This is a genomic window from Belnapia sp. (assembly GCF_059504005.1).
On sequence record NZ_JCACHU010000144.1, the window covers coordinates 1 to 55,883 of the forward strand.

Consider the following 55,883-nt stretch of genomic DNA (forward strand, 5'->3'; position numbering starts at 1 on the left):
CGACCGATGCAGAACCGAATGGATCAGCCAGCCACTCCGGTCACAGAGCCTAGTCCAGCTGGAGGTCGAGCTCCTTGACCTTGCCCGCCCAGTAGCCGCTCTCGCCGCGGACCGCCTCGGCGAAGGCGGCGCGGGGGCGGTCGGGGGCGGGCTCCAGCCCGTCATGGGCCAGGCGGTCGAGGAATCTCGGCATGGCCGTGGCGCGGCGGGCCGCGGCCTCCAGGCGGTCCATCAGCTCCGCCGGCGTGGCGGCCGGGGCGAAGACGCCGTGCCAGCCGGTGATGACGGTATTCGGCAGGCCGGCCTCGGCGAGGGTCGGCACATCCGGCAGGGCGGCGATGCGGTGCCCGCCGGTCACCGCGATGGCGCGCAGCTTGCCCTCGCGCAGCAGGGCGAGCGCCGGCGGGGGCGAGGAGAAGTTCATTGTCACCCGCCCGGCGACGAGGTCGAGCAGCGCGGGCGCCGTGCCGCGATAGGGGACATGCTCCATCTCCACATCCGCCGCCTCGGAGAAGAGCACCCCGGCCAGGTGGTTGGCATTGCCGATGCCGCCCGAGGAGTAGGTGAGCCTGCCCTTCGGCTGTCCGCGGATGTAGCCGAGCAGCTCCGGCAGGGTGCGGGCCGGCACGTCCGGATGCACGACGAGCACGTACTGGTAGGAGGAAACCTGCGCCACCGGCTGCAGCGCCGTGGCGAGGTCCAGGCGCTCGCCCTTCTGCAGGTGCGGGTTGACAACGATGTTGGTGGAGACGGCGAAGAGCAGCGTCGTCCCGTCCGCGCGCGCGCGGGCAACGCTCGCCGAGCCGACCTGGCCGGCGGCGCCGCCGCGGTTGTCGACCACGACCGTCTGGCCAATCTCCGCGGCAAAGACCTGGGCGAACTCCCGGCCCGTGATGTCGGTGCCCCCGCCGGCCGCATAGGGCACGACGACGGTCACCACGCGCGGCGCCTGGGCCCGGGCGGGGCGGACCAAGCCGGCGGCGCCGAGGCCGAGCAACAGGCTCCGGCGGGCAAGGTGGGTCATGGCGGGCCTCCCCGGTGGCTTGGGCATTCGGCCGGCCCCAGGCCGGTATCCTGGCCTGCGCCGTGCCGCCCGATTCACGCCTGCGGTCGCACCGACCCTCGGCGATCCCGCTCTAGACCCGGCGGCACGCGCGGGCAATACCGGCTTTGTTGCATCATTGGCGCTTGATCCTTCGCCGCTTTCCGCGTTGACCTAGGAGCGCAGCCAAAACAGGGGAGGAAGCTCATGGCACGGGTCGCACTGGTCACCGGCGGGCAACGCGGCATCGGCGCCGCGATCAGCGAGGGGTTGAAGGCGGCCGGCCGCACGGTCGTCGCCAGCTATGCGGGCAACGACGCGGCCGCTGCCGCCTTCACCGAGCGCACCGGCATCCCCTGCTACAAATTCGACGTGGCGGACTACACCTCCTGCGCCGAGGCCGTGGAGAAGATCGAGGCCGAGATCGGTCCGATCGACATCCTGGTGAACAATGCCGGCATCACCCGCGACGGCACGATGAAGCGCATGAGCCGCGAGATGTGGGACAGCGTGATCGATACCAATCTCGGCTCCTGCTACAACATGGCGAAGCTGGTCTGGGACGGGATGACGGCGCGGAAATTCGGCCGCATCGTCAATATCGGCTCGATCAACGGCCAGGCCGGGCAGTACGGCCAGGTGAACTATGCCGCGGCCAAGTCCGGCATCCACGGCTTCACCAAGGCGCTGGCACAGGAAGGCGCGCGGCTCTCCATCACCGTCAACGCCATCGCCCCGGGCTATGTCGATACCGAGATGGTGCGCGCGGTGCCGCCGGACGTGCTGGAGAAGATCATCGCCCGCATCCCGCGCGGGCGGCTCGGCACGGCGGAGGACATCGCCCGCGGCGTCGTCTTCCTGACGGCGGACGAGGCGGATTTCATCACCGGCTCGACGCTCTCCATCAACGGCGGCCAGCACATGTACTGATGCACCCGCGGCGCCGTGCGGGCCCCGGCCCGCGCCCGGCGTCCGGACCGAGCCTCCGTTCCGCGGCTAGGCTGCGGAAGGGTCCCCGGCGGCGGGGAACAGCATCCGCCGCCGGCCGTTCAGGGCATCTCCTGCACGAGGGGACATGCCAGTGAGCAACAAGCACAATATCGGTTCCGACAACCCCGGCGACGGCCGCAGCGTCGACACGCCGCGCCCGCCGGACGACCTGGAGCGCAACCCGGGCATCGGCACGTCCAAGGGCGTCTTCTCCCGCACCGGCGCCGACCCCGAGGCGATCGAGGGCGACAACACCATTGAGGGCGATGTCATGAACGACGTCAGCCCCTCGGGCGCCGTCGCGCCGAATGCGCGCGGGCGGACCAACAAATAACCGTCTGGCCCTTCGCCGCCCCCCGCGCCATGCTCGGCGCGGGAGGGTTCCGGCATGGGTTACGCAGTCCTGGCCTTCGATGGCGATGACGAGGGCGCCCCCGCGCGGCGCATGGCGGCGCGGGAGCGGCATCTGGCGGTGATCACGGAATGGGCGGCGGATGGGCGGCTGGCGCTCGGCGTGCCGCTCTTCACCGCGGCAGGGCAGGTCGCCGGCTCGCTATTGGTGCTGGAGGTGCCGGACCAGGCCGGGCTCGACGCCTATCTCGCCGCCGAGCCCTTCAACCATGAGGGCGTGTGGCGGCGGGTGGAGACCCACCCGTTCCGCATCGCCCCCCTGCCCTACCGGCCGCTGCCGCAGCCCGGCGCCCCCGTCGCCAGCGCGCCGACCCATAGCGTCGTCATCGCCATGGACGGGCGGGATGCGGGGGCGGAGCAGCGACGGCTCGCCGTCCGCGGTGCGCATATGGATCGGGTGAAGCCGATGGCGGCCGACGGGACGCTTGCCATGGGCGGCGCCATCCTCGATGCGCCTGAGGGCCGGATGATCGGCTCCATCGCCGTGATCGCAAGGCCCGACGAGGCCTCGGCCCGGGCTTGGCTGGCGGAGGACCCCTACGTCACCGGCGGCGTCTGGCAGGAGACCACGCTCTACGCGACGCGCTTCGCCCCGCTGCCCTACCGGCCGCTGCCGGGCGCGGCATGAGCCACGACCTCCGCCTCTGCTTCGTCGGCGACAGCTTCACCGCCGGCGCTGGCGACGAGACGGCGCTCGGCTATGTCGGGCGCATCACGGCGGCGGCCTGGGGCCGGGGCGTGGCGACGACTTCCTACAACCTTGGCATCCGCCGCGACACCAGCGCCGATATCCGCCGCCGTGCCGAGACGGAGGTGCTGGCCCGGCTGCTAGCCGCCAGCGGCGACACCCATGCGGTGGTGTTCTGCTTCGGCGCTAATGACGTCACCTTGGAGGATGGCATGCCGCGGGTGCCGCTGGAGGCGACGCTCGACAATGCGGCGGCGCTGCTCGGCTGGTCGGCGGCGCGCTGGACGACCTTGATGCTCGGGCCGCCGCCGGCGCTGCACGATGCCGATCACGATGCGCGCACCGCCGCCCTCTCGCCCGAGCTCGCCGCGGTGGCGGCGGCGGTGCAGGTGCCCTTCCTGCCGCTGCACGGGCCGCTCTCGGGCAGCGCCGCCTGGCGGCATGGCGCGGCGAAGGGCGACGGCATCCACCCCGACGGCGCCGGCTACGCCGCCATGGCGGGGCTGATCGAGCACTGGAAGCCCTGGCGGCAGCTGAGCGGCGGCTAAGGCGAACCCCGACCGGGCGGCAACAGCGGATCCGAGCAATTCGCCCAGGCGGACACCAGGCCAGGGCGGCTTCGGCGGCCGCACCAAGGCCCGCGGCGCCCGGATCACCGAGAGGATATTGGACGCGATCCTTCCGGTATGCGTTCTTTCGCCTCTGGATTGTGGAGACGCCCTGCCATGGCACAAATCTGTGCGGTGGTCCTCACCTATAACCGGAAGGAGCTGCTCGGCCGCTGCCTCGCCGCGCTGGCGGCGCAGACGCGGCCCTGCGACCGCATCATCGTCCTCGACAATGCCAGCACCGACGGCACGCCCGCCATGCTGGAAGCCTGGCTCGACCGGGTCGAGGTGCATGTGCTGGCGCGCAACATCGGCGCCGCGGGGGGCTTCAACCTGATGATGCGGCTCGGCTACCAGGCCGGGGCCGACTATGTCTGGGTGATGGACGACGACGTGCTGCCGGAGCCCGATGCGCTCGAGCAGCTGCTGCAGGCCGCGGCGCTCCTGGCGGAGCGCCAGGTCAAGCCGGCCTTCCTCAGCTCCGTCGTGCGGGCAGCCAGCGGCGAGGCGATGAACGTGCCGGAGGTCGATCGGCGGCGGAACCCGCTTGCCTACGAAAACTGGCCGGCGCTGCTGGAGCACCGGATGGTGCCCGTCATCCGCACGGCGCTGGTTTCCGACCTGGTGCCGCGGGAGACGCTGCAGCATCACGGCCTGCCGATCGCCGACATGTTCATCTGGGGCGAGGATACCGAGTTCACGCTCAGGGTGACGAAGAACCGGCCGGGCTTCGTGGTCGGCGGCAGCTGCGCGCTGCATCTCCGCCGCATCGCCGGCACGCTCGACATCCATACCGAGCGCGACCCTGCACGCATCGCCTATCACTTCTACAGAATCCGCAACGACGTCTTCCTTAAGCGGCGCTTCGAAGGCCCGCGTGCAGTGCTGCGGCTGGTGCGCCAGCAGGGGTTGCAGGCACTCCGCCTCGCACTCGCGCGGGACTATGCCAAGGCGGGGATCATCCTGCGCGGGCTGCGGGCGGGCTTCCGCTTTGCGCCCTCGATCGAGGCGGCCGACAGCCCGTTCACCGCCGCACCGGTTCATCGCCTGACGGGTGAGGTTGGGCCCGCGCAATCACGGCCTGGTCAGGAATTAATGACTGGCTCTTCATGATTGGCTTGAGTTCGATATAATTCTTGTCATGAACGGATAAGTGTGTCCTCCAGCTCTCGCGCCGCGGTTACGATCCGCCACATTCAAGACCGGCACAACGGCACACCGAGCGGACACAGCGATGAACCAAATGGCGGCAACCTTCCACAAGCCGCAGTTGCAGCGCCCGCGCTGGATCTTCGCGGGCGGCCAGGTGCGGCCCTGGGAGGAGGCGGTGCTCCACGTCACCTCCGAAGGCTGCCAGCGCGGCATGAACGTCTTCGAGGGGCTGAAGGGCTTCTGGCAGCCCGACGGGCGGTTCGGGCTGCTGGCGATGCGGCGCCACCATGCGCGGCTGAAGCGCTCGGCGGCGCTGATGCACATGCCCTTCGAGATGAGCTTCGAGGAGTACGACGCCGCCTGCCACGCCATCACCGCCTGCCAGCGCGAGCCGGAGCACAACATGTGGATCCGCTCCACGCTGTTCCTGGTGGAGGGCCATTGGGGCATCGGCGACGCCACCGACCTCGTCCTGGCCGCCTACCACTATCCGCGCGGCATCCCGTCGCGGATGGCGACCGGCGTCTCCACCTGGCGGCGGGCCGCGGACAACGCCGTGCCCGCGCGCATCAAGTCGAGCTTCAACTACCTCTCCGCCCGCTTCGCCAAGATCGAGGGACGCAGCCGCGGCTATCCGGAGATGGTGCTGCTGAACCAGCAGGGGCGCGTCGCGGAATTCATCGGCTCCGGCCTGGTGATGGTGCGCGACGGCGCCGTCTATGCGCCGCCGGCGAGCGAGGGCGCCTTCGAGAGCATCACCATCGACATCATCGCGGCGCTTTGCGCCGATCTCGGCCTCCACTTCGAGCGGCGGCCGATCGAGCGGACGGAGCTCATCATCGCCGACGAGATCGCCGCCGTCGGCACGCTGAACGACATCACCGTCATCGGCTCGATGGATGAGCGGATGATGGGCCCCTCCCCCGTGCTGGACCGCATCCTCCTCCGCTACCTCGACGCCTGCGAGGGGCGGGATCCGCACCCGGCGGTCGACCTCACCTTCGGCGACTAGGGCAAACTCCGATCAGGTGGAATCACCTGATCGGAGTTTGCTCGATTGAGCAGCAAGCCAGAGCGTTCGGGAGCCGATCCGAACGGAACCGGCTCTAGGGCCCGGTGAGCAGCCGTGCCGCGGCCCAGCTCACCAGCGAGACGACGATCGAGCCCAGCACCGCCGGGCCGAAGCCGTCGACCCGGAAGCCCGGCAGCAGCGCGGCGGTCAGGCCAAGCATCGCCGCGTTGATGACCAGCAGGAAGAGGCCGAGGGTCAGGATCGTCAGCGGCAGGGACAGCAGCACCAGCACCGGCCGCACCACCGCGTTCACCAGCCCGAAGATGAGCGCCGCCAGCAGCAGGCTCGGCAGGCCGCGCACGGCGATGCCGGAGACCAGCTGCGTCGCGGCCCAGAGGGCGAAGGCGGTGATGACGAAGTGGGCGAGGAATCCCATGGAGGCGTCTCCGCAAAAGCTGCGGCGCAGCATATGGTGCCGCCGCTCGTCGGGAACCCATTCAACTTGTCGAACAAGGCGACGCTGGCCGGCTGTGCCGCCCTGGCCCTCTGGGCCTTCCTCGCGCCTCTCGCGCGCCTCGCGCAGCCGCTGCCGCCGCTGCTGCTGACCGCGCTCGGCTTCGCCGCCGGCGGGGTGTTGGGGCTGGCCGTGGTGGCGGCGCGCGGGCGGCTCGGGACCCTGCGGCAGTCGCCGCTGGCCTGGGCGCATGGGGTGGGCGGGCTGGCGGGGTACCATGCGCTCTACTTCGCGGCGCTGGCCCTCGCCCCGCCGCTCGAGGCCAACCTGCTGAACTATCTCTGGCCACTGCTCATCGTGCTGCTGGCGGCGCCGCTGCTGGGGCTGCCGCTCGGGCCGCGGCGGCTGGCGGGGGTGGCGCTGGGGGCGGCAGGGGCGGCGGTGCTGCTGGCGGGCGGGGCGCGCTTCCCGGCCGAAGCCATGGCGGGCTTCGCCTGCGCCATCGGGGCGGCGCTGACCTGGGCGCTCTACTCCGTCCTCGCCGGCCGGCTGCAGGGGGTGCCGACCGAGGCGGTGGCGGGATTCTGCCTGGTCTCCGCCCTGCTGGCGCTCGCCGCGCATCTCGGCATCGAGGCGCCGGCCATGCCGGGGGCGCGGCAATGGCTCGCCGTGCTGCTGATGGGGCTCGGGCCGATGGGGGCGGCCTTCTTCCTCTGGGACATCGGCATGAAACGGGGCGACCCGCGGCTGCTCGGGACGCTCGCCTATGCGACGCCGATCGCCTCCACCCTGCTGCTGATCGCGATCGGCGAGGGCATTCTCACCTGGCAGGTCGCGGCGGCGGCGGGGCTCGTCGCGGGCGGCGGCATCCTCGCCGCCCGCGCCTGATCAGCTGCCGACCTTCAGCGTGCTGGTGAGGCCGCGGAGGCAGGCGAGGATCGAGAGCGGGGTGATCCGGCCGGTGCGCGGGTTCTCCTCGCTCGGCACGTTCTCGATGGTCATGGTGAGGCGGGCGGCGGCGGCCTCGACGCGGATGGTGTGGGTGTTGCGCGTCACCGCCGGGTCGGCCCAGATCTCGACCTTGGTGCGCTCCGGGCCGATGCCGGCGAGGGCCAGCGCCGCGGCGACGTTCACATTGGCCGGGAAGCCGCGCGCCGCGTCGAAGGCGTTGCCCTTGAAGACGAGGCGCGGCGCCGTCAGGCCTGCCACCTCGATGCCGTTCTCGACCAGGTAGGGCGCGCCCTCGAGGCCGCGGGGCGGCTTCCGCGTCTCGATGGTGACGCTCGCCACCTCGCCCTCGGCGGCGGCGCGGACGGCATCCAGGCCGAGCAGGGCGCCGGTCGGGACCACGATGCGGGCGCCGGTCTCCCGTGCTCGCTCGACGAGGTGCATCCGCGGCAGCAGGGCGCCGACGCTGGAAGGCACGAGGATGCGGCCGCCGGCGATGGCGGCTTCGGCGATGGTCTCGAAGACGGCGGCGGGGGCGGCCTCGACGACCACATCCGCCGCCTCCGCAAGCCCGGCGAGCGGGACCAGCGCCGGCGGGTTGCGGAAGCCCGCGATGGCCTGGCGGGCCTTGCCCTGGTCCCGCGCGGCGACGGCGGTGAGGCGAAGGCCCTCCACCCCCGCATCCAGCGCCCGGGCCAGGTGGCCGCCGATGGCCCCGAGCCCGCCGATCGCCACGCGCAAGCTGCCTGCCATGTCCTCCTCCCCAATTCGTTCGTCATGGCGCTGTAGCGGAAGCGCGAGCGGCACGGAACCCGGCAGTCCACGCCGCTTTAGTGCAACGATACAAAAGCAAGGAGCCAGTCCGATGACATTCTCTCGCCTGATGCCCGGCCTCGCCGCGACCGCTCTGCTCGCCGGCCTCGCTGCCTGCGGCAACAGTACGCGCGATGGCACCGCGAGCAACCCGCCGAGCACCGCGTTGCAGCGCGCCTATGACCGGGCGACGGACAGCCCGCGCACCGCGGCCGATGGCCGCGGCAACAACCCGAGCGGCACGGCGGCCGAGCGGGCGGTGGACCGCGCCGCCGGCACCGACCTCTCCGGCGCCTATCCACGCCAGGCGGATGGCCGTCCGGGCAATCCGCCGGGCACTGCGGCGGAGCGGGCCTATGACCGCGCCACCGGTTCCAACACCTCCGGCGCCTATCCGGCCCGGCGTTGAGCCAAGCGGCGGGCGCAGGTCAGACGACCGGGCTGCGCCCGCCATCCACGTTGATGGCGGTTCCGGTGACGTAGCCGCCGACCTGGCTGCACAGATAGAGCGCCAGCCCGGCGAATTCCTCCGGCTTGCCGAGGCGGCCGACGGGCACGGGCCTGCCCATCTCCTGCTTCCACTCCTCCCAGGTGATGTTGCGCTGGTCGGCCGCGTGGCGGCGGACCCACTGGTCGCTCTCGATGATGCCGACCAGCATCGCATTCACCAGGATGTTGTGCTTCGCCCCCTCATTCGCCTGCACCTTGGTCAGCGCCATGCCGGCGGCGCGGCTGACGGCCGTTGGCGCGCCCTCGGCGGGCGGGGCCTTGGCGCCGATGTTCAGCACGTTGATGATCCGCCCCCAGCGCCGCGCCTGCATCCCCGGCCAGCAGAGCCGGGCGAGGCGGATGGCGGCGAAGAGCTTCAGGTCGAGGTCGGCCTGCCAAAGTGTGTCGGAGACCTCGAGGAACGGCCCGCGCTGGCTGGTCCCGGCATTGTTGACCAGGATGTCCACCTCGCCGAGGGCCCGTTCTGCCTCGGCGAAGGCCTGCTCGCAGCCCTCGGCGGTGGCGATGTCGGCGGAAATGGCGGCGACCTTGGCGGCAGGGGCAACGGCCCGGATCTCCGCCCCGGCGCGGGACAGCGCCTCCTCGCCGCGGGCGACGATCGCCACATGGCCGCCCGCCTCGGCGAAGGCCTTGGCCATCGCCAGGCCGAGGCCCTTCGATCCGCCGGTGATGAGGGCGGCGCGGCCGTCGAGTGTCAGTTGCATGGATGCTCCCCGCGATGGCTTCGGGGCATCCTGGCGCGGCCTGCCGGCTTGGGGAAGGAGGGGTGGGGCGACCTACGGGGCTCGAACCCGTGACATTCGGCACCACAAGCCGACGCTCTGCCAGCTGAGCTAAGGCCGCCACACGATCCCGCCGCGGCTGGCACCGCGACGGGGCAGGACATAGGGCTAGCCGGCCACCGCCGTCAACTGTCCGCCACCGCGGGAGGCGACCCAATTCCGCAACCGCTCCAGCGCCGCATCGATCACCGCCTCGCCCTTGCAGAAGGCGAAGCGCGCGTAGTGGTTCGGCGCGTCGGCGCTGGCGTAGAAGGCGGTGACGGGGATGGCCGTCACCTTCGCCTCCTCCGTCAGCAGCCGGCAGAAGGCCACGTCGTCGCCGGTGAAGCCGAGCGGGCGGAAGTCCGTGGTGATGAAGTAGCTGCCCTGGGTCGGCAGCACGCCGAAGCCGAGCTCGGCGAGGCCCGTCGCCATGCGGTCCCGGCGGGCCTGGAGGCTGGTGGAAAGGCCGGCGAAATAGGCATCCTCTTTGGCCAGCCCGACGGCCACGCCCCGCTGCAGGTTGGGCGGGGTGGTGAAGGTGAGGTTCTGGTGCGCCTTCGCCACGTTCGGCGCCAGCGACCGGTCGCAGGTGATGTAGCCGACCTTCCAGCCGGTCAGGCTGAAGGTCTTGCCCGCGCTGCCGATGCGCATGCAGCGCTCCCGCATCCCCGGCAGGGTCATCAGCGGGATGTGCTTCCAGCCGTCGAAGGTCAGGTGCTCGTAGACCTCGTCGCAGATGGCGTAGCAGTCGTGCCGCGCGACCAGCTCGGCGATGAAGGCCAGCTCGGCGGCGGTGAAGACCTTGCCGGTCGGGTTCATCGGCGTGTTGAAGAGGATCGCCTTGGTCTTCGGCCCGAAGGCGGCGGCGAGCTCGGCGCGTGGCAGCTCCCATTTCGGCGGCGAGAGGCGGACGAGGCGAGGGATCGCGCCCAGCATCCGCACCACCGGCAGGTAGGTGTCGTAGAGCGGCTCGATGAGGACGCATTCGTCGCCGGGGTTGAGCACGGCCATGAGGCAGGCGGTGATCGCCTCCGTCGCGCCGGAGGTGACGATGACCTCGGCATTCGGGTCCGCCTCGATGCCGTAGAATCGCTTGTTGTGGGCGGCGACGGCCGCGCGCAGCTCCGGCACGCCGGTCAACGGCGGGTACTGGTTCCGCCCGTCCCTCAGCGCCGCGGCCGCGGCCTCGATGACGTCGTCGGGGCCGTCATAGTCGGGGAAGCCCTGGCCGAGATTGATGGCGCCGTGCTGCACGGCGAGCGCCGACATGACGGTGAAGATGGTCGTGCCGGTGGCCGAGAGCAGGTCGTTCTGGGGCTTCATCCGCCCGATGCCTTTCGAAGCCTGGTTTCGCTTCCTCCTTATATCGGCGCTAAGCCCCAGGCGGCAAATGCCCCTTCCTTGGGCAAAATGATGCAGGGAGAGGCGATCCCGGGTGCGAAACCCGCGGATTCCGCGGTCGCGCCCGATTGAACACGTGGCACGGGCCGTGCAAAACACTCGCCGCGGCGATGGCGCAACGGGTGCCCGCCGCGGGAAACGTCAGGCCGGAGAGGTCCGGGGTCGGTGTCCCGGTCAGGGACCAAACACGCTGGAACGCAAAGCGGAGCCGATGAAAAAGATCGAGGCCATCATCAAGCCCTTCAAGCTCGACGAGGTGAAGGACGCGCTGCACGAGATCGGCCTGCAGGGCCTGACCGTGGTCGAGGCCAAGGGCTTCGGGCGCCAGAAGGGCCATACGGAACTCTACCGGGGCGCCGAGTACGTCGTTGACTTCCTGCCCAAGGTCAAGATCGAGGTGGTCTGCACCGATGACCTCGTGGACCGCGCCGTGGAGGCGATCTCCCAGGCCGCGCGCACCGGGCGGATCGGCGACGGCAAGATCTTCATCTCCGACATCCAGGAGGTGATCCGCATCCGCACCGGCGAGCGGGGCGACGACGCGGTCTAGTTGCATCGCGATGCGCCGCGATTTCCGGATTTCGCGATAGGCCGGAATGGTGCATCAGTGCGGAGCATCAGCCGCAGCCGGGTTGCACCCGCGGCTTGCGGTGGAAAACCCGGCCAGGCGGCCGGGTCGCGCGGCGGGCCATGCCCGCGGCGCGGCAGGGGGCATCGTGGGGGCGCCGCAAGGCGCCCTGGGACCAATGGTACAGGATAGAAGCGCATGACGGACAAGGCAGCCGCCGTCTCCAAGGTCATGGAGATGATCAAGGAGCACAGCGTCGAGTACGTGGACTTCCGTTTCACGGACCCGCGCGGCAAGTGGCAGCACACCGCCCAGCACGTCTCCACTATGGAGCCGGAGGTGTTCGAGGACGGCATCATGTTCGACGGCTCCTCGATCGCCGGCTGGAAGGCGATCAACGAGTCGGACATGATCCTCATGCCGGACCCCGAGAATGCCTGCATGGATCCCTTCTCGGCCAAGCCGCAGCTCATCCTGTTCTGCGACATCATCGAGCCCTCGACCGGCCAGATGTACTCGCGCGACCCGCGCTCGACCGCGAAGCGCGCCGAGGCCTACCTGAAGTCGACCGGCATCGGCGACACCGCCTTCTTCGGCCCCGAAGCCGAGTTCTTCGTCTTCGACAGCGTGAAGTTCGGCACGGGCGGCAATTTCGGCCACTTCTCCCTCGAAAGCATCGAGGGCCCGGGCGCCAACATGAAAGACTACCCAGAAGGCAATATGGGCCACCGGCCCGGCGTGAAGGGTGGCTACTTCCCGGTCAACCCGGTCGACAGCGAGGTCGACCTGCGCGCCGAGATGCTCTCGACCATGATCGAGATGGGCGTCCCCGGCGAGAAGCACCACCATGAGGTGGCGCAGTCGCAGCACGAGCTCGGCACCAAGTTCGGCCCGCTGGTGCAGCAGGCCGACTTCATGCAGATCTACAAGTACTGCATCCACAACGTCGCCCACAGCTACGGCAAGACCGCGACCTTCATGCCGAAGCCGGTCTATGGCGACAACGGCTCGGGCATGCATGTGCACCAGTCGATCTGGCGGGACGGAAAGCCGCTCTTCGCCGGCAACGGCTATGCCGACCTGTCGATGGAGGCGCTCTACTACATCGGCGGCATCATCAAGCACGCCAAGGCGCTGAACGCCTTCACCAACCCGCTGACCAACAGCTACAAGCGGCTGATCCCGGGCTTCGAGGCGCCGGTGCTGCTGGCCTATTCGGCCCGCAACCGCTCCGCCTCCTGCCGCATCCCCTATGCGACGAGCCCGAAGGCGAAGCGCGTCGAGGTCCGCTTCCCGGACCCCGGTGCCAACCCCTACCTCGCCTTCTCCGCGATGCTGATGGCCGGGCTCGACGGCATCAGGAACAAGATCCATCCGGGCGACCCGATGGACAAGGACCTCTACGACCTGCCGCCGGAGGAGCTGAAGGGCATCCCGACGGTGTGCGGCTCGCTCCGCGAGGCGCTGGGCTCGCTCGAGGCCGACCACGAGTTCCTGCTCGCCGGCGACGTCTTCACCAAGGACCAGATCGAGAGCTACATCGAGCTGAAGTGGGGCGAGGTCTATCGCTTCGAGCACACCCCGCACCCGGTCGAGTTCGAGATGTATTACTCGGTCTGATCGGAGCCGATGCCGAGAGGGGGCCGCGCCGCGAGGTGCGGCCCTTTTCGATTCCGGGCCGGACGCCCTATCCTCGCCCGGGAGAGGGAACGCCATGCCAGAGACGCCGCCGCCCGCCGCCACCGGCCCGCTGAAGGGCCTCCGCGTGCTCGACCTCACCGCCGTGGTGCTCGGCCCCTTCTGCACGCAGATGCTAGGCGACTGGGGCGCCGACATCATCAAGGTTGAGCCGCCGACCGGCGATATCGTCCGCAATTCCGGCGTCCACCGAAACCGCGGCATGGCCTCGGTCTTCCTCGGCATCAACCGCAACAAGCGCGACCTCGCGATCGACCTGAAAACGCCGGAGGGGGCGGAGGTGCTGCGGCGCCTGATCCCCCGCGTCGACGTGCTGGTGACGAATATCCGCCCGGCCGGCATGGCCCGGCTCGGCTTCGGGCCGGAGGAGTGCCGGGCGCTCAACCCACGCCTCGTCTTCGCCGTCGCCACCGGCTTCGGGCAGGACGGGCCCTACCGCGCCAAGCCGGCTTTCGACGAGATCATCCAGGCCTCCTCCGGCTTCGCCGACATCGTCGGCGAGGAGCAGGGGCGGCCCGTCTTCGTGCCCTCGCTCATCGCCGACAAGGTGACGGGGATGGCGCTGCTCTCAGGCGTGCTGGCGGCGCTCTACCACCGCGAGCGCACGGGCGAGGGCCAGCTCGTCGAGGTGCCGATGCTCGAGACGCTAACGGCTTTCCTCAGCGTCGAGCACCTGGGCGGCCTCGGCTTCGAGCCGCGCGAGGGCGAGGCGGGCTACAAGCGCCTCCGCTACCGCAAGCCCGCGCCGACGAAGGACGGGCACATCACCCTGCTGCCCTACTCCTCGGCCAACTGGGTCGCCTTCTTCACCATGGCGGGACGCGAGGACCTGATCGAAACCCTCTCCGTGCGGGACCCGGTGAAGCGCAACGCGAACATCGAAGCCGTCTACGCGGCGATGGCCGAGGTCGCGCGCAGCAAGACCACGGCGGAATGGCTGGCGCTCTGCGAGCAGCACGACATCCCGGCGACCGGCTTCACCCGCATCGAGGCGCTGACGGAGCATCCGCACCTGAAGGCCGTCGGCATGTTCGAGGAGCATGACCACCCGAGCGAGGGCCGCATCCGCATGGCGAAGCCGCCGACGCGATTCGAGAAGACGCCGGCCAGCATTCGCCGCCTCGCCCCACGCCTCGGCGAGCACACGGTGGAGGTGCTGCAGGAGCTTGGCTTCACCGCCGCGGAGATCGCGGAGATGCAGGCGCGCAAGGTGATCCGCCAGGCATGACGCCCTCCCTCTCGCCCCGCATCCAGGCCACTGCGGCGCCTGCGATCCCCACCGTGCGCGGCTGGGCCTCGCGCTATGCCGGCGCGGCTGGGCCGCTGATCGACCTCACCCAAGCCGTGCCCGGCTATCCGCCGCATCCCGATCTGCTGGCGCGCCTCGCCACCCTCGCCGGCGACCGCGCCACTTCCGGCTACGGCCCGATCGACGGCGACCTGCCGCTGCGCGCGGCGCTCGCCGAGGACATGGCCGGTTTCTACGGCGCGGACATCGCGGCGGCCGACATCGCCATCACCGCGGGCTGCAACCTCGCCTTCGCCATGACGATGGCGGTGCTCGGCGGGCCGGTCGTTCTACCGGTGCCCTGGTACTTCAACCACCGCATGGCGCTCGAAATGGCGGGCATCCCGGCCATCCCCCTGCCCTGCCGCGCCGAGGACGGCTTCGTCCCGACAGCCGAGGGCATCGCGGCGGCGCTCAAGGCCGGCGGCCGCGTGCTGGTGCTGGTGACGCCGAACAACCCGACCGGCGCGGTCTATCCCGCCGCGCTGATCGCCGAGGCTGCCGCGCTCTGCCGCCGCCACGGCGCCTGGCTGGTGCTGGACGAGACCTACCGCGACTTCCTCCCCGCCGAAGCCTCCCCGCCGCACGACCTGTTCCGGGACGTCGGCTGGCGCGACGGCCTCGTCCATCTGTACAGCTTCTCGAAGGCCTATTGCGTGCCGGGGCATCGCGTCGGCGCCATCGCCTGCGGCCCGGTCTTCCGCGAGGCGCTGCTGAAGGCGCTCGACACGCAGCAGATCTGCCCGCCGCGCGCGGCGCAGGCGGCGCTTGCCTGGGCGGTGCCGGCGCTGCGCGACTGGCGCGAGGGCAACCGCGCCATCATGGCCGGACGCGGCGAGGCCTTCCGCAAGGTCGCGTCGCAACTGCCCGGCTGGCGGCTGGATGCGCATGGCGCCTATTTCGCCTATCTCCGCCTGCCGCCGGAGGGGCCGGGGGCGATGGCGGCGGCCGAGGCACTGGCGACGGAGCGCGGCCTGCTCGGCCTGCCGGGGCCCTTCTTCGGCCCGGGGCAGGAGCGGCATCTGCGCCTCGCCTTCGCCAATGTCGAACTGCCGGCGATCGGCGCCATCGCAGTCAGGGTAAGCAACGAAGAGGCTGCAAGGGCCTGAAGTTTTCGTGCTTGCGGTGAACAGCGGCTTGGGCTTCCCGTTGGTGCGCTGTCGCACGACGAAGGGAGACGACGACATGGCATCGAAGCAGGACGGCCGCCAGGGCGATCATGGCCAGGGCGATGTGAAGCACCCCGAGACCGACCGCCGCCTCAAGGAAAACCGCGGCAGCGAGGGTGGCCAGTCGGGCGGCCAGCATGCCGACAACACCGGCCAGCGCGGCCAGGTGAAGGACCCCGAGCATGACGGCCGGCTCAAGGAGAACCGCGACCAGGGCATCTCCAAGCACACCACGGACGGGCGCCAGGATGTCGAGCATGGCGGCCAGGGCCGGGTAAAGGACCCCGAGAATGACGGGCGTCTGAAGGAAAACCGCTAAGCCGGTCAGGAGGCCGGGTCGGGCGAGACGAATCGCTCGAACCCGGCCTCCGCCTCGCCCGCGCGCAACGGCACGCAGGCTGCGGGCGGCTCGGCAAGGAAGGCGATGCCGCGGTCGGCGAATGCGCCGAGCACCCGGTTGAGATGCCGCATCGCCCCGTTCGGCAGGTCGTGCAGCACCATCAGCAGCGGCGCCGTCGCCGCCTCGGCCATGGCGAGCGCTGTGTCAGGCCAGCCATCGGGATCGGCGAAGTCGCGGGGAACCGCATTCCACAGGACCATCGTATGACCACCGGCACGCAGATGCGCCGCGGCCGCGCGGTTCAGCAGATGCAGACCGAGCGCGCCGCCCCCGCCATTCGGACGGAACAGGCGCTCCGGCTCGCGCAGGGTGCCGAGCAGCGCATCCGCCTCCGCGATCTCCTGCACGGCCTCCGCCGCGCTGCGGCGCCCGAGCGGCGCCCCATGCGTCAGGGTATGGTTGCCGACGGGGTGCCCTTCCGCCCGCGCCCGCTCCGCCAGCCGTCGCGCCGTGGGGTCGCGCAGCCTTTCGCCCACCACGAAGAACATCGCCGGGATGCGGCGGCGGGCCAGCACCTCGAGCACCGTCTCCGTCACCCCCGGCGTCGGCCCGTTGTCGAAGCTAAGGCAGATCGGCTGCATCATCCTGGCGCCTCATGGCTCATGATATTGAGCAGCCGCCCGAAGGGATCGCGCAGGAAGAAGCGCCGCACGCCCCATGGCTCCCGCACCGGGCCGTATTCGACCGGCAGGCCGGCCGCGACCACCTTCGCATGCATCGCATCGAGGTCGTTGACCTCGATGGAGAGATCCGGCACCGGCTGGCCTGACCCGCCCTCGCTGGCGATGCTGAGTTGCGGCGCGGCGACGCCCTCGGCGGCATAGGTGCGGATCCAGCCCCCATCCATCGCCAGGCGCAGACCGAGGAGGCCGCCATAGAAGGCCTCCGCCGCCGCCGGGTCGGGCGCTGCGATGTTCGCCACGATGCGCCGTACCGCCATGGGCTCAGGCCAGCGCGAATTTGGCGACGCAGAGCGCGGCGATCAGCCAGACCGCGCCGCTCACCTCCCGCGCACGCCCGGCCAGGAGCTTCAGCGCCGCGTAGGTGATGAAGCCGATGCCGATGCCGGTGGCAATGGAGAAGGTGAAGGGCATGGCGAGCGCGGTGATGACGGCCGGCACATACTCGGTCATCTCGTCCCATTCGACCGAGCGCAGCGCCTGCGCCATGAGGCAGGCGACGAAGACCAGCGCCGGAGCGGTGGCGAAGCCCGGGATCGCGGTTGCCAGCGGCGCGAGGAAGAGCGTCAGCAGGAAGAGCATGGCGACGGTCAGCGCCGTCAGCCCCGTCCGCCCGCCGGCCTGGATGCCGGAGGCGCTCTCGATATAGCTCACCGTCGTGCTGGTCCCGAGCACGGCGCCCATGATCGCGCCGCCGCTGTCGGCGAAGAGCGCGCGACCGAGATTGGGCACGGTGCCGTCCTTCCGCATGAGCCCCGCGCGATGCGTGGTGGCGATCAACGTGCCCGTATTGTCGAGCAGGTCGGCGAGGAAGAAGGTGAAGACGATGCCGATGAGGCCGATGCCGAGCGCGCCGGCGATGTCCATCTGCAGGAAGGTCGGCGCCAGCGAGGGTGGCGCGCTGACGATGCCGCCGAAGCCGGTCAGGCCGAAGGGCAGGCCGAGCAGCGCCGTCACCAGGATGCCGATGACGAGCGCCCCCGGCACCTGCCGCGCCGAGAGCCCGGCGATCAGGAGGAAGCCGAGGCAGGCGAGCAGCGTCGAGGTCTCGGACAGCTTGCCGAGCGTCACCAGCGTCGCCGGGTGGGCGGCGACGAGCCCCATCCCCTTCAGCCCGATCAGGCCGAGGAAGAAGCCGATCCCCGCCGCGATGCCGAGCTTGAGGCCGAGCGGGATGCCGTTCACCAGCCACTCCCGCACCCGCAGCAGGGAAACGGCGAGAAAGATCAGCCCGGAGAGAAAGACCGCGCCGAGGGCCACCTGCCAGGAGACGCCCATGCCGCCGACCACGGCAAAGGCGAAATAGGCGTTGAGCCCCATCCCCGGCGCAAGGGCGATCGGGAAGTTGGCCAGCAACCCCATCAACGCCGAGCCGATGGCGGCCGCGAGGCAGGTGGCGACGAAGGCGGCGCCCGCATCGATGCCGGCGGCAGCCATGATCTGCGGGTTGACGATGACGATATAGGCCATGGTGAGGAAGGTGGTGGCCCCCGCCAGCACCTCGCGCCGCGGCGTGCTGCCGCGGGCGGCGATCGAAAACAGGCTCTCCAGCATCCTCACCCCTCGTTTGCCCGAATCATCCCCCGCCGCAGCGGGTCGATCGCCTGCGCAGAGCACCGGCCATGGAAGGCGCCGCAATGCCCGGTGCCCGCTTGCAGGTGGTGCCGCCGCATCTTCACCGGCACGCCGCGGCCGAGACCGGGCGCCGCCATGGCCCGGCCGATGCCGCCGCTGTGGTCGCGCTCGCCCTCGGCCGCCATCGACACGGCGGAGCAGGTCACCTCCGGCCGAGCCATGCGACCGCGCCGCTCCTCGGGCAGCGCAGCCTCCGGGATGGCGGCGACGATCCTGGGGCAGGCATCCGCCGGCCGGTTCGTCACGGCGAAAGCCTTGCCGCAGCGACGCGCCGGACCTGCCCGTGATGCGCGCGCTCGTGGATCGAGGCTCATCGTCGTGACGCCTCCCCGTCCGCCGCTTGCCGGTGCGCGCCGGCTGCCGGGAGGGGAGTCAGACCCGGCCCGCTGCCCGACGCCGCCAGGGAGAGCATGTCCTGCCCCGCCTGGAGCATCTGGTCGGTCATCGGCTGTTCCTGTCGCACCCGGTCCGTGATGGCGCATGGTGACAGCAGGGCGCGGTTTCGCAACCGTGAACCGGCTGCGGGCTCCACGCCGCGCCCGGCATCCCTTGGCGCAACCGTTCTTCCTGGTCATCGGGCGGATTGCTGCCCCTTGCCTCTCCAGCCTGGCCATCGGGCCGAGCTTCGGGGCATGCCGCCCTTCGGCGGAGACCTGGATGGGTTGCGGCGGCGCCGGGCGCGAGGCCCGTGCGCGAACCATCCTCGGCAGGCTGTGGGTTGCATCGCCGGTTCGAGGTTCGGTGCCGGATTCCGGCGCAACCCATCGTCATGATGCCCGTCTTGACCGCAGCGCCCAGCAATCGTTACTCATCCGCCTTGTGGCCGTGGATCGTCCAACGGCGCGCAGCAACGGGCCGGGCACGTCGCCAGGATGACCGGGGCTCCAGCCGCGACGGGGAGGATGCCGGCCGGGGGCAGATGGAGCGGCACTGGACGCCGACCGATCTGGTCTGCGAGGTGACCCTGCCGCTCGACCGCGTCGCCCTGGCCGAGGAGGCCGGGATGGCGGCAGGGTAGAAGCGCGTCACGGGAGTTTCGCTATCGGCAGGACCCGGCGCGGCTGGCACTCTGCCGGCATGGCCCTTCCCCGCGCTTTCGTGCCGCTGCGGCATTCCGTCTTCCGCATGCTCTGGCTGGCGACGCTTGCCAGCAATATCGGCGGCTGGATGCAGAACACGGGCGCCGGCTGGCTGATGACCAGCCTGTCCCCCTCGCCCTTCATGGTCGGGCTGGTGCAGGCGGCGACCATGCTGCCGGTCTTTATGCTGGCCCTGCCGGCCGGGGCGCTGGCCGACATCGTGGACCGCCGGCTCTTCCTGCTCGGCGCCCAGGTCTGGATCCTGCTGATGGCGCTGCTGCTCGCGGTGCTGACGGTGACGGATTCGATCGGCCCCTGGGGGCTGCTCGCGCTGACCTTCGCCATCGGGGCGGGCAGCGCGATGAACTTCCCCGCCTGGGCCGCCACCACCAACGAGCTGGTGCCGAGGGAGGACCTGGTTGGCGCCATCGCGCTGAACGGCATCGGCTTCAACCTGGCCCGCGCGGTGGGGCCGGCGCTCGGCGGCTTCGCCATCGCCGCCGCCGGGCCGGAGGCGGCGTTCGGCCTGAATGCGGTCGCCTTCCTCGTGCTGATCCTCGCCCTGGTCTTCTGGCGGCCGGCCGAGGCGCCCCGGCGGATGCCAAAGGAGCACCTGGTCCCCGCCATGCGGGCCGGGATGCGCTTCGTCTCGGCAAGCCCGGCGATGCGGGCGGCGATCCTCCGGGCCTGCGCCTTCTTCCTCTTCACCGCCGCGGTCTGGGGGCTGCTGCCGCTCTTCGTCCGGCAGCAGCTGGGGCTCGGTCCGCAGGCCTTCGGGCTGATGCTCGGGGTCATGGGCTTCGCCGCCGTCGCCGCGGGCTTCGCCCTGCCGGCGCTGCGCGGGCGGCTCGACCGCAGCGGCACGGTGTTCTGGGCCTCGATCCTCGCCGCCCTCGCCATGGCGATCCTGGCCGTCTCGCATCACTGGGCGCCGGCGGCGCTCGGGATGCTGCTTTACGGCGCGGCCTGGATCGCCGCCGGCAGCACCCTCTCCGCCTCAGCCCAGCTGGCGGCGCCGGGCTGGGTCAGGGCGCGGGCGATCGCCATCTACCAGCTCAGCTTCTTCGGGGTGATGGCGCTGGGCTCGGCGCTGGCGGGCTGGCTCGGCGGCAGCTTCAGCGTGCCGCTCGCCCTCGGCCTGGCCGCCGCGGGCTGCGCCGTCGCTGCGGTGCTGGTCCGGCCCTGGCGGATCGACAGCCTGGCGCTGGGCGAGGCGCCGCCATCCGTCGCGGCGATGCCGCAGCCGGAGGCGCCGGCGGACGAGCTGCGCGGCCTGCTGGGCGAGGCCTCGGGCCGGGTGATGGAGGTGGTGCGCTACCGGGTCGACCCGGCGCAGCGCAGCGCCTTCCTCGCCGCCATGCAGGAGGTGCGGCGCGTCCGGCTCCGCTCGGGGGCAGGGAATTGGAGTCTCTACGAGGATGTCGCCCATCCGGAGCGCTGGGTGGAGCTCTGGACGGTCGACAGCTGGACCGAGCACCTGCGGGAGGAGCAGCGCCTGACCGAGGGCGACCGCGCCGCCCTCGCCCGAGCCGCCGCCCTGCACAGGGCCGGCGTTGATGCGGTGCCGGAGGCGTCCCGCTTCCTCAACGTGCATCCATGATCAGGGCTCGTCGGGATCGGGCGGCCGGCTCGGGTTGTCGATCTCGCTCTTCCACATCAGCAGGATGCCGGCGATGCAGGCCAGCAGCGCGGCAAGCTGGGTCTGGCCGATGGCGGTCAGCCCGGCCGTCACCAGCAGCGATGCGGCGATCGCCGCCCAGGCATTCCCCCGCAGAACATGCGTCAGCCCAGCCATCGCCCTGCCCCTTGCCCGTAACCGCGGTGGACCCTGCGCGCTCGGGGATGGCCGCAGCATGACGCCGGGCTGACGGCCAGCCCATCTTCGGCGAAGCGAAGCGGCACACGGGTTTGTCATGGCAGGCCTTCGCGTCCGGGAGGCGGCTTTTGCGCTGCGGCAGGCAGGCGCATGCGGCCAGGGGGTCTTTCCCCGAGCCCGGGCGTTCCACATGTTATTCGCAACAGAACGGAGGAGTATCCCGATGGCGAAAGCCGCTAAGACCCACGCTACCCGCAATGACGTGCCGAGCAATGCGAAGCAGGTCTCGATCGACACGCTGCAGGCCTGCTTGGTCGATTCGATCGACCTCTACAACGCCACCCGCCAAGCCCATTGGAACGTGAAGGGCCCGCATTTCGGCGAGCTGCACCGGCTGTTCGAGGAGTTCTACAACGCGCTGCAGGAGTCGTCCGACGCCCTGGCCGAGCGCATCGTCCAGCTCGGCGGCACCGCCAACGGGGTGACGCAGACCCTGGCCGCCGGCACCCGCCTGCCGCCCTACCCGACCGATGTCTATGCCGGTATGGACCATGTGGCCCTGTTGGCTGACCGTTACGCCATGGTCGGCAAGTCGCTGCGCGAGGGCATCGACACCACGGACGAGGCGGGCGATGCCGATACGGCCGACCTGCTCACCGAGCAATCTCGCGCCGCCGACAAGATGCTCTGGATGATCGAGGCGCACCTGCCGCAGGACAAGGCGCCCTGAAGCCACACTGACGAACCGGGCGGCGGGGCGACTCGCCGCCCGCATTGTGTCTGGGCTTCCTGATCGCTATCTTTGCGGGATCAGGGGAACAAGACATGAACGACCTTTTCGGCGGTCGCCGCCCCGGCGGCAAGGGCGGCATCGCCACCGTGACCGAGGCGGCCAGCTATTCCGCCAAGGATATCGAGGTGCTGGAGGGGCTGGAGCCCGTCCGCCGCCGGCCCGGCATGTATATCGGCGGCACCGACGAGAACGCGCTGCACCACCTCGCCGCCGAGATCATCGACAATGCCATGGACGAGGCGGTGGCCGGCCATGCCGACCGCATCGAGGTCACGTTCGAGCCGGGCAACTGGCTGACCGTGCGCGACAACGGGCGCGGCATCCCGACCGACCCGCACCCGAAATTCCCGAAGCTCTCCGCCCTCGAGGTGATCTTCACCACCCTGCATTCGGGCGGCAAATTCTCCGGCAAGGCCTATGAGACCTCGGGCGGCCTGCACGGCGTTGGCTCCTCGGTCGTCAATGCGCTGGCGGAGCGGCTGGAGGTGGAGGTGGCGCGCGACCGCACCCTCTTCACCCAGGCCTATGCCCGCGGCAAGCCGCTCGGGAAGCTGAAGAATGCCGGCGCCGTCCACAACCGGCGCGGCACCACCATCCGCTTCAAGCCGGACCCGGAGATCTTCGGCAAGCTCGACTTCTCCGCGGCGCGGCTCTACCGGCTCTGCCGCTCCAAGGCCTATCTCTACCGCGGCGTCGAGATCCGCTGGGCCTGCGACGCCTCGCTCGCCACCGGCGACACGCCGGCCAGCGCTACCCTGCATTTCCCGGGCGGCCTCGCCGATTTCCTCGGCTTCGCGCTCGAGGGGCGCAGCCAGGTCGTCCCCGCCCCCTATGTCGGCGAGGCGACCTTCCCCGAAGGCGCCGGGCGCTGCGAATGGGCCGTCACCTGGCTGGAGCAGGGCGACGGCTTCCTCTCCACCTATGCCAACACCATCCCGACGCCGCAGGGCGGCACGCATGAGGCCGGACTGCGCGGCGCGCTGGTCAAGGGCCTCCGCGCCTATGGCGAGCTGAAGAAGGAGAAGCGCGCCGCCGGCGTCACCGCCGAGGACGTGTTCGGCGGCCTCGCCGGCATGCTCAGCGTCTTCGTCCGGGACCCGCAATTCCAGGGCCAGACCAAGGAGAAGCTGACCAGCCCGGAGGCCACCAAGCTGGTCGAGACGGCGCTGCGCGACCATTTCGACCACTGGCTCGCCGGCGACCCGACGACCGCCGGCAACCTTCTCACCTGGGCGATCGAGCGGGCGGAGGAGCGCATCCGCCGCCGCGAGCAGAAGGACATGCCGCGCAAGTCGGCGACGCGCAAGCTCCGCCTGCCCGGCAAGCTCGCCGACTGCTCGCGCGAGAGTGCGGAAGGGACGGAGCTCTTCCTCGTCGAGGGCGATTCGGCGGGCGGCTCCGCCAAGCAGGCGCGCGACCGCGAGACCCAGGCGGTGCTGCCGCTGCGCGGCAAGATCCTCAACGTCGCCTCCGCCTCAGCCGACAAGCTGCGCCAGAACCAGGAGCTGAAGGACCTGATCGAGGCGCTCGGCTGCGGCGCCGGCGAGCGCTTCGACCTCGCCCGGCTGCGCTACGGCCGCATCGTCATCATGACCGATGCCGATGTGGACGGCGCGCATATCGCCGCCCTTCTGATGACCTTCTTCTACAAGGAGCTGCCGGAGCTGGTGCGCCAGGGCCGCCTCCACCTCGCCCAGCCGCCGCTCTACCGGCTGCAGCATGGCGGCAAGTCGGTCTATGCGATGAACGATGCCGACCGCGAGCGCATCCTGAAGCGCGAGTTCAAGCCGAGCCACAAGGTCGAGGTCAGCCGCTTCAAGGGCCTCGGCGAGATGCCGCCCTCGGCGCTGAAGGAGACCACCATGGATCCGAAGCGCCGCACGCTGCTGAAGGTCGTCCTGCCGCCAGAGGAGCGTGCCCGCACGGCTGAGCTGATGGAGGCACTGATGGGCCGGAAGCCGGAGCTGCGCTTCCGCTTCATCCAGGAGAACGCCGCGAAGCTCGACGAGGCGGAGGTGGATGTGTGATGCAGCCGCGCCCGCTTCCGGAAACTGAACCCCGCTTCCGGCGATCGGGCGCCTCCTCACCCCTTTATGTCCTGGGGTTTCCCGGCCTGGCGGGTGGCCCTCGGCTGGTTCACGGTCACGTCCGAGCCATCGGTGGCCAGGATGATTCCGCGAAAACAAGTTTCCAGCGGCAAACCCGGACTTCGGCGTAGCAACCTGGCCATCAAGCCAGCGGAACCGCCGTTCACCCTGCCAGGCGATAAGGTCCAGCCCCCTCCGCCGAACCAGCGTCTGGCTTGGCACTCTGCAAACTTCCGGCCGAGGCTAGCAAGGGCAGGACCCTTTCAGTGCCGCGACATTCCTTCCACCGCTAACGACGCTGCCCCTGTCTCACCGGCGACGTCCTGCGGGGAGGGCTCCGCACCCGCGGTGTCGACAGCCGACACGTCCGCCCGGGCTCGATGCCAGAACTCCTCCGCCCGGCCTTCAGGCCGACCTTCCTGCTCCCAAAGCTGGTAGGCCCGGTCGCGGATCCTGGTCTCCATGGCGTCTTCGGTGCCGGACATTGAAGCCTCCTGCCATGGTCTCGGTAACGATGGAGGGATCGCCGTGTTCCCGGCCTGCGCGGCTGCGAGCAACATGCACGCGACCCGGACCCGTACCGCAGAGCCGCGCCACGAAGGCTGGCCTGCGGTGGCGCTAGCGCTTGCCCGCCCAGATGTCGCCGACGAACAGGTCCTGCTCAAAGCCCGCATACCGGGCGCAGGCATTGGCGGGATAGTGGGTGAGTTCGCCGAACCAAACCTTCCCCTGGGACAGATAGAGGTCGACCCGCACGAACTCGAAGTCGGCGCCGAGACGGGCGGCGACGTCCGCCAGTTCGGGCGCCTCGGGTGGCAGGACATACGGTGCCGCGCCCCGCCACGTGCCTCCCATGGACGGAAGCGGGCACAACTCCCTCGCGTCGTAGATCAGGAAGCCGTAGTCGTCCGTGCCTCGGTCGAAGTGGACTTCCAGCAAGCGAGGCTGGCCACCGAAGACGAAAATCTTGAAGTCTTCCGGAATGCGGCTGGGCCGGTCGCCGACCAGGAGCTGCTCGGCGAGCAGCCGTGGCCGGATGCCACGGTAGCCCCATTCCCCGCAGCGATCGAAATGGCTCTCGGACAGCCACCGTGTGGCCTGGCGCGTTGCCGCGGCGCGGTCGAGGGCGGACTTGTCATGCACCAGCAGGTTCATCTGCCAGCCATGGCTGCCCTTGAGCGCAAAGCTGTTTGGCAGCGCGTCCCACGGAATGTCCTCGGCGCGGTCCCAGACCCCGAATTGCGGCAGTAGGATCTCGGTCCCGGCCTTGGCGGCAACGTAGTCGCGGACGGCCACCTTATCGGTCGTGAGCGGGATCAAGGGATCACGGTCGTACAGTATCTTGTGCGCCACCCGTTCGTTGAAGGTGCGGGGATGGTGCAGATTGGGCTCGTATCCGAATACGGACCGGATCTGATGGCGCAACCGCCTCGCCTGGCGCAGGCGAGCCAGCGGGGGGAAAGCGTCCGCCATGCGCTGGAGCCTTCGAAGCAGCACCGGCGGCACCGCTCGGCCCACCCGGTCGAGGAGCGCATTAAGATGTCCCGGCTCGTTGGCGGAGCCGAGTTGCGGTGTCCCGAGCCACCGCATGCCTCGAGCAAGAGCGGATATCGGCAGAGCGTCCTTGGTCGGCATCGCCACCCCAGCACAACGAACAACTCCGGCCACAACGCAAACCCGTCGGTTTCGACGCCGAGGCCCCGACGCCGATGCGTTCGGCGAACGGTGCCGCGTCCCGCAGCCATCCAAGGGTCGGCGCGCCACTTCAGCGGCGGCGAAGCTCGATGGAAACAGCAAAGCTCGGTGACGCTTGCCGGATGCGGGTGCCGGCTCGCCTTCGCCGCCCGCGCCGCATCCCTCGTCACCTTCGACCAAATCAGGCGGTTCGAGCCGCGGCCGCCCGAAGCTGCTTCTCGAAGGCGAGGTCGTCGTTGAGGCACCACTGCTCGGCAACCAGCCCGGCCTCGATGCGGAAGATGGACATCTCATCCACGCGGATGCGTGCCCCGGCCGCTGGGATGCCGAGGAACGGGGCACCGGTGTGGGTCGCGGTCGAGACGTAGCGCACGGCCGCCCGATCACCTTCGATGACGAGGTCCTCGATGTCCTCCCTCCAATCCGGGAAGGCGGCTCGCAGCCGCAGGATGGCTGCCTCGATCCCCATATGCCCGTCGCGGCCCGGTGCAGCTGCCCCCCAACCCTTCGGCATGTGAGCGATGAAGTGCGGGGCGTAGATGCGCCGCACGGCCGTCAGGTCGCCGCCGCTCCAGAGACGGTGCCGGTTCTCGACGAGATGCCGGACGTGGGCACGTGTCATCGCTGCCTCCTGCCGGGACGCTGTGCTCCCGGCGGGCGGCCGAGGCCATCCTGCCATCGATCCCAAGCGAGCCTGCGGCGCACAGCGGAGGTTTGGTCAGTTGCTCTCAACCTGACCGGTATCGTTCCGAGGCTGCGGTCCCGGCTGACGGCGAACCTCCACCCAGCGACGCCGCGAGCGATACGGCGACGCCTTCGGCCAGACGCTCGCTTCCTATCGGCTTCCGCAGCAGCACCAGGGCGCCGCCCGCGTCCTCAACCGCAACCTCGGTCGGATCCATTCCCGTCAGGAGGATGGCAGGCAAGCCCGGCCTCCGGCGCCGCGCCTCCCGGATCAGGGTCATGCCGTCCATGCCGGGCATCGAGAGATCGGACATGACGAGGTCGAACGGCGCGCCTGCGTCGAGCAGGCAGAGTGCCTCGGCCCCCGATCGAACCGGGAGCACCGTGTGCCCGATGGCCTCCAGCTCCTCGGCAACCGTCTCCCGGACGAGCTCCTCGTCGTCGACGAGGAGGATCCGCCCCGGAGGTCCAGCCCGCACGGAAGCGCCCGGTGCCGGGGGCTGCTGGGCGGCCGGCGGCGCCTCGGCGACCGGCAACCGGATGGTGACGACTGTGCCCCGCCCGGGCCCGCTTTCGATCCCCAGGCTTCCGCCGCTGTGCTCGGCGAACTCCCTGGCCATCGCCAGCCCAAGGCCGGTGCCCTTGCCTGCGGCCTTGGTGGTGAAGAAGGGCTCCAGGACCCGCGACAGCGTGGCCTCGTCCATGCCGAGGCCGGTGTCCGCGACGGACAGCTGCACCCGACCGCCCTCCCCCAGGTCCAAGCCGGCCCTGAGGGTAAGGCAGCCGCCGCCGGGCATGGCGTCGCGCGCATTGGTGGCGAGGTTGACGAGCACGGTCTCCAGCTGCCCCCGGTCCGCCAGCAGCGGCGGCAAGCCGGACGGCACCTCGAGCCGGACCTCGATATTGGCCCCGAGGGTGTGCGCCAGCATGTCGCGCAGGCCCCCCAGTAGCTCCCCTGCGTCGACGGGCGCGGCCCGGAGCTCGCCACCGCGGGAAAAGGTCAGCAGGCGATGGGTCACGGCGGCACCGCGTTGGGCGGCGCCCACGACCATGCTGGCCAGGCGCCGCACCTCCTCCGGATCCTCCGGGTCGCGCAGGAGGAGCCCGGCGCCGCTCTGCACGGCCTGGAGCACATTGTTCACGTCATGCGCGATGCCGCCCGCCAGCTGCCCCAGCGCCTCGACGCGCTTGGCCTGCGCGAGCCGCGACTGGGTCTCGTGCAGCTCCCGCGCACGCTCCGTCGCCAGGCGCTCCAGCTCCGCCTTGTCGCGCGCCAGCACCTCGCGGGCCGCCACGATCTCGCTGATGTCGGTGCAGGTGCCGAACCAGCGGGCCACGCGGCCCGCCGCGTCCCGGATGGGCAAGGCGCGGGCGAGAACCCAGACATGGGCGCCGTCGCGGCGGCGGAGGCGGCACTCGGCCTCGTAGGGCGCGCCGGTCCGCAGCGCCTCCCGCCAGCGCGCGCGGACGTTACGCAGGTCATCGGGATGGACCCGGTCGCGCCAGCTCTGCGCCCCGGGCGAAGCCCCGGCATCCTCCAGGAACTCCCGCCACCGGGCGTTGGCGTAGTCGGGCGAGCCATCGCGCCGGGCGGACCAGACCAGCTGCGGCATGGCGTCGGCCAGCGCGCGGAACCGCGCCTCGCTGTCCCGCAGCGCCCGCTCGGCCGCCTTGCGCTCGCCGAGGTCCATGACGAAGGCCGCGACGAGGCCGGCCTGCCGATCGATCAGGCCAAAGGAGACCAGCACCGGCACGCGGGTGCCGTCGGGCCGCAGGTATTCCTTCTCGAAGGGTGTGCAGCGCCCGGAGGCAAGGGCTTCGGCCATCGCCGCCTCGTCGCTCGGGAACCACTCCCTGGGCGTGATCTCGTCCCACCGCCAAGCACCTCCGCCGGCATGGGTGCGCCCGACCATGGCCAGGAAAGAGGCGTTGGCGGAATGCACGCGGCCGCCGGTGTCGGCGATGAAGACGCCGACGGGGCTGGTCTCGAACAACGCCCGCGCGTCCGCCGCCACCCTCTCCCGCTCGGCCAGCGTCGAGGCAAGCGACGCGGCGAGCTCGTCCGCCTCGTGCAACCCGAGCGCCACCGCTGACTCGCCGCGCGCCGCCGACGCGGCTGCGCCGGGCACGCGGGCGAAGGCGCCGACGATGCGGCGCGCCATCAGGGACGCGACGGCGAGTGCCAGCGCCAGCGCCGCCGCCCCAACCGCAGCACTCCGCAGCAGCGAGGTGCGGATCGGCGCGAAGAGCACCCGCTCCGGGATGTCCAGCTTGACGGTGAACCCGCTCCGGGGCGCCCGGGCCAGGGCAACGGTCGCGGGTTCGCCTTCCAGTGTCCGGACGCCGCGCAATGCGAAGGCGGCCTTGCCGCCGCGCATCGCGTCGAGCACGGCGGGAACGGGGAGCATGCCAACCGTCTCGGCGTCCCGGCTGGACCGTGCGACGATGGCGCCGCTGCGGTCATGGACCGAGGCGATGCCGCCCGAGACCAGCTCGGGCTCGGACACGATGGCCAGGAGCCGCTCGCGGGGGACCGTGGCACCGATGGAGCCGATGACCGGGCGCCGTCCCTGTGGATCGGGCGCGGATGCCAGGACCGGCACGGCGACGGCAATGATCGGGACGGCGTCACGTGGTCCGGCGATGAGGTCCGAGACCTGCGCGTCCCCCGTGGCGATGGACGCAAGCGCGGCGGGCGAGCCGCGCTGCCCACCGCCTTGGCCGTCAGCCCCCTGGCCATCGGCCGCCCAGGTGTCGAGCCTGCGGTATCCATCCAAGCCGACAAGCCCGACCCGCGCCGGTGGCGTGCCCGCCGGGAGCCCGGTCGACAGCAGCTCGCTGGCGGCGCGCAGGTCGCGGCTGAAGGTTTCCAGGTCGCCGCGAGCGAGGACGCCCGAGGCGGCGAGCACCCGGGCGGCATCCTGGGTCCGCTCGAACTCCCGGTCCACGAGCCAGGCCAGGGTGCGCGCCTGCTCGACGAGCTGCGCCTCCGCCCGGCTGCGGTCGGCACGGCCCTGGACCCAGAGCCCGACCACCCCGAGCAGGACCAGCAGCAGGGACAGGGTGGCGACGAGTTGTGTCAGCTGCCCCAGCAGGGTGGGATTACGCGAGCCTGCCTTGGTCAGTGGCGCACGCCACGAGGCGGAGGATAAGGCGGGCCTGGACGCCACGGCCGCTGGACCGGGCGCTGCCGCGGGCCCGCCAAAGCCCGCCAGCGCTGAAAGGCTTGCCGCTTCCAACTTAGGCGCCGCGAAATGCCGTCCGTGCCCCATTGCGAAACCTCGGCTCAGCCGTGCCTCTCGGAACTGTAAACGGTTCGCTGTCTCGCCGCAATGTGATGTTAAACAATAAGCGAAGTTTCAACCAAAAAAGGAGACGGTCCGGATTCCTCAACTCCCTGTAGCCAAAGTTTGGGGTTTTCCCGCCGAAACCCATGACATGGACTGCGATGTCACGGCATCGCTACCCACCCCAGTCACGCGGCGCCCTCTCGGGCAAGGACCCGTCCAAGCGGCACCTCGATGTCGCAGCGCAACCCGGCAGCCTCCCAGGACCTCCGCACCGCGCCACCGAGTTGATCCGTCACGGTCGCCTCGATGAACCGCGAGCCGAAACCTCCACGTTCCGGCGGCCCAGGGACCGGCGGGCCGCCCCGTTCCACCCAGGTGATGCGGAGGAGGCCGGCGGCCTCGTCGATCGACCATCCCAACTCCACGCGCCCGCCCTCGGCCGACAGCGCACCATGCTTGACCGCGTTGGTCGCCAGCTCGTGCAGCACCACCGAGACCGGCTGGGTGGCGCCAGGCGACAGGACCACCGGTGGCCCCGCCAGCCCTGCGGACGGAGCGGTGGCCGGCTCCCGGCCCGGGGTCGGAAGGAATGCCTTCAGCTCGGCCTTGGCCAAGGTTCGCAGGTCGGCGCCCGACCACTGCGCGTCCGCCAGCAGCGTATGCGCACGGGCCAGGGCGGACACCCGGCCCTCGACGGCGCGGGCGTAGGATGCCGCGTCGTGCTTCGGGGTGAGCCGGAGCGCCGCCTGCACGACCGCGAGCACGTTCTTGGCGCGGTGGTCGACTTCGCGCGCCAGCAACGCACGCGCATCCTCGGCCCGCCGCCGTCCGGTCACGTCCTGGACCACGCTGACGGCACGCAGCGGCCGTCCCTGGCTGTCCCGGGCGGAGACACTGGCGCTCACACGCAGCCAGACCACCGTCCCGTCACCCTGCACCAGCCGGAGCTCCCCCTCGGCCGCTTTGCCGAGCTCCATCGCCGAGGCCGACGGGATGCGGCCCCTGTCCTCGGGATGGATGACCTGCTCGGGGCCGAGCCTGCCCACCAGCTCGTCCTCGGCGCGTCCGGCGATCTCGCAGAAGCGCCGGTTGACCCGGAGGTAGCGGCGGGTCCGGACATCGATCTCCGCGACGCCCGCCGCGGCGGTTTCGAAGATCGCGCGGAAGTCCGCCTCGCGGGCGGCCAGCGCCTGCTCGGCCCGCTCGCTGGCCACCCGCAGGGCCTCGAACTCGGCGACGGCCGCACCCGGCACCGCCCGCGGCCGGGTTCCGGGCACGCCTCCATCGGCGGCGGAACTCTCGGCCCTTTGGACCAGCGCCTCGACAGGGCGGAGAATCCGGCGCGCCAGCCGGGCCGCCACGGCAAGGCCCACCCCCAATGCCACCAATCCTCCTCCAACCAGAGCGGCCAGCGGCCCGAGCCAACTGGCCCGATAGCGGGCGTAGGGCTCGGCCACGGCCACGGTCCAGCCGGGCGCCTCCCGAATGGGCCGGACGGCGTAGAGCGAGTCCTGCCCGTTCGCAGACCGGGCGCGAAAGCTGCCCCGCTCGCGCTCTGCCGCGGAGACGCCCCGGCTGGGCGGCACCGTCCCCAGGAACCGCTCCTGCTCACGCGTGCGGGCGACGATACGGCCCTGTCCGTCAGCGACGGAGACGAAGGCACCATCCGATGACCGCATGGAGAGAAGCCGCGCCGAAAGCACCGCCGGGTCCAGGACCAGCACGACGACGCGCGTGACCCGGCCCTGCTGCAGGGCGGGCGCCGCGACGGCGACTAGGGGTCGACCAGCTCGGCGCCCGACGAAGTAGTCGGACACCGCGGGCCTCCTGGTATCGATGGCGCGCCGGATGACGTCCCAGGCACCCTCGCCCGGCGGCGAGGGCGGCGGCATCGCCGCACCGGCCGGCAGGGCGGTATTCAGCTGCTGCTGGTGACCCGGGGCGGCGTCGTTCACCACGACCCAGCCGCCGGTCGACGCGCTCACCTCGCGGGCCCAGGTGTCGAAGGCGGCGAGGTCGTCCCGTTCGAGCAGTGGAGATGCAGCCAGGGCGGTGACGGCGGCAAGATGGGTCCGAATCTCGCTGTCGAGGAACATGGCCAGGGCCTGCGAGGTGTCCGTCAGCCACGCCTCGAAGCTCCGGCGGTAGCTGTCCGCGAGGTTCCAGGCCGCCGCTCCCGCCACGGACAGGGCTGGGACCAGCACCGCGAGGACGAGGGCCAGCAGGTAGGTCCGCAGGCCGGGCTGGCGCTTGCCGCCCCCTGCGGCTGGGGGTCCACGCCCCATGACCGAGGCATTGCGGGTGAGCGTATCGTCCATCCGGAACCCCAGCTCTGGGGCCCTGCCCCCTCATCCAACAAAGCTCGGCTGTAAAGGCGAAGCCAGCCCTCGACGCAAGCGGAACGGCAGGTCTGGAGCCGGCCGGCCTGTCACGGAATGCGTCCGCCCTTCGGATCAGACGGCATTCAATACCAACGAGGCCCGCCCTGGAACTGCCGGAGATGGCTTCGGAGCGAGTCGCGGCGGAATGGTTCTGCCCCCCGGACCCGGCTCATGTCCCAAGGCCCGCGGGAACCTCGGACGGCTCGCCGCCGCTACCGGGATCCGGCAGCGCGTCCGCGTGCAGCGGCAGGCGCAGGGTGACCGTGGTGCCCTGGCCTGGGGCGGAGCGCGTGGCGAGTTCGGCTCCGATCTGCCGCGAGAGCGCCTGCACCACGGTCGAGCCGAGGCCGGGCGGCCCCGCCCCCGGCGTCATGCCCGCGCCCCGGTCGGCGACGGTCACGGTCAGCACGCCGCCGGCCGCCATCGCACCACCGACACGGATCCCCCAATGCCGGGCGGGTAGGCGTGCCGCAGCGCGTTGGTCAGCAACTCGCCCACCACCAGGCAGAGCGGAATGGCGCGTTCCGCGTCCAGCTCCAGCCCGCCCTCGGCGCCGCAGCGGGAGGTGACGTGGGGGTTGAGCTGGCCGAACCGCGCGCAAAGCTGCTGCACCATCTGCCCAAGGTCGACGGTGCGCAGGTCATGGCTTTGCTGCAGGGCCAGGTGCGCCTGCGCCACCGCATCCACCCGGCCGATGGCGTCGCCGAGCGCCGCGACGGCCTCCGGGTCGTCCACCCGGCTGCGGTGCATCCGCAGCAGGCTGCCCACCAACTGCAGGCTGTTCTTGATGCGATGGTCCGCCTCGCGCTGCAGCAGCTCGCGCGCGGCGAGGACCTCGCGCAACGCCTCCTCTCGGCGCCTGCGCTCGGTCACGTCGCGGACCACGCCGATCGCGCGTCGAGCCCCATCCTTCCCGCCTAGCACCAGGCCGCGGCTGGCGAACCAGCGCGTCTCCCCCGCTGCCGTCAGGCCGCGGAACTCGCTCGCATAGGGGGAGCCGGACAGCTCGGCCGCCGCGAAGTTCCGGGCGGCGCGCTGGCGGTCCTCGGGGTGGATGAACCCCGCCAGGCGCTCGCCTTCGACCTCGATAGGCTCGGGCGGCAGGCCCAGCATCGCCGCCAGCCGCGCATCCCACCGGGTCCGCCCGGTCCCGAGGTCGGTCTCCCAGGTGCCGAGGCCGCCTGCCTCCAGCGCCACGCGGAGCCGCTCCTCGCCCTCCCGCAGCGCCGCCTCGCCCCGGCGCATCCCGGCGACCATGGCCGCCAGCGAGGTCGCGGTCTCGCGGGCCTCCCGGTACCAGCCGGCCGTGGTGCCGAAGGCCGTGGCTTCGCCGCCCGCCTCGGCGCGCCTAGCCGCCGCGGCCAGCGCCTCCTGCGGACGGGCGATGGCCACGGCCAGCACCCACCCGGCAACGCCGGCCAGGGCGGCCGCGAGCAATCCCCAGAGCAGGATGCGGTGCCGCAGCCGCTCAAGCGGGGCAAGCGCCGCGGCGGCGTCCTGCCGGACCAGGACCGTCCAGCCGAGGCCGGGGAAGGTCCCGTACCCCTTACTGGCCGCGATGCCCGCGACATAGGCGCGACCATCCGGCCAGCGCCGGAGGCCAGGCTCAACCGGGACAGAATGGCCCTCGAGCTCGGGCGGCCCGATCAGGACCCGGCCCTCGCGCGACAGCACGAGGGCGTCCGCCAGGTTCGCCGCGCCTAGCATCTCGGCGAATGACTGTTTCACCTCGCGCGCCCATTCGACCGAGAGGTGGGCGCCGAGGACCCCGACCAGCTCGCCGCCCGGCGCGCGGACGGGCACCGCCAGGTCGAGGAAGCGGTGCGGCCTGCCGAAGGGCGTCTCGCCCATGAGCCTGGCCAGCAGGATGGCGTCGCGGACATCGGCCACGTAGGGCCGCTCGCGTCCGATCCGGAAGAACTCCCGCCCGGAGGCGTCGGCCCCCTCGAAGGCGCCGCGGCTGTCGGCGACCACGCGGCCGTCCGGCGCCATGAAGGCGGCGATGGCGTACTCCGGATTGGCCTGCTGCACGGCGTCGAGGACGGCCCGACGCTCTTCCGGGCTCGCCTCCGGGCGCCTCAAGGCCGGAAGGTCGCCTGCCGCGCCGAGGCCGCGCAGGCGCAGGTCGATGCCGCGGTCCAGGGTGTCGGCGAGCTGGCGCGCGAAGCCGGCCACCTCCTCCGCCTCGCGCTCCTGCAGGCGGCGGCCGAGCTCGGCGCCGCCGAGCAGCGCGGCGGAAGCCGCGGCCAGCAGCGCGACGCTGGCGAAGGCGAGGGCCAGCAATGCCCTCAGCGATGGAGGTCCGCGGAGTTGCATCAAGCAAAACGTGTAACAGCTGGCGGCCCGTCTCGCCATGGCCATGGACGGCGCGTCTACGTCCGGTTCCGGAAGTGGGTGGGACGAACCATGCGCTGCTTGATGCCGTTCTCGACGATGTCAAGGCGGCGGCGCTGGAATGACGACATCAAGAGGAGGCTCGTCGGGCTCCCCGACCGACCCGGAGCAATCTCGTCCCGGAGGCGGGCGGGCGACGAGATGGAGCAGGCCCTCGTCACGGCCGAGGACACGCGCGCCGAGGCCGCCGCCGCCATCCGCGAGCGCGACGCCATGGCCGTGGAACTCCGCTCGAGCCGGGACGGGCGCTGGCACGTCGAGGTCGAGGCGGAGGCCCTGCGGGCCAGGCTGGAGGAGGCAGAGCGCAAGCTCGCTCGTCATGACAGTGAGGCGCAGGGCAGGCTGGACAGGGCCGAGATGCCGAATGCGGAGGTGCAAACCCTCGCCGAGCAGCTGCACGTCGCCAACGAGGAGCTGCGGGCGCAGGGGGAGGAGCTGACCCAGGAGAACGTTGCCCTCGCACGCGCCAACCAGCAGCTCGAGCGGCGCGTGGCGGAGCGCACCGCCGAGCTGGCGGACGCCAACGCCATGCTGCGCGCCGCCACCGACACCATGCCCTACCTCGTCTGGAGCTCCCATCCGGGGGGCGCCTGGCAATACGCCAACCGGCGCTGGACCGAATATGCGGGCCAGCCCGCGAAGGAGGCGGCTAAATTCCGCTGGCTTGACCCCGTCCACCCGGAGGACCGCGACTGCGTGCTGCAGGCCTGGCGCGCCGCCTTGGACACCGGCGAGCTGCTGGGTCGAGCACCGGCTGTGCGGCCTCGACGGCTCCTGCGAGCGGTTCGAAACCCGTGGCCTGCCGCTGCAGGGTCGGGAAGGCGTCTCCGAGCTCTGGTTCGGCACGACCACCGATGTCGAGGGGGCCCGGCGCGCCGAGGCGGTGCTGCGCGAGAGCGAGGCGCGCTTCCGCGGCTTCGCCGAGGCCACGGCTGACGTGCTCTGGGTGGTCGACGCCGAGACCCGGCGCCTCGAATACCTCAGCCCGCCCTTCGAGGCGGTCTGGGGTGCCCCTCGGGCCGAGGTCATGGGCGACCTTGGGCGCTGGGCGGGGATGCTGCACCCGGAAGACCGCGCGCGGGTGCTGGAGGCGCTCCCCACCGCGCTCACGGGCGCGGTGGTCGACACCGATTACCGCATCCTCCGACCCGCCGATGGGCAGGTGGGCTGGGTGCGCGACATCGGCTTCCCCATGCGCGACGAGGAGAGTCGGGTGCGCCGGGCGGCCGGGCTGGCGCGCGACGTGACCGCGGCGAAGGAGGCCGAGGCGGGCCAGCGGCTTCTGCTGCGGGAGCTGAACCACCGCGTGAAGAACACGCTGGCCTCCGTCCAGGCGATTTTCGCCCAGACCGCGCGGGGAGGCGAGGCGGCGGACTTCCGGGCCGCGTTCCAGGCCCGCTTGGCGGCCCTGGCCGCCGCGCACGACCTGCTCACACGACAGGCGTGGCAGGGTGTTCCGCTCGCCGATGTGGCCCGCCGCACCCTGGCCCCGCCCACAAGCCTGGGGCGCCGCCGCTGACCCGGGCGCAGGCCCCGCCCGCTGGAGCCTATGGCGCGGCGGGGTCGGGCATCTCCGCCAGCAGCATCCAGTAGACGCCGAGCTGCTTCACCAGCCCAAGCAGGCCGTCGAGGGCCACCGGCTTCATGAGGTAGGTGTTGGCACCCAGCTCGTAGGCGCGGTTCACGTCGTCGGTCTCCCGTGACGAGGTCAGCACCACCACCGGGATGCGCTGCAGCTGCGGGGCCTGCCGCCTGCGCCATTCCAGCACCTCCAGCCCCGACATGCGGGGCAGCTTGAGGTCGAGCAGAATGAGCAGGGGAAGAGGGTACGCGTTGCGGTCGGCGTAGGCGCCCTGGCCCATGAGGTAGGCCACCGCCTCCTCGCCGTTCCTGGCGAATCGCAGGGGGTTGGCGAGCTTCGCCTTGGTGAAGGCGCGCCGGATGAACAGCACGTCGTCGGGGTTGTCCTCGACCACCAGGACCGGGAAGGCTTTCGGCTCACCGCTCTGCATTCCGCCCCTCCGCCCCTGGGAGCTCGAACCAGAACCGGCTGCCCCGGCCGGGCTGCGTCTCCACCCCGACGCGCCCGCCCAGGCGCTCGATGCCCTTCTTGACGATGGCCAGCCCGATGCCGGTGCCCGGATAGGGCGATTGCGTTCCTTGCAGGCGCTCGAAGATCCTGAACACCCGGTCATCGTGCTGCGCCCCGAAGCCGATCCCGTTGTCCCCGACCGTGACGCGCACCGCGGCGTCCCGGCGCTCGGCCATGATCCGCACCCGAGGCCGGACGCCCGGCGCGACGAATTTGAGGCCGTTGCCGACGAGGTTCAGCAGCACCTGGTTCAGGATCGAGTGCTGGCCAAGGACGAGGGGGAGGGAATCCTCGACCGTCACCTCGGCACCCGTCTCCGCGATGGTGCCGCGCAGCTGGTCCAGGACCCGCCCGACAACTCCTCCGAGGTCGACCGGCTCCGGGCGGATCTCCTTGCGCGCCAGGCGCGAGTAGGCCAGCAGGTCGTCGATGAGGCCGTCCAGCCGGTCGGCACCGCCGACGATGCGGCTGGCGAAATCCCGCCCGGTGTCGTCGAAGCGGTCGCCATAGTCCTCGAGCAAGGCCTGGCCGAAGCCGCGCATGCTGCGCAGGGGCGCGCAGGTCGTGGGCGACGGAGTAGGCGAATGTCTCCAGCTCGGCGTTCACTTCGGCCAGCCTGCGGGTGCGTTCCTCGACGCGCTGCTCCAGCACCGCCGCCATCCGGCGGATGTCGTCGATGTCGGTCGCGGTGCCGACCCAGGCATAGACCTCGCCGTCGCGCCGCAGCGGCGCCACCCGGCTGGCGTGCCAGCGGTACTGGCCGTCCCTCTGGCGCAGGCGGACGTCGGACTCGTAGGGTTCGCCCGCGGCGATCGCCCGCGCGCGCAGGCGGAAGTGGGCCTCGCGGTCGTCCGGGTGCATGACCTCGGCCCAAGACAGGTCCGGCAGGCTGGCCGGGCACCCCGTGTAGTCCCGCCAGGCGGCGTTGAAGTACTCGACCGCGCCGCCCAGCCCGGCCACCCACATCATGCGCGGCAAGTTCTCAAGCAGGGCGCGGAAGCGCTGCTCGCTCTCGCGCAGCGCCTCCTCGGCCCTCTTGCGCGCGGAGATGTCCTCGACGACGGAGATGAAGTAGGCAGGCGCGCCGTCCCGATCTCGCACGAGTGCGACGGTCAGCAGGGCCCAGACCACGGCGCCGCCCTTGGCGAGGTAGCGCTTCTCCAGTTGGTAGCTGCCGCCATCGCCCGCGAGCAGGGCGCGCATCTGGTGCAGTTCGGCGTCGAGGTCCTCCGGGTGCGTGAGATCCTGGAAGGTCAGCCGCAGCATCTCCTCCCGCGGGTAGCCAAGGATGTCGCACAGGCGCTGGTTGACCCGCAGCCAAGTGCCGTCCGGGGCCACCTGCGCCATCCCGACCGCCGCCTGCTCGAAGATCGCCCGAAACCGCGTCTCTCCCTCGCGCAGCGCCTCCTCCGCCCGCTTGCGGCCGGTGATGTCGCGGGCGATCTTGGAGGCTCCGACGACAACGCCGGAGGCATCCCGAATGGGCGAGACCGTCAGCGAGATCTCGATGACGGTTCCGTCCTTGCGGCGGCGGCGCGTCTCGTAATGTGCCACCCTCTCGCCCCACCGAATCCGTTCGAGCATGCGGGGCATGTCGTCCTCGAGCCCGGGCGGCGCAAGCACCGAGATGGGACGGCCTACCATCTCCGCGGCCGTGTAGCCGAGCATGCGCTCGGCCGCCGGGTTCCAGCTGGTGACGATGCCGTTCAGGGTCTTGCTGTCGATGGCGTCGTCCGAGGATTCGACGATGGCCGCCAGCCAGAGCCGGTCCAGCTCGCCGCCGCGCCCGCTCGCCGGCATCGTCCGGCCTCGCGCCTCGATCCCGGTCACCATGATGACCGCTGCTTCGGATGGCGGGCCCTGCTTCAGCGGAGCATCCCGGGCCGGTCGGGCCAGCTCATCCGGGGGCCGGTGGCGGCCATGTCGAAGCCGCCCTCCGCAAGGGCGGCCTCGAACGCCTCCGCGCCGTCCCCGTCGGCGACCTCCATTTCCGGAACCCCCTGCGGCCCCCGCCGTCGGCCAGGAGACGGTCACCCTGATCGCTGTCTGCAACGAAACCATTCATTTTCCACGCTTCTACACGCCCCCTCCGGGTTATCCCAGGGTGGCCGGGTCCGCCGCCCGTAACCTCCCGGGAGCGACGGCGATCATGGTTCTCGGCGAAGGCGTCTGGGGAGTGCGGGCCGTTCTCGTCGTCCTGCTGGTCGCCTCCTTGCGCATCGCGGCCGGGCATCGCGGGAACTCCCGCAAGGGTTGCTCGACCGCCTCGCCGCCGGAAAGCCTATCCAGGGAGGGGTGGCCACGGTGATCGATGTCGTCATGGACACCGCAGAAGCGGTGGCGACCTTCGGCCCGCGCTTTCGGCCGGATGCGGGTCGTGAGGACTGGGGCGCGCCACTCGGAGATGAAACCCCCTGCCAACCTGACAGCACCACGGGCACGTCCTTTCGTGGGCGGGTTAGATCCGCCCTCGACGAAGGATGCCGGTGGCTGGCAGTGCGCCGTCCGGGCCACCGCCGAACGTCATGGACGCGACGCCAAGCCGGTCGGCAGGCCGGCCCGGCCAATTGGCTCGACCGATGTGGTGCCAGCGCTACGGTGGGCTGCCTCGTCGACATTGTCGTTGAGGCCCCGCACCATATCTCCCAGGGTGTAAGGCGCTCTCTTTCCGACAAGGATCCCTCATGTCCGTACCTGTCCGTGCCTCGCTTGGCTTCCTGGCAGCGGTGCTCGCCGTCCTGACCTTCCACCAGGGCATGTGGGGCCTGCTCTACCTGGTCGGCTGGATGCCGCGCCCGCCCTACCCGCTGACGCCGAGCGGCCCGCTCGGCGTGCCGCTGCTGCTGAATTTCTGCTTCTGGGCCGGGCTCTACGGCGCCGCCTATGCTCTGGCGCTGCCGCGCCTGCCGCGGATGCCGGGCTGGCTGAGTGGCCTGGGCCTCGGGCTGCTGGCCGCGCTGGTCGGCTGGTTCGTCGTCGCGCCGCTGAAGGGCCAGCCCCTGGCCGCCGGCTTCGATCCGATGCGGATGCTGATCTCGGTGTTGATCAACGGCTTCTGGGGCATCGGCGTCGGCATCATCCTGCCGATGCTCCTGCCCAAGGCGGCGCAATCGCAACTGGCATCGTTCCGCCGGTAAGGTGCATTATCGGTTCCTTCGAAGGCGCCTGGAGGGATCGGTATGCGGAGGCAGGGGGCGCCCCTGGAGCATCATGGGCGCATAGGCCTTGCTGGACATCTGCTTGGGCTGGTTCTGGCGGTGCTGCTGCCGAGCCTCGCCCTCGGCGGCGCCACCGCCTGGCACCTTGCCGGCCTCTACCGCACCGCCTCGGAGGAGCGGCTCGGCGATACCGCCCGCGCCCTGGCCTTGGCGGTCGATGGCGAGTTCGAGATCCTCCAAACCGCCGTTCTTGCGCTGGCCAGCTCGCCGCTGCTCCAGCTCGAGGACATCCGCGCCTTCCGCGCCTGGGCGATCACCGCGACCACGCGGCTCGGCGGCGCCGTCGTGGTGCATGAGGCGTCGCCGGGCCTCCCGCAGTTGCTCAACACCATGCAGCCCGAGGGTGCGGCGCCGGCCCCGGTCACGCCGCCCGCCGCGGCCGAGATGGTCCAGCGGACCCTGCTCAGCCGCCAGCCAACCATCTCCCACCTGTTCGACGGTCCGCTCAGCGGCCGGCGGATGGCCGCGGCGGCGGCCGCGACGCCGGATGCCCAGATGGTGGTGGTGATGGTGATCCCGGCGGAGCGGCTGGCCCGCCGCCTTACCGACCAGGGGCTGAACGACGGCGCCGTCGTCGCCATCGTCGATGCGCAGAACCGCGTCGTCGCCCGGTCCGACGAGTACGGGACCCTCTCGGGCGGCAATACCGTCGCCGTGCCCTTCGGCAGCGGGACCGAGGCGAGCGGCCTGTTCCAGGGTGTCGATGGCGAGGGCATGCCGGTGCTCTATGCCTTTCGCCGCCTGCGCCTGGCGGCGGGCTGGAGCGTCGTCGTCGGCAAGCCGCTGACCGATTACCGCCTGAGCTGGCTGCGCCCGCTGCTGGTCTTCCTCGCCGGCGGCGGGCTTGCCCTCGGCCTCGGCCTCGGCCTCTCGGTTGCGCTCGGGCGGCGCATCCGCGGGCCGGTCCTCGCCCTGGTGCAGCGGGCCGATGCGGTGGCGAGCGGGCCCGGGGCGACGAAGCCGCTCGCCCTGCCGCCCAGCCCCGTCGCCGAATTCGAGGAGCTGCGCCAGGCGATGGAGCGGGCCGACGCCGCGCTGCGCGCCGGCGAGGCGGAGTTCCGCGCGGCCTTTGAGCAATCCGCCGTGCCCATGCAGCAGACCGATTGCGCCACCGGCTGCTTCCTCCGCGTCAACCGTGCCTTCTGCGACCTGCTCGACCGGCCGGCCGAGGCGCTGATCGGCCTCGCCTTCACCGAGGTCACCCATCCGGAGGACCGCGAGGCCGATCTGGACGGTTTCTGGCGCATGGCGCGCGGCGAGGCGCCCTCCTACGAGGGGGAGAAGCGCTTCGTCCGGGCGGACGGCTCGGTGCGATGGGTGCGCATCGCCTCCTCCCCGCTGCGCGACGCCAAGGGCCAGCCGGTCCGCACCATGGCGGTGGTGCTCGACGTGACCGCGCAGCATGAGGCGGAGGCGGCGCGGCGCAGCAGCGAGGCCTGGATGCGGCTGGCGCAGGAGGCGGGCGGCATCGGCTCCTGGGATGCGAATGCCCGGACCGGCCTCATCCGCTGGTCGGACCAGAACTACCGGCTCTGGGGCCTCGAGCCCGGCACCCCGATCACCGACCAGTTCATCCTCTCGCTGATCCATCCCGACGACCGCGAGGCCATGCAGCGGCAGCAGCGGATGGCGATGGACCCGGACGGCCCGCACCCGATGGAGCTCGAATTCCGCATCCGCCGCGCCTCGGACGGGGCCGAGCGCCGGCTGCTCTCGGTCGGCGAACGGAGCCATGCGGCGGATGGGCGCCTCATCGGCCACCGCGGCATCATCCAGGACGTGACCGAGCGGCGCCAGGCCGAGGCGGACCTGCGGCGGAGCGAGGAGCGGCTGCGCCTGGCCCAGGAGGCGGGCGGCATCGGCTCCTGGGAGTGGGAGGTGGCGAGCGGGGCGCTGTTCTGGTCGGAGAGCTGCCACCGCCTGCACGGCACCGACCCGGATGAGCCGCTGACCGACGCGGCTTGGCGCGCCCTCATCTTGGAGGAGGATCGGCCGCGGGTGGAGGCGGCGCTGGAGGCGGCGCTCGCCGGCGCCGCCACCGCCTGGGAGACGGAGTTCCGCATCATCCGGCCGAATGACCAGGCGCTGCGCTGGATCAACGGCCGTGGCAGCATCCTGCGCGACCCCGCCGATGGCCGGCCCCTGCGCGTGGTCGGCGTCGGCATGGACGTGACCGAGCGGCGCGAGGCGGAGGAGCGGCTGCGCCTGCTCGCCCGCGAGGTCGACCACCGGGCCAAGAATGCGCTTGCCGTGGTGCAGGCGGCGCTCCGCCTGACGCCGAAGGACGATGCCGCCCGCTATGCCCAGGCGGTCGAGGGGCGGGTGAACAACCTCGCCCGGGTCCACAACCTGCTGGCCCAGGCGCGCTGGTCCGGGACGCGGCTGCTCCAGCTGGCCGAGGGCGAGCTGGCGCCCTTCCTCCCCGCCCGCGCCGGCGATGGGGAGCGGGTGCCGCGGGTGGCGCTGGACGGGCCCTCGGTGCTGCTCGGGCCGAGCGCGGCGCAGGCGATCTCCATGGCGCTGCACGAGCTGGCGACCAATGCGACCAAGCATGGCGCGCTCTCGGTGCCGGGCGGCATGGTGCGGCTCTCCTGGGTGCTCGACCACCCGGCCGGGCTGCTGCGGATCCGCTGGACCGAGACGGGCGGCCCGCCCATCGCCGCGCCGCCGGGGCGCCGCGGCTTCGGCAGCCGGGTCATGAAGGGGACCATCCGCGACCAGTTGGGTGGCGCGGTCCACCGCGACTGGACCGCGGCCGGGCTCGATTGCGGGCTCGAGGTGCCGCTCGGCCGTCTGGCCTCGGATCTCGACGAGGGCGCCTCGGACCGGCCGCTCTTCTCCCGGATCAAGGAGTGACCGAGCGACAGGGCCGATCGGAGGGCCGCCGCTGCGCATCGGGATTCAGACGCGGTGGGAGAATGACAAAAACCCTTGTCCAACCAAAAGGCGTGACGCCCGCGGCACCGCTCGCGGACCTCGATCAACTTAAGGCGAGATCGGCCCGTAAGGCGGTTAGTCACGGTATTTCGATCTTCTCGTGCGAAAACCGATACAGACATGCACCGGCCTCGGACGGGCCACGCCGGGAGCCGAGCCTTCCGAGAAGGCGAAGCCGACCGCGCCCTCGGCCTGGCCGCTCGCCTGGCGGAGCGCCGCGACGGCCGGCCTGCCGGCCGCGCTGCTCGCCGCCAGCGGCTGGCTCGCCTGGCGGGAGGCAGCGCTGTCGCCGCTCGCCGTCGCCCTGCCGGCGCTGCTCGGCCTTGCCCTTCTCGCCTGGCACGGCCGGCGCCGGCTGCTGGCCGCGAATGACCGGCTCGAGCGGCGCATCGCCGAGCGCGGCGCGGCGCTCGCCGAATTGTCCGAGGCGCTCGACCTGACGCCCTCCATGATCACCGATCTCGAGGGGCGGATCCTCCATTGGTCGGAGGGCTGCGCGCGGCTCTACGGGTACGGCCGGGAGGAGGCGCTCGGCCGGCCGGTGTCCGACCTGCTGCGCACCGAATTCGCCTCCGGCGGGCGCGAGGGGCTGCTGGCCGACCTGCTCCGCGACGGCCAGTGCCAGGGCGAGCTGCGGCAGTACAGGCGCGACGGCAGCCCGCTCGTCGCAAGCGTGCACTGGGTGCTGCGCCGCGACCCGCGGACCGGCGCGCCGCATTCGATCGTCAGCACCCGGACCGATCTCACCGCCCTGCACCAGGTGGAGCAGGCGCTCCGCCGCAGCGAGGCACGGCTGCAGCGGGCGCAGGAGGCGAGCGGGGCGGTTGCCTTCGAGCTGGGCGAGGACGGCTCGGTGCTGACCGATGCGGCGATGTCCGGGCTCTTCGGCCTGCCGCCGGCGGGGCCGCTGACATTGGCGCACCTCGCCTCCCGCCTGCATCCGGGGGACCGCCGGTTACTGGCCGGCGCCTATGGCAACCTCGCGCGGCATGGCGGCGCCTTCAACCTGGAATTCCGCATCCGCCGGCCGGATGGCACGGTGCGCTGGCTGCTGGCGCGGGGCGAGGCGCAGCCGCGGCAGCCCGGCTGCCAGGCGCCGCGGCTCGCCGCCGGCATCGTCCTCGACGTCACCCAGCGGCGGAATGCCGAGGCGGCGCTGGCTGCCAGCGGCGAGCGGCTGCGCCTGGCCCAGGAGGCGGCGGGCTTCGGCATCTACGACCACGACTTCCGCACCGGCGCCGTGACCTGGGACAGCCGGATGCGCGCCTTCTGGGGCCTCGGCGAGGAAGCGCCGGTGACGGCGCGGCACTTCCTCGCCGGGCTGCACCCGGAGGACCGGCCGCTGCGCCGGGCCGCCATGCGCGAGGCCCGCGACCCGCAGGGCCCTGGCACCTACCAGGCCGAGTTCCGCGTGGTCGGCGAGGGGGAGCGCTGGATCTTCACCATCGGGCAGGTGCATTTCGAGCATGGCCGCGCGGTGCGGCTGACCGGCCTCGCCCTCGACGTCACCGAGCGCAAGCGGAGCGAGCAGCGCAACGAGCTGCTGATGCGCGAGGTCGACCACCGCGCCAAGAATGCGCTGGCCGTCGTGCAGGCGGCGCTGCGGCTGAGCCGGGCGGAGACGCCGGCGGAGCTGGTGCGGATTATCGAGGGGCGGGTCGCCGCCCTGGCCCGGGCGCAGACCATCCTCGCCCGCCGCCGCTGGGAGGGGGCGGAGCTGCAGGCGCTGCTGGAAGGCGAGCTGGCCGCCTTCCTCACCGGCATCAGGCTCGATGCGCCGCGGGCCGAGCTGCACGGGCCGCCGGTGACCCTCGCCGCCCAGGCCGCCCAGCCGCTCAGCATGGCGGTGCACGAGCTGGCGACCAATGCGATGAAATACGGCGCCCTCTCCCGCCGCGGCGGGCTGCTGCAAGTGAGCTGGCGGCTCGATCCGGCGCGGCAGGTGCTCAGCCTGCTCTGGCGCGAGCGCGGCGGACCGGAAGAGGCGGCGGCCCCGACGCGGCGCGGCTTCGGCTCCCGGGTGATCGAGCAGACGGTGCAGGTGCAGCTTGGCGGCAGCCTGACCCGGCGCTGGCTGCCGGGCGGGCTGGCCTGCGAGATCACCATCCCGCTCGCACGGCAGGGCGCGGCGGCGGAGAAGGCGGCGGCGGCCTGAGCCTCAGCCCAGCAGCCAGTCGCGCAGCAGCGACGTCACCGCCTCCGGCGCCTCCATGGGCGGCAGGTGACCGCAGCCGGGGAGGCGGTGCAGCCGGGCGCCGGGGATGCCGGCAGCGATCTCCTCGGCCAGCTCGGGCGGCGTCAGCAGGTCGGCCTCGCCCACCGCGACCAGGGTCGGCAGGCGGAGCCGGGGCAGGTCCGGGCGCGAGTCCGGCCGCGTGAGGATGGCGGCCTGCTGGCGCAGGAAGGCATCCCGCCCGACCCGCTCGGCCATTGCCATCACCGCCTGGCCCACCGGCCCCGCCAGCCGGTCCGGATGGACGAGCTGCGGCAGCAGCCGCGGGGTGACGCCCTTGAACAACCCGCTGCGGGCGAAGGAGATCAGGCCGCGGCGGCGGCGCGCCTGTTCCGGCGTGTCGGGCCGGGCGGAGGTATCGAGCAGGGCGAGCCGCGTCACCCGCCCCGGCGCCTGGCGCAGCACCTCGAAGGCGAGGTAGCCGCCCATGGAGAGGCCGGCCAGGGCGAAGCGCGGCGGCGCCGCGGCCAGCGCCCGTTTGGCCATGGCGGCAAGGCTGCTGTCCTGCGCCACATCGGCGACGTGGCAGCGGACGAGGCCGCCGAGGCCCGCGACCTGCGCCTCCCACAGCGCGGCGTCGCAGAGCAGGCCGGGCAGCAGCAGGAGGTCGGTGGGGTCGGGCATGGCAATCCTGCCTCTAGGGGGCGGGAAAAACCGGCACAAGCCCTGCCGCGCCTTGATTTTCGGCCCCTGTTGGCGCATATGCGCGGCGGACCTGGAACGGCAGCCTTGCGAAAGGGCGAGCCGGGCGTCGGTTTTCGGCCATGTGGGCCGCCATGCCGCCGCTGTCCCGGCGAAGGAACCGACCGCACTTGACCGATACCCCTGACCGGCCCGCTTCCGACGCGGCCGAGACTACGCACAACGACCACCAAGCTGGCGACCGCCAGGCCGAGACCCCGCCCGCCGCGGCCATGGCGGCCGAGCCCGCGCCTGCCCCGGCGACCGAGGATGTGCCGGAAACCGTCATGGCGGAGAGCGCCACCGCGGTGATCGAGCCTGCCGCCGAGACCTCCGAACCCGACCCGGCCGAGCTGCTGCCGCCGGCGATCGATGCCGCCGCGGAGCAGGACGCCGAGGACGAAGGCGACGAGGAGGACCAGGAGGAGGATGAGGGCGAGGACGAGGCGCCGCGCGTCACCTTCGCCGATCTCGGCCTGTCCGAGCCGATCCTCCAGGCCGTCGCCGAGGCCGGCTATGTCTCGCCGACGCCGATCCAGGAAGCCGCTATCCCCATCGTGCTGATGGGCCGCGACGTGCTCGGCTGCGCCCAGACCGGCACCGGCAAGACCGCTGGCTTCACGCTCCCAATGCTCGACATCCTGGCCAATGGCCGGGCCAAGGCGCGCATGCCGCGCAGCCTGATCTTGGAGCCGACGCGCGAGCTCGCGCTGCAGGTGGCCGAGAATTTCGTCAAGTACGGCAAGCACCTCAACCTGGTGCATGCCCTGCTGATCGGTGGCGAGAGCATGAACGACCAGCGTGCCGTGCTCGAGAAGGGCGTCGACGTGCTGATCGCGACCCCGGGCCGCCTGCTCGACCTGTTCGAGCGCGGCCGCATCCTCCTTGCCGACTGCAGGGTCCTCGTCATCGACGAGGCCGACCGCATGCTCGACATGGGCTTCATCCCGGATGTGGAGCGCATCGTCTCCATGCTGCCGCCGATGCGGCAGACGCTGTTCTTCTCCGCCACCATGGCTCCGGAAATCCGGAAGCTGGCGGATGCCTTCCTGCAGAACCCGAAGGAGATCAGCGTCTCCGCCCCGGCCTCGGTGGCGACGACCATCACCGCCGGCCTGCTCTGGACGCGGGAGCTCGACAAGCGGGAGGCGCTGCGCCGCCTCATCCGCCGCGAGGAGGTGCAGAACGCCCTGATCTTCTGCAACCGGAAGATCGAGGTGGACGTCCTCTACAAGTCGCTCAAGCGCCACGGCTTCTCGGTCGGCGCCCTGCATGGCGACATGGACCAGCCGAGCCGCTTCGCCACGCTGAACAAGTTCAAGGCGAACGAGCTGCAGCTGCTGGTCTGCTCCGACGTCGCGGCGCGCGGCATCGACATCGGCGGGCTCAGCCACGTCTTCAATTTCGACGTGCCCTTCCACGCCGAGGACTATGTCCACCGCATCGGCCGCACCGGCCGGGCGGGCAAGCAGGGCGCGGCCTTCACCATCGCCACGCCCGACGATGCGCGCAACGTCGCCGCCATCGAGAGCCTGACCGGCAAGCCGATCCCGCGCATCGAGGTCGAGGGGCTCGACCCCATCAGCAACGAGGAGATCGCCGAGGCGGCCTCGCGCCCCAAGCGCGGCCGCGGCGGCAGTGCCGGGCGTGGCGGTGGGCGCGAGCGGGATCGCGGCGGCCGCGACCGTCGCCCGGCGCCGCAGGCCGACCGGCCGGAGCGCGGCCCCCGCCCCGAGCGGAGCGGCCGCGACCGTCCCGAGCGGGAGCGCGGCGAGCGCGATCGGCCTGAGCGTAACCGCGACCGTGCGCCGGTCGCCGCCCGCGAGGAGCGCCCGGCCCGTGAGGAACGTCCGGCCCGCGAGGAGCGGGCTCCCCGCGAGGAGCGCGCCCCGCGCGAGGAGCGCCGCTGGGACCGCGAGGCCCCGCGCCGGCGCGACCGGGACCGCGACGACCTGGGCCCGGCCGTGGTCGGCTTCGGCGATGCCGTGCCCGCCTTCATGCTGATCCCGATCCCCCGCCCGCGCCGCGACCAGCAGCCGGAGCAGGAGGCCGAGGCGGCGTGACCCCCGGCCCGCGGGCGATGTCCCGCGGGCGCCTCGCTACCCGTTGTCCGACCGCGCCCGAGGCGCCAAGTACCGGCGGCAGAAAAGCCCCGAGGAGCCAGCCATGAACGTCGTCATCCAGCCCCCCAAGCGCATGGCCAGCTTCGCCTGGGAAGACGCGCTGCTCCTCGAGGACCAGCTGACCGAGGACGAGCGGATGATCCGCGAATCCGCGCACCAGTTCTGCCAGGAGCGGCTCTTCCCCCGCATCCTCATGGCCAACCGGCACGAGACCTTCGACCGGGAGATCATGAACGAGTTCGGCGAGATGGGCTTCCTCGGCGCGACGCTCGAGGGCTATGGCTGCGCCGGCGTCTCCTACGTCGCCTACGGGCTGATGGCCCGCGAGGTGGAGCGGGTCGATAGCGGCTACCGCTCGGCCTTCTCCGTGCAGTCCTCCCTGGTGATGTACCCGATCCACGCCTTCGGCTCCGAGGCGCAGCGGGAGAAGTACCTGCCGAAGCTCCGCACCGGCGAGTGGGTAGGGTGCTTCGGCCTGACCGAGCCGGATGCCGGCTCCGACCCCTCCTCCATGCGGACGCGGGCGAAGAAGGTCGATGGCGGCTACCTCGTCTCCGGCTCCAAGACCTGGATCACCAACGCGCCGATCGCCGACCTCGCCGTGATCTGGGCTAAGGACGATGAGGGCATCCTCCGCGGTTTCATCCTCGAGAAGGGCATGAAGGGCCTTACCTTCCCGAAGATCGAGGGCAAGTTCTCGCTCCGCGCCTCGACCACCGGCATGATCATGATGGATGAGGTCTTCGTCCCGGAGGAGAACCGGCTACCGGGCGTGAAGTCGCTCGCCGGCCCCTTCTCCTGCCTCAACCGCGCCCGCTACGGCATCGCCTGGGGCGCGCTCGGCGCCGCCGAGTTCTGCTTCCATGCCGCGCGCGACTACGCGCTGAACCGCACCATGTTCGGCCGCCCGCTGGCGCAGACCCAGCTGGTGCAGAAGAAGCTCGCCGACATGGAGACGGAGATCACGCTCGGCCTGCAGGCCGTGCTCCGCGTCGGCCGGCTCTTCGACGAGGGCAAGGTGGCGCCGGAGATGATCTCCCTGGTGAAGCGCAACAATTGCGGCAAGGCGCTCGACATCGCCCGGCTCGCGCGGGACGTGCATGGCGGTAACGGGATCGTGGACGAGTACCATGTCATCCGCCACGTCATGAACCTTGAGACGGTGAACACCTATGAGGGCACGCATGACGTCCATGCGCTGATCCTGGGGCGGGCCATCACCGGGCTGAACGCCTTCGGAGGCTGATGTTCAGCGCCCAGGATGTGCCGGAGCTGGAGCAGACGATCCAGCTCGCCATCGCGCCGGCCTTCCTGCTGACCGGCATCTTCTCGGCGCTGAACGTGCTGGCCGGGCGGCTCGCCCGGCTGATCGACTGGGAGAGGGCCATCCGCAACGGCCTTTCCCCGGCGCTGGCCGGCGAGCGGCGACGCCTGGCGGAGCGGGCCTGGCACATCCACCGCGCCATCACCTGCTGCGTGCTGGCGGCAATGGCGCTCTGCACCCTCATCGTCCTGTCCTTCGGCGCGGTCTTCCTCGGCCTCGCCGTCGCCTGGGTGCTGGCCGGGCTGCTGATCGGCGCGATGCTGCTGCTGGTCGCGGCGCTCGGTTTCTTCCTCGCCGAGGTGCGGATCGCCTCGCACCACCTGCCGCTGACCGCCGACGAGGGCTGAGGCGATGGAGCTGCTGATCGACCAGATGGGTGCCGCAGGGGATGGTGTGGCCCAGGCGCCCGCCGGCCCCGTCTTCCTCTCCCAGACCCTGCCGGGCGAGCGGGTGCGCGCCCGCATCAGCGGCAAGCGCGGCGAGGCGGAGGCCTGGCTCGCCGAGAGCCCGGAGCGCGTCGCCCCGCCCTGCCGCCACTTCCCGGCTTGCGGCGGCTGCGTGCTGCAGCATTGGGACCTCGCCCCCTATGGCGCCTGGAAGCGGGGGCGGCTGGTGGAGGCGCTGGCGCGGGCCGGCTTCCCCGATGCCCCCGTCGCGCCGCTGGCGATGACGCCGCGGAACAGCCGCCAGCGGGCCGATCTCGGCCTCGAGCGCCTGGCCGACGGTCGGGTGCAGATCGGCTTCCACCAGCGCGGCACCACCAACCTCGTGCCCATGCAGGAATGCCACGTGCTGCGGCCCGAGCTGGTCGCGCTGCTGGGGCCGCTCGCCGAGGCCCTGCGCCGCATGGAAGGGCTGCGGCGGCTCGGCTCCGCTGTCATCAACCTTCTGACGAGCGGGCCGGACATCCTGCTGCGGACCGATGCGCCGCTGTCCGCGCCGGACCGGCGCCTGCTCGCCGCCCTGGCGACGGAGCGGCGCATCCCCCGTATCGCCTGGGCCGGCAAGGGCGGGCCGGCGGAGGTCGCGGCCCAGCTCGGGCCGGTGCGGCATCTGCTCTCGGGGGCGGCGGTGGTGCCGGCGTCGGGCGCCTTCCTCCAGGCGAGCGCCGAGGGCGAGGCGGCCATCATCGCCGCGCTGCTGGAGGGGCTGCCACGCAAGCTCCCGGGCCGGGCGGCCATCGCCGATCTCTATGCGGGGCTCGGCACGCTCAGCATCCCGCTCGCCGCCCGCGCCCGCGTCACCGCCTTCGAGGCGGTGCCGGAGGCGGTCTCGGCGCTGGCCACGGCCGCGGGCAAGGCTGGGCTGCGGGTGAAGGCGGTGCGGCGCGACCTCGAACGGCAGCCGCTGGCCGGGCCGGAGCTGCGAGAATTCGCCGCCGTGGTGCTCGACCCGCCCTTCGCCGGCGCGGCCGAGCAGACGGCGCTGCTGGCCCGGGCCGGGGTGCCGGCCATCCTCTACGTCTCCTGCAACCCGGTCGCCCTGGCGCGGGATGCGAAGCCGCTGCAGGCCGCCGGCTACCGCGTCACTACGGCGGTGCCGGTCGACCAGTTCCTCTGGTCGCCGCATCTGGAGGCCGTCGTCGCCTTCGCGCGCTGATCCCCTCGCGGAATGGCTTGATCCCTGCGTGGGCCTCCCTACCAATAGGGGGGCGACTTCCGAGAGGGACCGATGACCGACTTCACCAGCCGACGCCTCGCCTTGGGCGGCCTCGCCGCCGGGCTTGCCGCCCCGTCCCTGCTGCGGGGCGCCGCGGCGCAGACCGCACCGGCCGCCCCCTCCCCTGCCGGCCAGGCGCCAGGCTTCTACCGCTTCAAGGTCGGCGGCTTCACCGTCACCACCGTGCATGACGGGTTCTTCGAGCGGCCGCTGCAAGGCTTCGTGCGCAACGCGCCGATCGAGGAGGTGCAGAAGGTGCTGGCGGAGAGCTTCCTGCCGACCGAGAGCATCCGCATCCCCTTCACCGTCACCTTCCTCGACACGGGCAGTCGACTCGTCGCCTTCGACAGCGGCAACGGCGTGCTGCCGCCGACCGCGACGCAGGGGAAGATGATCCAGAACATGGCGACCGCCGGCATCGACCCGGCCAAGGTCGACCTCGTGGTGATGAGCCATTTCCACGGCGACCATGTGAACGGCCTGCTGAACGGCGCCGGCGCCGCGGCCTTCCCCAATGCCGAGGTCGTCGTCCCTGCCGCGGAATGGGCCTGGTGGAGCGACACCGGCAACGAGACCCGCAGCCCCGAGGGCCAGCGTGCCACCTTCGCCAACAGCGCCCGCCGCTTCGCCCCCTACCAGGGCAAGATCCGCCAGGTGGCGGCGGGGGCGGAGGTGATCCCCGGCATCCAGGCGGTCGCCGCCCATGGCCATACGCCGGGCCATACCTGCTACCTGATCGCCGACGGTCCTGCGCAGGCGATGTTCCTCGCCGACACCACCAACCGGCCGGAGCTGCTGGCCCGCCGCCCGGACTTCCACGCCGTCTTCGACTTCGACGCGGCGATGGCCGAGGCGGCGCGGCGGAGGATCCTCGACCAGGCAGCGGCCGACCGCATCCGCGTCACCGGCTACCACTTCCCCTTCCCGGCGAATGGCTACATCGCCAAGGAGGGCAACGGCTACCGCTTCGTTCCGGCGGACTGGTCGGGCAGCCTCTGAGGCCGGGGCGCGTCGCCGCGGGGGGCAGGGTGGGCGGATATCACCCAGTCGTCGCCGCGGCGACATTGCAGCGTCACGGAGCGCGGGCTATCCGCTGACCATCATGGAAGCCGTGGCCCGCGACCCGATCGAAGCCCTTCGACCCCGCCGCCTGCGGCGGAAGAAGCCCCTGCGGTTCAAGAGCAGCCTGCCCGGCGGGCGGCTGTTCGACGTCTTCGAGGAGCGGCCGCTCGGCGGCCGGGTCCGGGCGGTGCGGCGCATCGCCTCCGTGCTGCTCTGGACGCTGGTCTCGATCCCCATCCAGTCCGTGCTGCTGCTGCTGCCGGGACGGCCGAAGGTGGTCTTCGCCCGGGTCTACCATGCCGTGCTGTGCCGGCTGATCGGGCTCAGGGTGCAGGTGATCGGCGAGGCGTCGCGGGAGAAGCCGGTGCTCTTCCTGTCCAACCACTCCTCCTGGCTCGACATCCTGGTGCTCGGGGGGACGCTGGAGGGCTGCTTCGTCTCCAAGGCGGAGGTCGGCACCTGGCCGCTGATCCGCACCGTGGCGCGGCTCGGCCGCACCGTCTTCGTCAGCCGCAGCCGCGGGCGGACGGGCAGCGAGGCGGAGGCGATGAGGGCGCGGCTGGCGGCCGGCGACAGCCTTATCCTCTTCCCCGAGGGCACCAGCAGCGACGGCACGCGGGTGCTGCCCTTCCGCAGCGCCTTCCTGGCGACAGCGGGCTCGGCGCGGGAAGTGCAGCCGGTCTCGCTGGTCTATGACCGGCTCGGCGGGCTGCCGGCCTGCCGGCGGGACCGGCCGCTCTTCGCCTGGTACGGCGACATGTCGATCGCCAGCCACTTCTGGCGGCTGGCGCGGCGCAGCGGGGCGCGGGCGACCGTGGTGCTGCACGAGCCCTTCAGCCCCACGGCCCTGCCCGACCGCAAGGCGATGGCAGCGGCGAGCTGGACCACCGTCTCCACCGGCGCGGCGCTGCTGCGGCAGAACCGGCCGGCCGCGCCCCTGGCGACGGTGTGACCAAAGCAGGCTTGACCCGAGCTGCCGCGAAGCCCGACGCTTCCGTCACCATGCGATTCTCGCCCTCTCCCGGGGCGATGCCCCGGCCCCTCGCCGCTTGACCGCGGCCTCCTGCCTGCGCATGTGCGCAAGCAGCTTCGGCGCCGCCGCGCCGATGGGGTGGAGTGGGCCTTTGGCATGACGGTACCGGACGCAGCGACACGGAAGCGGCTCTTCCTCCGCACCTGGGGCTGCCAGATGAATGTCTACGACAGCGCCCGCATGGCGGATGTGCTGGCGCCCCTCGGCTATGCGCCGGTGGAGGCGCCGGAGGGGGCCGACATGGTCATCCTCAACACCTGCCATATCCGCGAGAAGGCCAGCGAGAAGCTGTTCTCCGAGCTCGGCCGCCTGCGCGAGATGAAGCGGGAGCGCGAGGCGGCCGGCGAGGGCATGGTGCTGGCCGTCGCCGGCTGCGTCGCCCAGGCGGAGGGGGCGGAGATCACCCGGCGCGCGCCTTGGGTCGACATCGTGCTCGGGCCGCAGACCTATCACCGCCTGCCGGAGATGGTGGCGCGGGCGAGCCGGGCCGCCGGCGCCGTCATCGAGACGGAGATGCCGGTCGAGCAGAAATTCGACCACCTGCCGGAGCAGGCGGGCGGCCAGGGCATCGCCGCCTTCCTCACCGTGCAGGAGGGCTGCGACAAGTTCTGCTCCTTCTGCGTCGTGCCCTATACGCGCGGGGCCGAGTATTCGCGCCCGGCATCGGCGGTGGTGGCCGAGGCGCGGCGACTGGTCGCGGGCGGGGCGCGGGAGATCACGCTGCTCGGCCAGAACGTCAACGCCTATCACGGCGAGGGGCCGGGCGGGCGCGTCTGGAGCCTCGGGCGGCTGATCCGCGCGCTGGCGGAAATCCCCGGCCTGCTCAGGCTGCGCTACACCACGAGCCACCCGCGCGACATGGATGACGACCTGATCACGGCACACCGCGAGGTGCCGGCGCTGATGCCCTACCTACACCTGCCGGTGCAGTCGGGCAGCGACCGGGTGCTGGCGGCGATGAACCGGGGCCATACGGCGGCCGAGTTCCTGGCCGTGGTCGACCGGCTGCGGGAGGCGCGGCCGGACCTCGCCCTCTCCTCCGACTTCATCGCCGGGCATCCAGGCGAGACGGCCGAGGACTTCGCCCAGACCATGGCGCTGGTGGAGCGGGTCGGCTTCGCGCTGGCCTACAGCTTCAAGTACTCGCCGCGGCCCGGGACGCCGGCGGCCGGCGCGCCCTTCCAGGTTCCCGAGGCGGAGAAGGACGCCCGGCTCCAGGCGCTCCAGGCGCTGCTGCGCGAGCAACAGGACGCGTTCAACCGCTCCCGCGTCGGGATGACGATGCCCGTGCTGCTCACCGGGCCGGGCCGGCATCCCGGACAGGTCGCCGGGCGTTCTCCCTGGTTGCAGCCGGTGCACCTGGCGGCGCCGCTCGATCTGGTCGGGCGGGAACTGCCGGTGCGCATCCTCGCCGCCCATCCCAATTCCCTCTCCGGCCTCCTGGCGGCCGGGGAGGGCGTATCCGCAAGCCTGCCCGCAGAGGAGCCTGCCCCCGCTTGAACACCGCCCCCATCGTCTTCCGCGCTGGGGAGGCCCGCGGCACGCGGCCCGCCTCCCCTCCCCCCGCATCGCCGGAGCAGCGCAGCGTCACGCTGCAATTCGACGACAACGCCCTGCTCCCCCTTCTCTACGGGGAACATGACCGCCATCTGGCGCGGATCGAGCAGCGATTGGGGGTCCGGCTCGGCTCGCGCGGCAACCGGTTGACCATCGCCGGCGGGGCGGGACGGACCGAAGTGGCGGAAGTGGCGCTGAAGGCGCTGTGGCGGCGGCTCGAGAAGGGCCAGCCAGTGGGGACGGCAGAGGTGGAAGCAGCCTTGCGCATGGCCGAAGGAGACGCCGAGGGCGACCCGCGCCTGCCCTTGCAGGACCGGCCGGAGATCCGCACCCGGAAGGGGGCGATCGCCCCCCGGACCCCGGCCCAGGCGGCCTATATCGACCTGCTGGCGCGGCAGGAGATGGTCTTCGGCATCGGCCCGGCCGGCACCGGCAAGACCTATCTCGCTGTGGCGCAGGGCGTCGCCCTGCTGCAGGCCGGGCGGGTGGACCGCATCGTGCTCAGCCGGCCGGCGGTGGAGGCGGGGGAGCGGCTCGGCTTCCTCCCCGGTGACCTGAAGGAGAAGGTGGACCCCTATCTCCGCCCGCTCTATGACGCGCTGCACGACATGTTGCCGGCGGAACAGGTGGCGCGGCGGATCGCCTCGGGCGAGATCGAGATCGCGCCGCTCGCCTTCATGCGCGGCCGGACGCTGGCGCATTGCTACGCGATCCTGGACGAGGCGCAGAACACCACGCCGGCGCAGATCAAGATGTTCCTCACCCGCATGGGCGAGGGAACGCGTATGGTGGTCACCGGCGATCCGACCCAGGTCGATCTGCCGAGTGGCCAAAGGAGCGGGCTGACCGACGCGCTGAACATCCTCGACGGGGTGGATGGCATCGGCGTCGCCCGCTTCGACGAACGCGACGTGGTGCGGCACCCGCTGGTGGCGCGCATCGTCGCGGCATATGGGCGGGCCGATGGCCGGGCGGCGCAGCCGCCGGGCCGGGGGCCGAAGAAGGAAGGCGATGGAACCGGACAGTAGTCGTCCCGAGGGCGAGGGCTTGGAGGATCCCCTCCAACCGGCATCCCCAGAGGTGCTGGTCGATGTGGTGGTGGAGAATCCGGCTTGGCGGCGCTTCGTGCCGCGGGCGGAGGTCCTGGCGCGGCGCGCGGTCGCCGCGGCGCTGGCCGGGAGCGGGGCCGAGGGCCTCGTCACCGTGCTGCTGGCGGATGACCGGGCGCTCAAGCGGCTGAACGGCGAGCATCGCGGCAAGGAGAAGCCGACCAACGTCCTGAGCTTCCCGGGCGGGGCGCCGGGCTATCTCGGCGACATCGCCCTGGCCCTCGGCGTGGTGCGGCGGGAGGCGGAAGCGGGCGGCAAGGCGCTGGCCGCGCATTTCGTCCATCTGGTCGCCCATGGGGCGCTCCATCTGATCGGCCACGACCATCTGGCGGCCGGCGAGGCGCGGCGGATGGAGCGGGCCGAGGCGCGGGCGATGCACCGGCTGCGGCTGCCCAACCCCTGGAG

The 55,883-nt window shown here is 71.7% G+C and carries 51 protein-coding genes, 1 tRNA gene and 1 pseudogene (1 of these 53 running past the window's edge); 30 read left to right on the forward strand and 23 right to left on the reverse strand.

Annotated elements, in window-relative coordinates; all coding sequences use genetic code 11:
• Positions 1–49: 49 nt before the first annotated feature.
• Positions 50–1,024 (reverse strand): Bug family tripartite tricarboxylate transporter substrate binding protein, encoded by a 975-nt coding sequence (locus tag AC5JJ1_RS20310; protein WP_495786932.1) that lies wholly within the window; start codon positions 1,022–1,024, stop codon positions 50–52.
• Positions 1,025–1,249: 225 nt separating this feature from the next.
• Between AC5JJ1_RS20310 and phbB the strand changes: the two genes are divergently transcribed.
• The 6 genes from phbB to AC5JJ1_RS20340 all read left to right on the forward strand — a co-directional run bounded on the left by phbB (position 1,250) and on the right by AC5JJ1_RS20340 (position 5,903).
• Positions 1,250–1,972, forward strand: coding sequence for an acetoacetyl-CoA reductase (gene phbB, locus AC5JJ1_RS20315; protein ID WP_495786933.1), 723 nt, complete (start codon positions 1,250–1,252; stop codon positions 1,970–1,972).
• 151 nt (positions 1,973–2,123) lie between these two features.
• Positions 2,124–2,366, forward strand: a complete 243-nt coding sequence (locus AC5JJ1_RS20320; RefSeq protein WP_495786934.1) for a hypothetical protein — start codon at positions 2,124–2,126, stop codon at positions 2,364–2,366.
• Positions 2,367–2,420: 54 nt separating this feature from the next.
• Complete coding sequence (locus AC5JJ1_RS20325) at positions 2,421–3,071, forward strand: YciI family protein (protein ID WP_495786935.1); 651 nt, start codon at positions 2,421–2,423, stop codon at positions 3,069–3,071.
• The gene (locus AC5JJ1_RS20330; protein ID WP_495786936.1) at positions 3,068–3,679 is read left to right on the forward strand and encodes a GDSL-type esterase/lipase family protein; all 612 of its coding nucleotides are present in this window, start codon (positions 3,068–3,070) and stop codon (positions 3,677–3,679) included. The genes AC5JJ1_RS20325 and AC5JJ1_RS20330 overlap by 4 nt, the downstream gene beginning before the upstream one ends.
• A gap of 177 nt (positions 3,680–3,856) precedes the next feature.
• Positions 3,857–4,852 carry a glycosyltransferase gene (locus AC5JJ1_RS20335; RefSeq protein WP_495786937.1) on the forward strand — a complete coding sequence of 332 codons (996 nt, stop codon included), beginning with the start codon at positions 3,857–3,859 and terminating at the stop codon, positions 4,850–4,852.
• Positions 4,853–4,982: 130 nt separating this feature from the next.
• The gene (locus AC5JJ1_RS20340) at positions 4,983–5,903 is read left to right on the forward strand and encodes an aminotransferase class IV (protein ID WP_495786938.1); all 921 of its coding nucleotides are present in this window, start codon (positions 4,983–4,985) and stop codon (positions 5,901–5,903) included.
• 94 nt (positions 5,904–5,997) lie between these two features.
• On the opposite strand, the gene AC5JJ1_RS20345 is transcribed toward AC5JJ1_RS20340, so the two are convergent.
• Positions 5,998–6,339: a phage holin family protein gene (locus AC5JJ1_RS20345; protein ID WP_495786939.1), complete on the reverse strand. Its 342-nt coding sequence runs from the start codon at positions 6,337–6,339 to the stop codon at positions 5,998–6,000.
• A 66-nt stretch (positions 6,340–6,405) separates the two neighbouring features.
• Here AC5JJ1_RS20345 and yddG point away from each other — a divergent pair, with 66 nt between their 5' ends.
• Positions 6,406–7,245 carry an aromatic amino acid exporter YddG gene (gene yddG / locus AC5JJ1_RS20350; RefSeq protein WP_495786940.1) on the forward strand — a complete coding sequence of 280 codons (840 nt, stop codon included), beginning with the start codon at positions 6,406–6,408 and terminating at the stop codon, positions 7,243–7,245.
• Here yddG and AC5JJ1_RS20355 read toward each other — a convergent pair whose 3' ends face one another.
• Positions 7,246–8,058: an aspartate dehydrogenase gene (locus tag AC5JJ1_RS20355; protein WP_495786941.1), complete on the reverse strand. Its 813-nt coding sequence runs from the start codon at positions 8,056–8,058 to the stop codon at positions 7,246–7,248.
• A 112-nt stretch (positions 8,059–8,170) separates the two neighbouring features.
• Here AC5JJ1_RS20355 and AC5JJ1_RS20360 point away from each other — a divergent pair, with 112 nt between their 5' ends.
• A complete protein-coding gene (locus AC5JJ1_RS20360) occupies positions 8,171–8,527 on the forward strand; it encodes a hypothetical protein (protein WP_495786942.1) in 357 nt (118 codons plus the stop codon).
• Positions 8,528–8,546: 19 nt separating this feature from the next.
• Here AC5JJ1_RS20360 and AC5JJ1_RS20365 read toward each other — a convergent pair whose 3' ends face one another.
• From AC5JJ1_RS20365 to AC5JJ1_RS20375, 3 genes are all read right to left on the reverse strand, one after another.
• Positions 8,547–9,332: an SDR family oxidoreductase gene (locus tag AC5JJ1_RS20365; RefSeq protein WP_495786943.1), complete on the reverse strand. Its 786-nt coding sequence runs from the start codon at positions 9,330–9,332 to the stop codon at positions 8,547–8,549.
• 63 nt (positions 9,333–9,395) lie between these two features.
• Positions 9,396–9,471: transfer RNA gene (locus AC5JJ1_RS20370), tRNA-His, on the reverse strand.
• Positions 9,472–9,518: 47 nt separating this feature from the next.
• Complete coding sequence (locus AC5JJ1_RS20375; RefSeq protein ID WP_495786944.1) at positions 9,519–10,715, reverse strand: aminotransferase; 1,197 nt, start codon at positions 10,713–10,715, stop codon at positions 9,519–9,521.
• A gap of 289 nt (positions 10,716–11,004) precedes the next feature.
• Here AC5JJ1_RS20375 and AC5JJ1_RS20380 point away from each other — a divergent pair, with 289 nt between their 5' ends.
• The 5 genes from AC5JJ1_RS20380 to AC5JJ1_RS20400 all read left to right on the forward strand — a co-directional run bounded on the left by AC5JJ1_RS20380 (position 11,005) and on the right by AC5JJ1_RS20400 (position 15,835).
• Positions 11,005–11,343 (forward strand): P-II family nitrogen regulator, encoded by a 339-nt coding sequence (locus tag AC5JJ1_RS20380; protein WP_202825923.1) that lies wholly within the window; start codon positions 11,005–11,007, stop codon positions 11,341–11,343.
• 216 nt (positions 11,344–11,559) lie between these two features.
• On the forward strand, positions 11,560–12,981 hold the full coding sequence (gene glnA, locus AC5JJ1_RS20385) for a type I glutamate--ammonia ligase (RefSeq protein WP_495786945.1): 1,422 nt from the start codon (positions 11,560–11,562) through the stop codon (positions 12,979–12,981).
• Positions 12,982–13,075: 94 nt separating this feature from the next.
• Entirely contained in the window at positions 13,076–14,287 is a 1,212-nt protein-coding gene (locus AC5JJ1_RS20390) for a CaiB/BaiF CoA transferase family protein (protein WP_495786946.1), read from the forward strand.
• The gene (locus AC5JJ1_RS20395; RefSeq protein WP_495786947.1) at positions 14,284–15,456 is read left to right on the forward strand and encodes an aminotransferase; all 1,173 of its coding nucleotides are present in this window, start codon (positions 14,284–14,286) and stop codon (positions 15,454–15,456) included. Before AC5JJ1_RS20390 ends, AC5JJ1_RS20395 begins: the two co-directional genes overlap by 4 nt.
• 7 nt (positions 15,457–15,463) lie before the next feature.
• Entirely contained in the window at positions 15,464–15,835 is a 372-nt protein-coding gene (locus tag AC5JJ1_RS20400; RefSeq protein ID WP_495786948.1) for a hypothetical protein, read from the forward strand.
• Between the two features lie 5 nt (positions 15,836–15,840).
• On the opposite strand, the gene AC5JJ1_RS20405 is transcribed toward AC5JJ1_RS20400, so the two are convergent.
• Genes AC5JJ1_RS20405 through AC5JJ1_RS20420 form a run of 4 tightly spaced genes read right to left on the reverse strand, consistent with a single transcriptional unit; the run spans position 15,841 to position 18,476 of the window.
• Positions 15,841–16,500: a polysaccharide deacetylase family protein gene (locus tag AC5JJ1_RS20405; RefSeq protein ID WP_495786949.1), complete on the reverse strand. Its 660-nt coding sequence runs from the start codon at positions 16,498–16,500 to the stop codon at positions 15,841–15,843.
• Positions 16,497–16,856: a VOC family protein gene (locus tag AC5JJ1_RS20410; RefSeq protein ID WP_495786950.1), complete on the reverse strand. Its 360-nt coding sequence runs from the start codon at positions 16,854–16,856 to the stop codon at positions 16,497–16,499. Before AC5JJ1_RS20410 ends, AC5JJ1_RS20405 begins: the two co-directional genes overlap by 4 nt.
• Before the next feature lie 4 nt (positions 16,857–16,860).
• Complete coding sequence (locus AC5JJ1_RS20415; protein WP_495786951.1) at positions 16,861–18,150, reverse strand: NCS2 family permease; 1,290 nt, start codon at positions 18,148–18,150, stop codon at positions 16,861–16,863.
• A 2-nt stretch (positions 18,151–18,152) separates the two neighbouring features.
• Positions 18,153–18,476, reverse strand: coding sequence for an alpha/beta hydrolase family protein (locus AC5JJ1_RS20420; protein WP_495786952.1), 324 nt, complete (start codon positions 18,474–18,476; stop codon positions 18,153–18,155).
• A gap of 832 nt (positions 18,477–19,308) precedes the next feature.
• Here AC5JJ1_RS20420 and AC5JJ1_RS20425 point away from each other — a divergent pair.
• The gene (locus tag AC5JJ1_RS20425; protein WP_495786953.1) at positions 19,309–20,910 is read left to right on the forward strand and encodes an MFS transporter; all 1,602 of its coding nucleotides are present in this window, start codon (positions 19,309–19,311) and stop codon (positions 20,908–20,910) included.
• On the opposite strand, the gene AC5JJ1_RS20430 is transcribed toward AC5JJ1_RS20425, so the two are convergent.
• Complete coding sequence (locus AC5JJ1_RS20430) at positions 20,911–21,105, reverse strand: hypothetical protein (protein WP_495786954.1); 195 nt, start codon at positions 21,103–21,105, stop codon at positions 20,911–20,913.
• Between the two features lie 244 nt (positions 21,106–21,349).
• On the opposite strand from AC5JJ1_RS20430, the gene dps reads away from it, so the two are divergent.
• Both dps and parE read left to right on the forward strand, forming a co-directional pair.
• Positions 21,350–21,856, forward strand: a complete 507-nt coding sequence (gene dps, locus AC5JJ1_RS20435) for a DNA starvation/stationary phase protection protein Dps (protein WP_495786955.1) — start codon at positions 21,350–21,352, stop codon at positions 21,854–21,856.
• Positions 21,857–21,951: 95 nt separating this feature from the next.
• Entirely contained in the window at positions 21,952–23,946 is a 1,995-nt protein-coding gene (parE, locus tag AC5JJ1_RS20440; protein WP_495786956.1) for a DNA topoisomerase IV subunit B, read from the forward strand.
• A 323-nt stretch (positions 23,947–24,269) separates the two neighbouring features.
• On the opposite strand, the gene AC5JJ1_RS20445 is transcribed toward parE, so the two are convergent.
• The 7 genes from AC5JJ1_RS20445 to AC5JJ1_RS20475 all read right to left on the reverse strand — a co-directional run bounded on the left by AC5JJ1_RS20445 (position 24,270) and on the right by AC5JJ1_RS20475 (position 34,372).
• A complete protein-coding gene (locus tag AC5JJ1_RS20445) occupies positions 24,270–24,491 on the reverse strand; it encodes a DUF2934 domain-containing protein (RefSeq protein ID WP_495786957.1) in 222 nt (73 codons plus the stop codon).
• A gap of 133 nt (positions 24,492–24,624) precedes the next feature.
• On the reverse strand, positions 24,625–25,596 hold the full coding sequence (locus AC5JJ1_RS20450; RefSeq protein ID WP_495786958.1) for an ATP-grasp fold amidoligase family protein: 972 nt from the start codon (positions 25,594–25,596) through the stop codon (positions 24,625–24,627).
• A 286-nt stretch (positions 25,597–25,882) separates the two neighbouring features.
• A complete protein-coding gene (locus tag AC5JJ1_RS20455) occupies positions 25,883–26,323 on the reverse strand; it encodes an ester cyclase (protein WP_495786959.1) in 441 nt (146 codons plus the stop codon).
• A gap of 106 nt (positions 26,324–26,429) precedes the next feature.
• Positions 26,430–29,555, reverse strand: coding sequence for a PAS domain S-box protein (locus AC5JJ1_RS20460; protein ID WP_495786960.1), 3,126 nt, complete (start codon positions 29,553–29,555; stop codon positions 26,430–26,432).
• A gap of 305 nt (positions 29,556–29,860) precedes the next feature.
• Positions 29,861–31,993, reverse strand: a complete 2,133-nt coding sequence (locus AC5JJ1_RS20465) for an HWE histidine kinase domain-containing protein (RefSeq protein ID WP_495786961.1) — start codon at positions 31,991–31,993, stop codon at positions 29,861–29,863.
• Positions 31,994–32,225: 232 nt separating this feature from the next.
• A complete protein-coding gene (locus AC5JJ1_RS20470) occupies positions 32,226–32,465 on the reverse strand; it encodes an ATP-binding protein (protein ID WP_495786962.1) in 240 nt (79 codons plus the stop codon).
• Positions 32,459–34,372 (reverse strand): sensor histidine kinase, encoded by a 1,914-nt coding sequence (locus AC5JJ1_RS20475; RefSeq protein ID WP_495786963.1) that lies wholly within the window; start codon positions 34,370–34,372, stop codon positions 32,459–32,461. Before AC5JJ1_RS20475 ends, AC5JJ1_RS20470 begins: the two co-directional genes overlap by 7 nt.
• 219 nt (positions 34,373–34,591) lie before the next feature.
• Between AC5JJ1_RS20475 and AC5JJ1_RS20480 the strand changes: the two genes are divergently transcribed.
• Positions 34,592–35,386: a hypothetical protein gene (locus tag AC5JJ1_RS20480; protein ID WP_495786964.1), complete on the forward strand. Its 795-nt coding sequence runs from the start codon at positions 34,592–34,594 to the stop codon at positions 35,384–35,386.
• Positions 35,334–35,969: an HWE histidine kinase domain-containing protein gene (locus AC5JJ1_RS20485; protein ID WP_495786965.1), complete on the forward strand. Its 636-nt coding sequence runs from the start codon at positions 35,334–35,336 to the stop codon at positions 35,967–35,969. The genes AC5JJ1_RS20480 and AC5JJ1_RS20485 overlap by 53 nt, the downstream gene beginning before the upstream one ends.
• Positions 35,970–35,997: 28 nt before the next feature.
• Here AC5JJ1_RS20485 and AC5JJ1_RS20490 read toward each other — a convergent pair whose 3' ends face one another.
• The 4 genes and pseudogenes from AC5JJ1_RS20490 to AC5JJ1_RS20505 all read right to left on the reverse strand — a co-directional run bounded on the left by AC5JJ1_RS20490 (position 35,998) and on the right by AC5JJ1_RS20505 (position 38,530).
• Positions 35,998–36,462, reverse strand: coding sequence for a response regulator (locus AC5JJ1_RS20490; RefSeq protein WP_495786966.1), 465 nt, complete (start codon positions 36,460–36,462; stop codon positions 35,998–36,000).
• A complete protein-coding gene (locus tag AC5JJ1_RS20495) occupies positions 36,449–37,084 on the reverse strand; it encodes a sensor histidine kinase (RefSeq protein WP_495786967.1) in 636 nt (211 codons plus the stop codon). Before AC5JJ1_RS20495 ends, AC5JJ1_RS20490 begins: the two co-directional genes overlap by 14 nt.
• 124 nt (positions 37,085–37,208) lie before the next feature.
• Positions 37,209–38,375 (reverse strand): annotated as a pseudogene (locus AC5JJ1_RS20500) (PAS domain-containing protein); the annotation flags it as partial.
• 32 nt (positions 38,376–38,407) lie between these two features.
• Positions 38,408–38,530: a hypothetical protein gene (locus AC5JJ1_RS20505; RefSeq protein ID WP_495786968.1), complete on the reverse strand. Its 123-nt coding sequence runs from the start codon at positions 38,528–38,530 to the stop codon at positions 38,408–38,410.
• 696 nt (positions 38,531–39,226) lie between these two features.
• Between AC5JJ1_RS20505 and AC5JJ1_RS20510 the strand changes: the two genes are divergently transcribed.
• The 3 genes from AC5JJ1_RS20510 (at position 39,227) to AC5JJ1_RS20520 (ending at position 44,852) form a co-directional block, all read left to right on the forward strand.
• Entirely contained in the window at positions 39,227–39,679 is a 453-nt protein-coding gene (locus tag AC5JJ1_RS20510; RefSeq protein WP_495786969.1) for a hypothetical protein, read from the forward strand.
• Between the two features lie 120 nt (positions 39,680–39,799).
• The gene (locus AC5JJ1_RS20515; RefSeq protein WP_495786970.1) at positions 39,800–42,616 is read left to right on the forward strand and encodes a PAS domain-containing protein; all 2,817 of its coding nucleotides are present in this window, start codon (positions 39,800–39,802) and stop codon (positions 42,614–42,616) included.
• Positions 42,617–42,797: 181 nt separating this feature from the next.
• Positions 42,798–44,852 carry a PAS domain S-box protein gene (locus AC5JJ1_RS20520; protein WP_495786971.1) on the forward strand — a complete coding sequence of 685 codons (2,055 nt, stop codon included), beginning with the start codon at positions 42,798–42,800 and terminating at the stop codon, positions 44,850–44,852.
• 3 nt (positions 44,853–44,855) lie between these two features.
• Here AC5JJ1_RS20520 and AC5JJ1_RS20525 read toward each other — a convergent pair whose 3' ends face one another.
• On the reverse strand, positions 44,856–45,554 hold the full coding sequence (locus AC5JJ1_RS20525; protein WP_495786972.1) for an alpha/beta fold hydrolase: 699 nt from the start codon (positions 45,552–45,554) through the stop codon (positions 44,856–44,858).
• Between the two features lie 290 nt (positions 45,555–45,844).
• Between AC5JJ1_RS20525 and AC5JJ1_RS20530 the strand changes: the two genes are divergently transcribed.
• From AC5JJ1_RS20530 to ybeY, 9 genes are all read left to right on the forward strand, one after another.
• Positions 45,845–47,674: a DEAD/DEAH box helicase gene (locus tag AC5JJ1_RS20530; RefSeq protein WP_495787006.1), complete on the forward strand. Its 1,830-nt coding sequence runs from the start codon at positions 45,845–45,847 to the stop codon at positions 47,672–47,674.
• Positions 47,675–47,777: 103 nt separating this feature from the next.
• A complete protein-coding gene (locus AC5JJ1_RS20535; RefSeq protein ID WP_495786973.1) occupies positions 47,778–48,980 on the forward strand; it encodes an acyl-CoA dehydrogenase in 1,203 nt (400 codons plus the stop codon).
• Entirely contained in the window at positions 48,980–49,405 is a 426-nt protein-coding gene (locus tag AC5JJ1_RS20540) for a DUF2721 domain-containing protein (RefSeq protein WP_495786974.1), read from the forward strand. Before AC5JJ1_RS20535 ends, AC5JJ1_RS20540 begins: the two co-directional genes overlap by 1 nt.
• A 4-nt stretch (positions 49,406–49,409) precedes the next feature.
• Complete coding sequence (locus AC5JJ1_RS20545; protein WP_495786975.1) at positions 49,410–50,657, forward strand: class I SAM-dependent RNA methyltransferase; 1,248 nt, start codon at positions 49,410–49,412, stop codon at positions 50,655–50,657.
• Positions 50,658–50,729: 72 nt separating this feature from the next.
• On the forward strand, positions 50,730–51,716 hold the full coding sequence (locus AC5JJ1_RS20550; protein WP_495786976.1) for an MBL fold metallo-hydrolase: 987 nt from the start codon (positions 50,730–50,732) through the stop codon (positions 51,714–51,716).
• A gap of 103 nt (positions 51,717–51,819) precedes the next feature.
• Entirely contained in the window at positions 51,820–52,731 is a 912-nt protein-coding gene (locus AC5JJ1_RS20555) for a lysophospholipid acyltransferase family protein (RefSeq protein ID WP_495786977.1), read from the forward strand.
• A 177-nt stretch (positions 52,732–52,908) separates the two neighbouring features.
• Positions 52,909–54,312, forward strand: a complete 1,404-nt coding sequence (miaB, locus tag AC5JJ1_RS20560) for a tRNA (N6-isopentenyl adenosine(37)-C2)-methylthiotransferase MiaB (RefSeq protein ID WP_495786978.1) — start codon at positions 52,909–52,911, stop codon at positions 54,310–54,312.
• Between the two features lie 92 nt (positions 54,313–54,404).
• A complete protein-coding gene (locus AC5JJ1_RS20565) occupies positions 54,405–55,397 on the forward strand; it encodes a PhoH family protein (protein ID WP_495787007.1) in 993 nt (330 codons plus the stop codon).
• A gap of 19 nt (positions 55,398–55,416) precedes the next feature.
• On the forward strand, positions 55,417–55,883 hold the 5' portion of the coding sequence (gene ybeY / locus AC5JJ1_RS20570) for an rRNA maturation RNase YbeY (protein WP_495786979.1). Its footprint extends 13 nt past the window's final position; the window shows 467 of its 480 coding nt (coding positions 1–467); its start codon is at positions 55,417–55,419; its stop codon lies off the right edge, out of view.

Bases quoted from the DNA above. Each gene is read 5' to 3' on its own strand.
- AC5JJ1_RS20310 (WP_495786932.1), bottom strand. From the start codon at position 1,024: ATGACCCACCTTGCCCGCCGGAGCCTGTTGCTCGGCCTCGGCGCCGCC.
- phbB (WP_495786933.1), top strand. From the start codon at position 1,250: ATGGCACGGGTCGCACTGGTCACCGGCGGGCAACGCGGCATCGGCGCC.
- AC5JJ1_RS20325 (WP_495786935.1), top strand. From the start codon at position 2,421: ATGGGTTACGCAGTCCTGGCCTTCGATGGCGATGACGAGGGCGCCCCC.
- AC5JJ1_RS20330 (WP_495786936.1), top strand. From the start codon at position 3,068: ATGAGCCACGACCTCCGCCTCTGCTTCGTCGGCGACAGCTTCACCGCC.
- AC5JJ1_RS20335 (WP_495786937.1), top strand. From the start codon at position 3,857: ATGGCACAAATCTGTGCGGTGGTCCTCACCTATAACCGGAAGGAGCTG.
- AC5JJ1_RS20340 (WP_495786938.1), top strand. From the start codon at position 4,983: ATGGCGGCAACCTTCCACAAGCCGCAGTTGCAGCGCCCGCGCTGGATC.
- AC5JJ1_RS20345 (WP_495786939.1), bottom strand. From the start codon at position 6,339: ATGGGATTCCTCGCCCACTTCGTCATCACCGCCTTCGCCCTCTGGGCC.
- AC5JJ1_RS20355 (WP_495786941.1), bottom strand. From the start codon at position 8,058: ATGGCAGGCAGCTTGCGCGTGGCGATCGGCGGGCTCGGGGCCATCGGC.
- AC5JJ1_RS20360 (WP_495786942.1), top strand. From the start codon at position 8,171: ATGACATTCTCTCGCCTGATGCCCGGCCTCGCCGCGACCGCTCTGCTC.
- AC5JJ1_RS20365 (WP_495786943.1), bottom strand. From the start codon at position 9,332: ATGCAACTGACACTCGACGGCCGCGCCGCCCTCATCACCGGCGGATCG.
- AC5JJ1_RS20375 (WP_495786944.1), bottom strand. From the start codon at position 10,715: ATGAAGCCCCAGAACGACCTGCTCTCGGCCACCGGCACGACCATCTTC.
- AC5JJ1_RS20380 (WP_202825923.1), top strand. From the start codon at position 11,005: ATGAAAAAGATCGAGGCCATCATCAAGCCCTTCAAGCTCGACGAGGTG.
- glnA (WP_495786945.1), top strand. From the start codon at position 11,560: ATGACGGACAAGGCAGCCGCCGTCTCCAAGGTCATGGAGATGATCAAG.
- AC5JJ1_RS20390 (WP_495786946.1), top strand. From the start codon at position 13,076: ATGCCAGAGACGCCGCCGCCCGCCGCCACCGGCCCGCTGAAGGGCCTC.
- AC5JJ1_RS20395 (WP_495786947.1), top strand. From the start codon at position 14,284: ATGACGCCCTCCCTCTCGCCCCGCATCCAGGCCACTGCGGCGCCTGCG.
- AC5JJ1_RS20405 (WP_495786949.1), bottom strand. From the start codon at position 16,500: ATGATGCAGCCGATCTGCCTTAGCTTCGACAACGGGCCGACGCCGGGG.
- AC5JJ1_RS20410 (WP_495786950.1), bottom strand. From the start codon at position 16,856: ATGGCGGTACGGCGCATCGTGGCGAACATCGCAGCGCCCGACCCGGCG.
- AC5JJ1_RS20415 (WP_495786951.1), bottom strand. From the start codon at position 18,150: ATGCTGGAGAGCCTGTTTTCGATCGCCGCCCGCGGCAGCACGCCGCGG.
- AC5JJ1_RS20425 (WP_495786953.1), top strand. From the start codon at position 19,309: ATGGCCCTTCCCCGCGCTTTCGTGCCGCTGCGGCATTCCGTCTTCCGC.
- AC5JJ1_RS20430 (WP_495786954.1), bottom strand. From the start codon at position 21,105: ATGGCTGGGCTGACGCATGTTCTGCGGGGGAATGCCTGGGCGGCGATC.
- dps (WP_495786955.1), top strand. From the start codon at position 21,350: ATGGCGAAAGCCGCTAAGACCCACGCTACCCGCAATGACGTGCCGAGC.
- parE (WP_495786956.1), top strand. From the start codon at position 21,952: ATGAACGACCTTTTCGGCGGTCGCCGCCCCGGCGGCAAGGGCGGCATC.
- AC5JJ1_RS20445 (WP_495786957.1), bottom strand. From the start codon at position 24,491: ATGTCCGGCACCGAAGACGCCATGGAGACCAGGATCCGCGACCGGGCC.
- AC5JJ1_RS20450 (WP_495786958.1), bottom strand. From the start codon at position 25,596: ATGCGGTGGCTCGGGACACCGCAACTCGGCTCCGCCAACGAGCCGGGA.
- AC5JJ1_RS20455 (WP_495786959.1), bottom strand. From the start codon at position 26,323: ATGACACGTGCCCACGTCCGGCATCTCGTCGAGAACCGGCACCGTCTC.
- AC5JJ1_RS20465 (WP_495786961.1), bottom strand. From the start codon at position 31,993: ATGGACGATACGCTCACCCGCAATGCCTCGGTCATGGGGCGTGGACCC.
- AC5JJ1_RS20475 (WP_495786963.1), bottom strand. From the start codon at position 34,372: ATGCAACTCCGCGGACCTCCATCGCTGAGGGCATTGCTGGCCCTCGCC.
- AC5JJ1_RS20480 (WP_495786964.1), top strand. From the start codon at position 34,592: ATGGAGCAGGCCCTCGTCACGGCCGAGGACACGCGCGCCGAGGCCGCC.
- AC5JJ1_RS20490 (WP_495786966.1), bottom strand. From the start codon at position 36,462: ATGCAGAGCGGTGAGCCGAAAGCCTTCCCGGTCCTGGTGGTCGAGGAC.
- AC5JJ1_RS20495 (WP_495786967.1), bottom strand. From the start codon at position 37,084: ATGCGCGGCTTCGGCCAGGCCTTGCTCGAGGACTATGGCGACCGCTTC.
- AC5JJ1_RS20505 (WP_495786968.1), bottom strand. From the start codon at position 38,530: ATGGAGGTCGCCGACGGGGACGGCGCGGAGGCGTTCGAGGCCGCCCTT.
- AC5JJ1_RS20510 (WP_495786969.1), top strand. From the start codon at position 39,227: ATGTCCGTACCTGTCCGTGCCTCGCTTGGCTTCCTGGCAGCGGTGCTC.
- AC5JJ1_RS20525 (WP_495786972.1), bottom strand. From the start codon at position 45,554: ATGCCCGACCCCACCGACCTCCTGCTGCTGCCCGGCCTGCTCTGCGAC.
- AC5JJ1_RS20530 (WP_495787006.1), top strand. From the start codon at position 45,845: ATGGCGGCCGAGCCCGCGCCTGCCCCGGCGACCGAGGATGTGCCGGAA.
- AC5JJ1_RS20535 (WP_495786973.1), top strand. From the start codon at position 47,778: ATGAACGTCGTCATCCAGCCCCCCAAGCGCATGGCCAGCTTCGCCTGG.
- AC5JJ1_RS20540 (WP_495786974.1), top strand. From the start codon at position 48,980: ATGTTCAGCGCCCAGGATGTGCCGGAGCTGGAGCAGACGATCCAGCTC.
- AC5JJ1_RS20545 (WP_495786975.1), top strand. From the start codon at position 49,410: ATGGAGCTGCTGATCGACCAGATGGGTGCCGCAGGGGATGGTGTGGCC.
- AC5JJ1_RS20550 (WP_495786976.1), top strand. From the start codon at position 50,730: ATGACCGACTTCACCAGCCGACGCCTCGCCTTGGGCGGCCTCGCCGCC.
- AC5JJ1_RS20555 (WP_495786977.1), top strand. From the start codon at position 51,820: ATGGAAGCCGTGGCCCGCGACCCGATCGAAGCCCTTCGACCCCGCCGC.
- miaB (WP_495786978.1), top strand. From the start codon at position 52,909: ATGACGGTACCGGACGCAGCGACACGGAAGCGGCTCTTCCTCCGCACC.